Origin of the sequence: Sphingomonas sp. (assembly GCF_050725575.1) — a bacterium.
GTDB lineage: Bacteria > Pseudomonadota > Alphaproteobacteria > Sphingomonadales > Sphingomonadaceae > Sphingomonas.
The window spans coordinates 1-55,886 of record NZ_JBOHHW010000019.1 but is presented as its reverse complement, the minus strand read 5'-3'; the positions used below and the strand labels follow the sequence as shown (position 1 = coordinate 55,886).

Annotated in this window: 61 protein-coding genes, 2 tRNA genes and 1 other RNA gene (1 of these 64 running past the window's edge); 46 read left to right on the top strand and 18 right to left on the bottom strand. The window is 63.0% G+C overall.

Translation table 11 applies throughout. The features are described from left to right. Both ACRECS_RS14325 and ACRECS_RS14320 read left to right on the top strand, forming a co-directional pair. Positions 1-1,013: the 3' portion of a class I adenylate-forming enzyme family protein gene (locus ACRECS_RS14325; protein WP_431583625.1), read on the top strand. It extends 754 nt beyond the left edge of the window; only the last 1,013 of its 1,767 coding nucleotides appear in the window; its start codon lies beyond the left edge, outside the window; the stop codon is at positions 1,011-1,013. 18 nt (positions 1,014-1,031) lie between these two features. Then, complete coding sequence (locus tag ACRECS_RS14320; RefSeq protein ID WP_431583624.1) at positions 1,032-2,156, top strand: M23 family metallopeptidase; 1,125 nt, start codon at positions 1,032-1,034, stop codon at positions 2,154-2,156. 307 nt (positions 2,157-2,463) lie between these two features. Here the strand turns inward: ACRECS_RS14320 and ACRECS_RS14315 are convergent, their stop codons facing one another. The 4 genes from ACRECS_RS14315 to ACRECS_RS14300 all read right to left on the bottom strand — a co-directional run bounded on the left by ACRECS_RS14315 (position 2,464) and on the right by ACRECS_RS14300 (position 5,938). Further along, on the bottom strand, positions 2,464-3,036 hold the full coding sequence (locus ACRECS_RS14315; RefSeq protein WP_431583623.1) for a hypothetical protein: 573 nt from the start codon (positions 3,034-3,036) through the stop codon (positions 2,464-2,466). 25 nt (positions 3,037-3,061) lie between these two features. Continuing rightward, the gene (locus tag ACRECS_RS14310; RefSeq protein ID WP_431583622.1) at positions 3,062-3,883 is read right to left on the bottom strand and encodes a hypothetical protein; all 822 of its coding nucleotides are present in this window, start codon (positions 3,881-3,883) and stop codon (positions 3,062-3,064) included. A 196-nt stretch (positions 3,884-4,079) separates the two neighbouring features. Further along, positions 4,080-5,555, bottom strand: coding sequence for a glycerol kinase GlpK (gene glpK / locus ACRECS_RS14305; protein ID WP_431583621.1), 1,476 nt, complete (start codon positions 5,553-5,555; stop codon positions 4,080-4,082). After that, the gene (locus tag ACRECS_RS14300; RefSeq protein WP_431583620.1) at positions 5,552-5,938 is read right to left on the bottom strand and encodes a hypothetical protein; all 387 of its coding nucleotides are present in this window, start codon (positions 5,936-5,938) and stop codon (positions 5,552-5,554) included. Before ACRECS_RS14300 ends, glpK begins: the two co-directional genes overlap by 4 nt. Positions 5,939-6,291: 353 nt before the next feature. Between ACRECS_RS14300 and ACRECS_RS14295 the strand changes: the two genes are divergently transcribed. Together ACRECS_RS14295 and ACRECS_RS14290 are read left to right on the top strand one after the other, a co-directional pair. Next, entirely contained in the window at positions 6,292-7,407 is a 1,116-nt protein-coding gene (locus ACRECS_RS14295) for an AI-2E family transporter (protein ID WP_431583641.1), read from the top strand. A 57-nt stretch (positions 7,408-7,464) separates the two neighbouring features. After that, positions 7,465-7,541 (top strand) — tRNA-Asp (locus tag ACRECS_RS14290). A 4-nt stretch (positions 7,542-7,545) separates the two neighbouring features. On the opposite strand, the gene ACRECS_RS14285 is transcribed toward ACRECS_RS14290, so the two are convergent. From ACRECS_RS14285 to ACRECS_RS14260, 6 genes are all read right to left on the bottom strand, one after another. Beyond that, positions 7,546-7,989: a DoxX family protein gene (locus ACRECS_RS14285; protein ID WP_431583619.1), complete on the bottom strand. Its 444-nt coding sequence runs from the start codon at positions 7,987-7,989 to the stop codon at positions 7,546-7,548. Beyond that, entirely contained in the window at positions 7,964-8,215 is a 252-nt protein-coding gene (locus ACRECS_RS14280; RefSeq protein WP_431583618.1) for a DUF2842 domain-containing protein, read from the bottom strand. Before ACRECS_RS14280 ends, ACRECS_RS14285 begins: the two co-directional genes overlap by 26 nt. Beyond that, on the bottom strand, positions 8,212-8,754 hold the full coding sequence (locus ACRECS_RS14275; RefSeq protein ID WP_431583617.1) for a 5-formyltetrahydrofolate cyclo-ligase: 543 nt from the start codon (positions 8,752-8,754) through the stop codon (positions 8,212-8,214). Before ACRECS_RS14275 ends, ACRECS_RS14280 begins: the two co-directional genes overlap by 4 nt. Positions 8,755-8,776: 22 nt before the next feature. Next, a non-coding RNA gene (gene ssrS, locus ACRECS_RS14270) (6S RNA) lies at positions 8,777-8,933 on the bottom strand. A 27-nt stretch (positions 8,934-8,960) separates the two neighbouring features. Continuing rightward, positions 8,961-9,248, bottom strand: coding sequence for a cell division protein ZapA (locus ACRECS_RS14265; protein ID WP_431583616.1), 288 nt, complete (start codon positions 9,246-9,248; stop codon positions 8,961-8,963). Continuing rightward, a complete protein-coding gene (locus ACRECS_RS14260; RefSeq protein ID WP_431583615.1) occupies positions 9,248-9,448 on the bottom strand; it encodes a hypothetical protein in 201 nt (66 codons plus the stop codon). Before ACRECS_RS14260 ends, ACRECS_RS14265 begins: the two co-directional genes overlap by 1 nt. 168 nt (positions 9,449-9,616) lie before the next feature. Between ACRECS_RS14260 and tkt the strand changes: the two genes are divergently transcribed. The 5 genes from tkt to ACRECS_RS14235 all read left to right on the top strand — a co-directional run bounded on the left by tkt (position 9,617) and on the right by ACRECS_RS14235 (position 15,787). Next, the gene (gene tkt / locus ACRECS_RS14255) at positions 9,617-11,578 is read left to right on the top strand and encodes a transketolase (RefSeq protein ID WP_431583614.1); all 1,962 of its coding nucleotides are present in this window, start codon (positions 9,617-9,619) and stop codon (positions 11,576-11,578) included. 107 nt (positions 11,579-11,685) lie between these two features. After that, positions 11,686-12,696, top strand: coding sequence for a type I glyceraldehyde-3-phosphate dehydrogenase (gap, locus tag ACRECS_RS14250; protein ID WP_431583613.1), 1,011 nt, complete (start codon positions 11,686-11,688; stop codon positions 12,694-12,696). Positions 12,697-12,783: 87 nt separating this feature from the next. After that, positions 12,784-13,983, top strand: a complete 1,200-nt coding sequence (locus tag ACRECS_RS14245) for a phosphoglycerate kinase (RefSeq protein WP_431583612.1) — start codon at positions 12,784-12,786, stop codon at positions 13,981-13,983. Between the two features lie 172 nt (positions 13,984-14,155). After that, positions 14,156-14,227, top strand: a tRNA-Lys gene (locus tag ACRECS_RS14240). A gap of 420 nt (positions 14,228-14,647) precedes the next feature. Beyond that, the gene (locus ACRECS_RS14235) at positions 14,648-15,787 is read left to right on the top strand and encodes a slipin family protein (protein WP_431583611.1); all 1,140 of its coding nucleotides are present in this window, start codon (positions 14,648-14,650) and stop codon (positions 15,785-15,787) included. A 62-nt stretch (positions 15,788-15,849) separates the two neighbouring features. Here ACRECS_RS14235 and ACRECS_RS14230 read toward each other — a convergent pair whose 3' ends face one another. Next, a complete protein-coding gene (locus ACRECS_RS14230) occupies positions 15,850-16,356 on the bottom strand; it encodes a TlpA family protein disulfide reductase (RefSeq protein ID WP_431583610.1) in 507 nt (168 codons plus the stop codon). 135 nt (positions 16,357-16,491) lie between these two features. Here ACRECS_RS14230 and ACRECS_RS14225 point away from each other — a divergent pair, with 135 nt between their 5' ends. The 5 genes from ACRECS_RS14225 to ACRECS_RS14205 are packed head-to-tail and all read left to right on the top strand — an operon-like array spanning position 16,492 to position 19,631. Continuing rightward, on the top strand, positions 16,492-17,400 hold the full coding sequence (locus ACRECS_RS14225) for a class I fructose-bisphosphate aldolase (protein WP_187763885.1): 909 nt from the start codon (positions 16,492-16,494) through the stop codon (positions 17,398-17,400). Further along, complete coding sequence (locus tag ACRECS_RS14220; RefSeq protein WP_431583609.1) at positions 17,397-17,798, top strand: putative quinol monooxygenase; 402 nt, start codon at positions 17,397-17,399, stop codon at positions 17,796-17,798. Before ACRECS_RS14225 ends, ACRECS_RS14220 begins: the two co-directional genes overlap by 4 nt. Further along, a complete protein-coding gene (locus ACRECS_RS14215; protein ID WP_431583608.1) occupies positions 17,795-18,469 on the top strand; it encodes an O-methyltransferase in 675 nt (224 codons plus the stop codon). The genes ACRECS_RS14220 and ACRECS_RS14215 overlap by 4 nt, the downstream gene beginning before the upstream one ends. Beyond that, complete coding sequence (thiE, locus tag ACRECS_RS14210; RefSeq protein ID WP_431583607.1) at positions 18,466-19,146, top strand: thiamine phosphate synthase; 681 nt, start codon at positions 18,466-18,468, stop codon at positions 19,144-19,146. Before ACRECS_RS14215 ends, thiE begins: the two co-directional genes overlap by 4 nt. After that, positions 19,143-19,631 (top strand): GFA family protein, encoded by a 489-nt coding sequence (locus ACRECS_RS14205; protein ID WP_431583606.1) that lies wholly within the window; start codon positions 19,143-19,145, stop codon positions 19,629-19,631. The genes thiE and ACRECS_RS14205 overlap by 4 nt, the downstream gene beginning before the upstream one ends. 4 nt (positions 19,632-19,635) lie before the next feature. Here the strand turns inward: ACRECS_RS14205 and ACRECS_RS14200 are convergent, their stop codons facing one another. Then, complete coding sequence (locus ACRECS_RS14200) at positions 19,636-20,223, bottom strand: DUF882 domain-containing protein (RefSeq protein WP_431583605.1); 588 nt, start codon at positions 20,221-20,223, stop codon at positions 19,636-19,638. A 38-nt stretch (positions 20,224-20,261) separates the two neighbouring features. On the opposite strand from ACRECS_RS14200, the gene ACRECS_RS14195 reads away from it, so the two are divergent. From ACRECS_RS14195 to ACRECS_RS14065, 27 genes are all read left to right on the top strand, one after another. Then, entirely contained in the window at positions 20,262-21,275 is a 1,014-nt protein-coding gene (locus ACRECS_RS14195; protein ID WP_431583604.1) for a L,D-transpeptidase family protein, read from the top strand. 14 nt (positions 21,276-21,289) lie between these two features. Continuing rightward, on the top strand, positions 21,290-21,880 hold the full coding sequence (locus ACRECS_RS14190; RefSeq protein ID WP_431583603.1) for a M23 family metallopeptidase: 591 nt from the start codon (positions 21,290-21,292) through the stop codon (positions 21,878-21,880). 38 nt (positions 21,881-21,918) lie between these two features. After that, positions 21,919-22,482 carry an elongation factor P gene (gene efp / locus ACRECS_RS14185; RefSeq protein ID WP_187763878.1) on the top strand — a complete coding sequence of 188 codons (564 nt, stop codon included), beginning with the start codon at positions 21,919-21,921 and terminating at the stop codon, positions 22,480-22,482. Between the two features lie 100 nt (positions 22,483-22,582). After that, entirely contained in the window at positions 22,583-23,395 is an 813-nt protein-coding gene (locus tag ACRECS_RS14180) for an inositol monophosphatase family protein (RefSeq protein WP_431583602.1), read from the top strand. 117 nt (positions 23,396-23,512) lie between these two features. After that, a complete protein-coding gene (locus ACRECS_RS14175; protein ID WP_431583601.1) occupies positions 23,513-23,887 on the top strand; it encodes an NADH-quinone oxidoreductase subunit A in 375 nt (124 codons plus the stop codon). Beyond that, positions 23,878-24,417 (top strand): NuoB/complex I 20 kDa subunit family protein, encoded by a 540-nt coding sequence (locus tag ACRECS_RS14170; protein ID WP_187763874.1) that lies wholly within the window; start codon positions 23,878-23,880, stop codon positions 24,415-24,417. Before ACRECS_RS14175 ends, ACRECS_RS14170 begins: the two co-directional genes overlap by 10 nt. Further along, positions 24,414-25,307 carry an NADH-quinone oxidoreductase subunit C gene (locus tag ACRECS_RS14165; RefSeq protein WP_431583600.1) on the top strand — a complete coding sequence of 298 codons (894 nt, stop codon included), beginning with the start codon at positions 24,414-24,416 and terminating at the stop codon, positions 25,305-25,307. The genes ACRECS_RS14170 and ACRECS_RS14165 overlap by 4 nt, the downstream gene beginning before the upstream one ends. Beyond that, positions 25,300-26,535 carry an NADH-quinone oxidoreductase subunit D gene (locus ACRECS_RS14160; protein WP_431583599.1) on the top strand — a complete coding sequence of 412 codons (1,236 nt, stop codon included), beginning with the start codon at positions 25,300-25,302 and terminating at the stop codon, positions 26,533-26,535. The genes ACRECS_RS14165 and ACRECS_RS14160 overlap by 8 nt, the downstream gene beginning before the upstream one ends. Next, complete coding sequence (locus tag ACRECS_RS14155) at positions 26,532-26,747, top strand: hypothetical protein (RefSeq protein ID WP_431583598.1); 216 nt, start codon at positions 26,532-26,534, stop codon at positions 26,745-26,747. The genes ACRECS_RS14160 and ACRECS_RS14155 overlap by 4 nt, the downstream gene beginning before the upstream one ends. Then, positions 26,740-27,408, top strand: coding sequence for a complex I 24 kDa subunit family protein (locus tag ACRECS_RS14150; protein ID WP_431583597.1), 669 nt, complete (start codon positions 26,740-26,742; stop codon positions 27,406-27,408). The genes ACRECS_RS14155 and ACRECS_RS14150 overlap by 8 nt, the downstream gene beginning before the upstream one ends. Continuing rightward, on the top strand, positions 27,405-27,569 hold the full coding sequence (locus ACRECS_RS14145; protein WP_431583596.1) for a hypothetical protein: 165 nt from the start codon (positions 27,405-27,407) through the stop codon (positions 27,567-27,569). The genes ACRECS_RS14150 and ACRECS_RS14145 overlap by 4 nt, the downstream gene beginning before the upstream one ends. Positions 27,570-27,681: 112 nt before the next feature. Continuing rightward, positions 27,682-28,986 carry an NADH-quinone oxidoreductase subunit NuoF gene (gene nuoF, locus ACRECS_RS14140; RefSeq protein ID WP_431583595.1) on the top strand — a complete coding sequence of 435 codons (1,305 nt, stop codon included), beginning with the start codon at positions 27,682-27,684 and terminating at the stop codon, positions 28,984-28,986. After that, entirely contained in the window at positions 28,983-29,693 is a 711-nt protein-coding gene (locus ACRECS_RS14135; protein WP_431583594.1) for a hypothetical protein, read from the top strand. Before nuoF ends, ACRECS_RS14135 begins: the two co-directional genes overlap by 4 nt. Position 29,694: 1 nt before the next feature. Next, positions 29,695-31,698, top strand: coding sequence for an NADH-quinone oxidoreductase subunit NuoG (nuoG, locus tag ACRECS_RS14130; protein WP_431583593.1), 2,004 nt, complete (start codon positions 29,695-29,697; stop codon positions 31,696-31,698). 115 nt (positions 31,699-31,813) lie between these two features. Further along, positions 31,814-32,860 (top strand): NADH-quinone oxidoreductase subunit NuoH, encoded by a 1,047-nt coding sequence (gene nuoH / locus ACRECS_RS14125; protein ID WP_431583592.1) that lies wholly within the window; start codon positions 31,814-31,816, stop codon positions 32,858-32,860. A 493-nt stretch (positions 32,861-33,353) separates the two neighbouring features. Next, positions 33,354-33,839 (top strand): NADH-quinone oxidoreductase subunit NuoI, encoded by a 486-nt coding sequence (gene nuoI, locus ACRECS_RS14120; RefSeq protein ID WP_431583591.1) that lies wholly within the window; start codon positions 33,354-33,356, stop codon positions 33,837-33,839. Between the two features lie 33 nt (positions 33,840-33,872). Then, positions 33,873-34,484 (top strand): NADH-quinone oxidoreductase subunit J, encoded by a 612-nt coding sequence (locus ACRECS_RS14115; protein WP_431583590.1) that lies wholly within the window; start codon positions 33,873-33,875, stop codon positions 34,482-34,484. Then, positions 34,481-34,786: an NADH-quinone oxidoreductase subunit NuoK gene (nuoK, locus tag ACRECS_RS14110; protein WP_034161248.1), complete on the top strand. Its 306-nt coding sequence runs from the start codon at positions 34,481-34,483 to the stop codon at positions 34,784-34,786. The genes ACRECS_RS14115 and nuoK overlap by 4 nt, the downstream gene beginning before the upstream one ends. Positions 34,787-34,793: 7 nt before the next feature. Beyond that, positions 34,794-36,866 (top strand): NADH-quinone oxidoreductase subunit L, encoded by a 2,073-nt coding sequence (gene nuoL / locus ACRECS_RS14105; RefSeq protein WP_431583589.1) that lies wholly within the window; start codon positions 34,794-34,796, stop codon positions 36,864-36,866. Then, the gene (locus ACRECS_RS14100; protein ID WP_431583588.1) at positions 36,863-38,410 is read left to right on the top strand and encodes an NADH-quinone oxidoreductase subunit M; all 1,548 of its coding nucleotides are present in this window, start codon (positions 36,863-36,865) and stop codon (positions 38,408-38,410) included. Before nuoL ends, ACRECS_RS14100 begins: the two co-directional genes overlap by 4 nt. After that, complete coding sequence (nuoN, locus tag ACRECS_RS14095; protein ID WP_431583587.1) at positions 38,410-39,861, top strand: NADH-quinone oxidoreductase subunit NuoN; 1,452 nt, start codon at positions 38,410-38,412, stop codon at positions 39,859-39,861. Before ACRECS_RS14100 ends, nuoN begins: the two co-directional genes overlap by 1 nt. 5 nt (positions 39,862-39,866) lie before the next feature. Then, entirely contained in the window at positions 39,867-40,292 is a 426-nt protein-coding gene (locus tag ACRECS_RS14090; protein ID WP_431583586.1) for a DUF4844 domain-containing protein, read from the top strand. Beyond that, entirely contained in the window at positions 40,289-41,014 is a 726-nt protein-coding gene (locus ACRECS_RS14085; protein WP_431583585.1) for a biotin--[acetyl-CoA-carboxylase] ligase, read from the top strand. The genes ACRECS_RS14090 and ACRECS_RS14085 overlap by 4 nt, the downstream gene beginning before the upstream one ends. Before the next feature lie 11 nt (positions 41,015-41,025). Further along, entirely contained in the window at positions 41,026-41,835 is an 810-nt protein-coding gene (locus ACRECS_RS14080; protein ID WP_431583584.1) for a type III pantothenate kinase, read from the top strand. A 127-nt stretch (positions 41,836-41,962) separates the two neighbouring features. Next, positions 41,963-43,603 carry a ribonuclease J gene (locus ACRECS_RS14075; RefSeq protein ID WP_431583583.1) on the top strand — a complete coding sequence of 547 codons (1,641 nt, stop codon included), beginning with the start codon at positions 41,963-41,965 and terminating at the stop codon, positions 43,601-43,603. 7 nt (positions 43,604-43,610) lie between these two features. After that, entirely contained in the window at positions 43,611-43,892 is a 282-nt protein-coding gene (locus ACRECS_RS14070; RefSeq protein WP_431583582.1) for a DUF1467 family protein, read from the top strand. Positions 43,893-44,088: 196 nt separating this feature from the next. Continuing rightward, entirely contained in the window at positions 44,089-45,060 is a 972-nt protein-coding gene (locus ACRECS_RS14065) for an alpha/beta fold hydrolase (protein WP_431583581.1), read from the top strand. Between the two features lie 107 nt (positions 45,061-45,167). Here the strand turns inward: ACRECS_RS14065 and ACRECS_RS14060 are convergent, their stop codons facing one another. Then, positions 45,168-45,617 carry a hypothetical protein gene (locus ACRECS_RS14060; RefSeq protein ID WP_431583580.1) on the bottom strand — a complete coding sequence of 150 codons (450 nt, stop codon included), beginning with the start codon at positions 45,615-45,617 and terminating at the stop codon, positions 45,168-45,170. Positions 45,618-45,634: 17 nt separating this feature from the next. Further along, positions 45,635-46,375 carry a hypothetical protein gene (locus ACRECS_RS14055; protein WP_431583579.1) on the bottom strand — a complete coding sequence of 247 codons (741 nt, stop codon included), beginning with the start codon at positions 46,373-46,375 and terminating at the stop codon, positions 45,635-45,637. Positions 46,376-46,636: 261 nt separating this feature from the next. Here ACRECS_RS14055 and ACRECS_RS14050 point away from each other — a divergent pair, with 261 nt between their 5' ends. Then, complete coding sequence (locus ACRECS_RS14050) at positions 46,637-47,119, top strand: glyoxalase superfamily protein (RefSeq protein WP_431583578.1); 483 nt, start codon at positions 46,637-46,639, stop codon at positions 47,117-47,119. Positions 47,120-47,437: 318 nt separating this feature from the next. Here the strand turns inward: ACRECS_RS14050 and ACRECS_RS14045 are convergent, their stop codons facing one another. After that, complete coding sequence (locus ACRECS_RS14045) at positions 47,438-49,744, bottom strand: hypothetical protein (protein WP_431583577.1); 2,307 nt, start codon at positions 49,742-49,744, stop codon at positions 47,438-47,440. An 81-nt stretch (positions 49,745-49,825) separates the two neighbouring features. Between ACRECS_RS14045 and ACRECS_RS14040 the strand changes: the two genes are divergently transcribed. The 4 genes from ACRECS_RS14040 to ACRECS_RS14025 all read left to right on the top strand — a co-directional run bounded on the left by ACRECS_RS14040 (position 49,826) and on the right by ACRECS_RS14025 (position 53,958). Then, on the top strand, positions 49,826-50,119 hold the full coding sequence (locus ACRECS_RS14040) for an Hpt domain-containing protein (RefSeq protein ID WP_431583576.1): 294 nt from the start codon (positions 49,826-49,828) through the stop codon (positions 50,117-50,119). Positions 50,120-50,258: 139 nt separating this feature from the next. After that, on the top strand, positions 50,259-51,440 hold the full coding sequence (locus tag ACRECS_RS14035) for a hypothetical protein (RefSeq protein WP_431583575.1): 1,182 nt from the start codon (positions 50,259-50,261) through the stop codon (positions 51,438-51,440). A 35-nt stretch (positions 51,441-51,475) separates the two neighbouring features. After that, a complete protein-coding gene (locus ACRECS_RS14030; protein WP_431583574.1) occupies positions 51,476-52,588 on the top strand; it encodes a DUF2336 domain-containing protein in 1,113 nt (370 codons plus the stop codon). A gap of 2 nt (positions 52,589-52,590) precedes the next feature. Next, the gene (locus ACRECS_RS14025; RefSeq protein ID WP_431583573.1) at positions 52,591-53,958 is read left to right on the top strand and encodes a sensor histidine kinase; all 1,368 of its coding nucleotides are present in this window, start codon (positions 52,591-52,593) and stop codon (positions 53,956-53,958) included. Positions 53,959-54,098: 140 nt separating this feature from the next. On the opposite strand, the gene ACRECS_RS14020 is transcribed toward ACRECS_RS14025, so the two are convergent. From ACRECS_RS14020 to ACRECS_RS14010, 3 genes are all read right to left on the bottom strand, one after another. Next, entirely contained in the window at positions 54,099-54,959 is an 861-nt protein-coding gene (locus tag ACRECS_RS14020) for a hypothetical protein (protein ID WP_431583572.1), read from the bottom strand. A 105-nt stretch (positions 54,960-55,064) separates the two neighbouring features. Next, on the bottom strand, positions 55,065-55,256 hold the full coding sequence (locus tag ACRECS_RS14015) for a hypothetical protein (RefSeq protein WP_431583571.1): 192 nt from the start codon (positions 55,254-55,256) through the stop codon (positions 55,065-55,067). Then, positions 55,253-55,886, bottom strand: a 634-nt coding sequence (locus ACRECS_RS14010; RefSeq protein ID WP_431583570.1) for a citrate/2-methylcitrate synthase, incomplete at its 5' end; no start/stop codon positions are given. The genes ACRECS_RS14010 and ACRECS_RS14015, both read right to left, overlap by 4 nt.

Below are 55,886 nucleotides of genomic sequence, written 5' to 3'. Positions count from 1 at the left end.
TGTCGGCGGGCTATGCCTCGGCGCGCTCGGTGCTGCGGCGGGGCGAGGCGGTTCCCGATCCGACGCCGCGCACCATGCTGACGGTGATCCCCCTGTTCCATGTCACCGCGTGCAGCGCGAGCATGATGGGCGTGATCGCGACCGGATCGACCATGATCTTCATGCGCAAATGGGATGTGGTGCAGGCGATGGAGATCATCCAGCGCGAGAAGGTCAACATCACCGGCGGCGTGCCGACCATCGCGTGGCAGCTGATCGAGCATCCCGACCGGCACAAATACGACCTCTCCTCGATCGAGGCGATCGCCTATGGCGGTGCGCCCTCGGCACCCGAACTGGTCAAGCGCATCCATGAGGAATTCGGCGCGCTGCCCGGCAATGGCTGGGGCATGACCGAGACGATGGCGACGGTGACGAGCCATTCGAGCGAGGATTATCTCAACCGCCCGACCAGCGCGGGGCCGGCGGTCGCGGTCGCCGACCTCAAGATCATGGACGACGACGGAACGACCGAAATGCCGCTCGGCGAAGTCGGCGAGCTGTGGGCGCGGGGGCCAATGATCGTGAAGGGCTATTGGAACAAGCCGCAGGCGACCGCCGAGACCTTTATCGACGGCTGGGTGCGCACCGGCGACCTCGCAAAGCTCGACGAGGAGGGCTTTGTCTATATCGTCGACCGCGCCAAGGACATGATCATCCGCGGCGGCGAGAATATCTATTCGAGCGAGGTCGAGAATGTCCTCTACGCGCATCCGGCGGTGACCGATTGTGCGCTGATCGGCATTCCGCATCGGACATTGGGCGAAGAACCGGCGGCGGTGGTCCATCTCGCGCCGGGCATGGAAGCGACCGAGGCGGAACTGCAGGCCTGGGTGCGCGAGCGGCTCGCAGTCTTCAAGACGCCGGTCGCGATCCGCTTCGTGCATGAGACATTGCCGCGCAACGCCAATGGCAAGATCCTGAAAAAGGATCTGAAGACATTGTTCGAGGACAGGGTTGGGGTGGCGGCCTGACGCGGCTAGACCGCGTCGATGCGATATCTCCGTCCGCTCATCCTTTGCGCTGCGCCGGTCTTGCTGGGCGCGGCCGGAAGCGAGCCGCTGTCTGAATCGTTCGACGTCAGTGTGCCGCAGGCGCCCCAGATCGTCGCGACTAACGGAGAGAAAGCAGTTCGCTATGAGATTCATCTGACGAATTTTGCCGCAACGCCGCTGGCGGTGCGGGGCATTCTTGTCACTGACGCTGATACCGGCAAGACTCTCAGGAGCTTCAGCCGCCGCCCGTTGCAGGCGAATCTGATCCCGCTCACCGGGGCGAAGGACGATCCGGGCGCGGCGCGGGTGACGATCCAGCCGGGCGCGAGAGCTGTCCTCTACGTCGAACTGACCGGGCCGGTGCCACGGCGGATCGGTCACACGGTGGATTATATCGCGGCGTGCGAGACATGCCCGCTGCGTCTCGAAATTCCGACCATTATGGTAAACCAAACTGCACCCGTGACGCTGGCGCCGCCACTGGCGGCGGGACCCTGGGCGGCGGTGCAGTCGCCAGACTGGCCGCGCGGCCATCGCCGGGTGGTCTATACGCTGGACGGCAAGGCGCGCATTCCCGGACGCTATGCGATCGACTGGGTCGGCCTCGACGATGCCGGCCGTACAAGCCGGGGCGATCCCGATCGTCCGGCGGAGACGATCGGCTATGATGCGCCGGTCCTGGCCGGCGCCGATGCGCGGGTCGCGGCAGTGCGCGACGGGATGGTCGAAAGCGCGTCGATCGCGCGCAATCCCGACCATGTGCTCGGCGACGGATCGGGTAATTATGTCGCGCTCGACCTGGGGCAGGGGCGCTACGCTTTCTATGAGCATCTGCGGCCGGGCAGCATCGCGGTGAAGGTCGGGCAGCGAGTCCGTCGCGGGCAGGCGATCGGCGCGCTGGGCTTCAGTGGCGACACGACCGGCCCGCACCTTCATCTGCACGTCGCCGACAGCCTCGATCCACTGAAAGCGGAAGGCATCCCCTTCGTGATTGATGCCTATACCGAGATCGGCCGGTATGACGATATCGGCGCACTTGGCAGCAAGCCGTGGCAATCGACGGGACCGACGCGCAAGTCACGCGAATGGCCCGCGTCCAATGTCGTGGTCCATTTTCGCTGAAGGTCAAAGACCCGGCGCATCACGGACCATATGAGACACCTGTACCGGTGGCGCTGCGGCGGCCCTGCTATCGACAAAGAGAAAGAGCGTGCCGGTGCAAGTCCGGCAGATGGAGATGTGCCCGATCCTCGGCTATGGTTGAATCGTCGTCGACGCCATGCGGCGAGGACGGTCGGGGGAGATATGTTACACCGGTTGTGTCCCATATCTCGTATGCCGCCGTTCTCGTCACTTGGCGATGTAATTTATATACATATCAGATACTTGACCGTATCCAACTGCTGGCAGAATATGCCCGCCATAACAGTTAAGGTTGGGCCGTGACGAACGCGCGGCCGGACTGCTGTACACCGGAGCGAGAGGCTGCGACATAATCGAAATAGCTGATGTTTCGAAAATTGCTGGAAGGCGTAATCACGATGGTGCCGTCTGGCTGTAGTTTTGCCGTTATGTCGTTTGAATTATCTTGCGGAACAGAGACAGATACGAGCCGTAGTCCCAGGTAATACTGAGAGCTTGCGCTGGAATCTGTATTGATCTCAAAATCATCAAGTGTCGGTACATAAGAATGCTGGTCATATGTTGGAGATGATTGGAATATTGTCCGGAGCGTCAAAGGCATTCCTACCTTGAGCGTGTAGAAGTTCGTAGAGGTAAATAATCCGGCACTGGTTGGAAACGGAAGAGTCGGAGCGTATTTGGCTGTTTGAAGTTTAACGTCGGATGAATTCAGTTGCATCATCTCGGATGCCACAACCGCAGAGTTTTCTCGAAAAAGTCGTGCTATATTGGACATCAAAAAGCCACGTACGCCATTCGTATATTGCGGGGTATTGGTGGCAGTAAGTTCCGTTGACACCGTATTGGCGTAGATAATCACCAGGTGTGCCGCTGCAGTCAGAACATCAGCACGGAAGCCCCGCGCGGGGGGGGCGCGTTTGGAGATTATCGAAGATTACGGCCAAATCAGCATTGTTGAAAACATATCTTTGGGGAAAAGCCGAAAGGCTCGCGCCGACGGCATCATATTGAGGTACATCGCCCTGATAGGGATTCGGCCCTATAGTGATGTATCCCAGTACCAAGCCCAGCGCCGTTGCGCGGATATGAAAGCCCAGCATCTTGATGGCGTCCTGCCGTCGCGAGGCATCTCCCGATTCGAGTTCACTGATGGCATCGTAGGTCAGGAGATTGGGATTGGACTGCAGGCCGAAGGTTTGTCCCACGATGCCAAACTGTACCTTGAGCTTTTCCTGATCCACTGTGCGAAGCATTGTCGTCAATGGCGTGATGACTCGCGCTGCCTTGGGCGCTGTCATGTGCACATAGGACGAGGTGATTTGGTCGTAACCTTCAATCTCTTTGTCGTTGTCGGTTAAATCCGAATTTGCAGGGCGAGCAGGATCATTTGAGTAGCTATAAGCAAGCAGCGGATCGGCAAATCCAGGATAATAAAAGCCGCTACGGCTACCAAATCCACGCGCCAAGAAGGAGGTGCTGCCGTCACGGAAAAAATACTCTCCTGCAACGATGGCGCTCGAGTAGGCGCGAATCGTTGGTGCCGGCAACGGTGTCGGTGTCGGTGTCGGTGTCGGTGTCGGTGTCGGTGTCGGTGTCGGGGTTGGAGTGGTTACGACTGGAATCGGCGACGCAGACTCCGATCCGCCGCCGCAAGATATCAAAGCAAGCGAGGCGAGCGGCGAAACCGCTAATTTCCAGTTTGCCAATATTTCCCCCTACAGTTTAATCACTTGCAGGCCCGCACCTGCTATTTCCTTGCCCCGGATCGATATGGCCGAATGCCGAGAGTCTGGCAACGAGCCGCGCGTAGGTCTCATCACCGCGGAAACGCTTCAGGGTTGGGCGATTCACTATCACCTCTTCGCCCCACCGGACTACTCAGTTGCCGTCTGATAGCCAGAGTCAGCCGACCACCTTGTCGACCGCCGCTTTCCATCCCTCCAGCCGCCGTTCGCGCGCATCGGCATCGATCGCCGGTTCGAACGTCTCGACGCTGCCGCGCATCGCGCTGGCATCCTCAAGCCCGGTGAACAGGCCGCATCCGACCCCGGCCAGCATTGCCGCGCCCAGTGCAGTCGTCTCGGCGAATTTCGGGCGTTCCACCGACACGCCGAGAATGTCGGCGAGATCCTGCGCCATCCAGTCATTGGTGACCATGCCGCCATCGATGCGCACGCTCTGCCAATCGACCCCGTCGGCGGCAAAGGCGGTCTTCAGGTCGTGCGCCTGATGCGCCATCGCCTCCAGCGCGGCGCGCACGATATGCGCCTTGCTGGTCGAGAAGCTGAGCCCGGACAGCGCGCCGCGCGCCTCGGGCTGCCACCATGGGGCGCCAAGGCCCGACAAAGCGGGAACGAGATAGACGCCGCCATTGTCCGGCACGCTGCGCGCCAGCGCTTCGGTTTCGGCAGCGGTGCCGATCAGGCCGATCTCGTCGCGCAGCCATTTGATCAGGCTGCCGGCAACGAACACCGACCCCTCCAGCGCATAAGCGCGGCGCCCGCCCAATTGCCAGACGATGGTCGAGAGCAGGCGGTTGCGCGAGGTGGGCGGGGTCGGGCCGGCCTGAGTCAGCACGAACGCGCCGGTGCCGAACGTCGCCTTGGTTTCGCCCGGTTCGAGGCAGGACTGGCCGATCGTCGCGGCCTGCTGGTCGCCGGCAATGCCGCAGATCGGGATTGCCGCACCGAACAATGTCGTCTCGCCGAAGTGCCCGGCGCAATCGACGATCTGGGGCAGCGCCTTGCGCGGCGCGCCGAACAATTCGATCAGCCCGTCATCCCAATGCCCGCTGCCGATCGCCATCAGTGCGGTGCGGCTGGCGTTGGTCGCATCGGTGATGTGCGCGCCACCCCCATTTTCCCTGGCGGTCAGCTTCCAGATCAGCCAGCTTTCGATCGTGCCGATGGCGAGGCGATTGCCGGCCTCCTTCAGCTGCGGCCAGTTGTGCATCGCCCAGCCGATCTTCGAACCCGAGAAATAGGGATCGAGCAACAGCCCGGTCTTGGCCTGCACCGCAGGCTCATGTCCGGCCTCGCGCAGGTCGCGGCAGATCGCCGCGGTGCGCCGGTCCTGCCAGACGATCGCCGGAGCCAGCGGCTCGCCGCTCTCGCGGTCCCAGAACACCACGGTCTCGCGCTGGTTGGTGATGCCTATCGCGGCGATCCGCTCGGCACCGCCGGCCTGATCGACCATCGCGCGGGTGACGGCCAGGGTCCGCTCCCAGATTTCCGTCGCGTCATGCTCGACGCGGCCGGGCTCGGGATAATGCTGGGTGAGTTCGCTGGCCTTGCTGCCGAGGCATTTCCCATCGGGTGTGAACAGCATGGCGCGGGTTGAGGTGGTGCCTTCGTCAATAACCAGGATCAGGTCGCTCATGTTGTCGCCTTATGTAAAAGCGGGGGATTCGGAAGCAGGATGCTGGCGATCAGGCCGCCGATCGACACGATAAAGGCAAAGCCGATTGCCCAGGTGAGGAATCCGAGCGGCAAATTACCGGGATGACTGTTGGCCGGATCAAGCAATTTGCCGAAGAAACTGCCATAGGCCATCCCCACCGCGACGCCCCAGGCAGCGGAGAAAAAGCTCCGCGTCGCGACTGTCGGGCGTCCGACGGCGATGGCGGCAGCGATCATCATCGTGCCGAGCAGCATGTCATCCATCCAGGCGGGCACTGGCCGACCAGTGCCCCAGGTGCGGTACGCCTCGCCGACCATGATCAGCACGGCGCCGATGATTGCGATGATGCGGAGCGCTTTCATGACGCGCGGGTCCGCTTTTGATCGAGCTCCCGCCGCATGAATTCTCTCCCATCCGCCTCTGTCTCTATCGACATGGCGCGGTGCGACCATATCCCACGACAATCAATCGCGACAACCGGCGCGGCGGCCGTAAATCGGGCATGCGCACGAAACAGGACCGACCGGGATTACAAGCCATGGGAATGAGGCTAGTGTCGCCGGGAATTGCGAAGGGCGGGTACCGGGTGGCGGACAAGGCGACGGAAGAACAAAAGCCGATCGAGCAGCCGAAGATCACGCCGGCATCGACGTTCGGCGCGTTCGGCCTGCCGCTGGTCGGCACGATCGAGGCGGGCGAGGATTCGCGGATCGCGATGCGCCGCGACCGGTTGCTTGCCGCCCTGACCCTGATCTGCGGCATCGGCCTGGCGCTGGCGCTACCCTTCGCCTTGAAAGCGGGGGCGGAGTTTTTTCTGCCGACCACCGCCGCGCTGGTCATTGCGATCGCGCTGGTGCCGGTGCTCGAATGGCTCGAGCGGCATCATGTACCCTCGGCCCTGGCGGCGCTGACCTGCGTATTGTTGTTCCTGGTTGCGGCGAATATCGCGCTGGCGGCGATCATCGTCCCGGCGATCGAGTTTTTCCGCAAATTGCCCGACCGGATCAACCGCATCCAGATGAACATCCAGCCGATACTCGATCTCTATTCGACGCTGGAAAAATATATCAACCGCACGGTGCGCCAGCTGGCCGCGAACGATGCGGTGCGCCAGCCGCAGACAGTCGCGGCGGCACCGCCCAATTCGATCCTGGAACTCGCCGCGACCTCGGCGCCGACATTGATTATCCAGGTCTTCTTCGCGATCCTGGTGGTCTTTTTCTTCCTCTCCGGCTGGACCCGGCTGCGCAAGAAGACGATCACCAGCCGGTCGAGCTTCGGTGGTGCGATGGCGACCGCGCGGGTCATTCAGGACGTGGTCGACGATGTGTCGGCCTATCTCGGCACGATCACGGTGATCAACCTCTCGCTCGGGCTGGTCATCGCCTTTGCCCTGTGGCTGCTCGACATGCCGTTCCCGCTGATGTGGGGCGGTATCGTCGCCTTGCTCAATTATATTCCCTATTTCGGGCCGATCATTGCCGCGATGCTGCTGCTGCTCGGCGGCCTGATGACGTTCCAGGATGTGTGGGTCGCGGTGCTGCCCGCGATCATCATGATCGGCGCGCACCTGATCGAGGCGAATGCGATAACGCCGTTCATCGTCGGGCACCGGCTGACCATCAACCCAATTCTGATTCTCATCTCATTGAGCTTCTGGGGATGGGTATGGGGCACGACCGGCGCGTTGCTCGCGGTACCACTGCTGATCATCCTGCAGACCGTGATCGGCGCGGCCGGCAAGCCCGATATCGCCGGTTTCCTGTTCGAACACGGCACCTTGACCCAGCAACGCAAGCGCCGCGGGCGGAATGATTTGCCCGAAGCATAAACAGTCTGTTGACAGGGTAGGGCACCTCGCTTAGGTGCCGCGCCTCACGCTTCATAAGCGGGTGTAGCTCAGTTGGTTAGAGCGCCGGCCTGTCACGCCGGAGGTCGCGGGTTCGAGCCCCGTCACTCGCGCCATTCTTTAGATGGAATGGCCCTGAACGCGGTGCCGGCCGATCAGCCGGTCAATCGAAAAAGCTCCCGCGCCGATCGTTGCGAAGACCAGTCCGAACAGGATCAGCGCGACCGACGGGAACGCACCGCGAATCCCCAGAGCTGCATCGACCATCACCAGCGCGACGATGAAATTGATCGCACAGACCAGTCCCGCCCAGCGCGCCGCCAGGCCGATGCTGAGCGCGATGCCGGTCAGGAACTGCGCCCAGACCGACAACGGGGCCATGATTTCGGGGGCTGTGAAGCGATTGTAACGCAGAAAAGCCGCGAATTCGTCCATTCGCTCGGCACTGGTCACATTGTCCCAGGTGCCCCAGACAAGGAACGCGCCGATCACGACCCGCGAGAGGAGCAGTGCGGCATCCCCTCCGCGGGCGAGAATGTCAGCCTTTACCAACTCGCGTCGCATTGCCCGTCTCCGCCTGGCGCCAGCGCCCGGTTTCCATCCACAGCAGCATGCGCCGCATCGGAAGGATCCACAGCCAGACGATGCCGGTGACGAGGTAAAAGGCAAGCTGCAGCAGCCAGTGCCACCTGCCGACCCAGTCCGACGCGGTGGCCACCAGCACGACCCAGAATGTGATCATCGCCAGAATCGCCAGCATGCCGACCGGTTTGCGCCAACTGGGCGTCATCGGGTGATCCATTCTTCTTCGGTGGCGATGGCGTGGAGCGGTACGTCCCACGAGTCGACGGGTAGTGATTCGACCTGTTGTATCGACCAGGCGATGCCGATACGCCAGCTGTCGGGAAAGCGCAGGAACGCGCGATCATAATAGCCGGCCCCTTGGCCGAGCCGGTTGAGCGAGCGATCGAACGCGACCAGCGGGGCGAGAATGATATCCGGGCTGAGTTCGGCAGCCTGCTCGGCCGGCTGATGCAAGCCGAACGGCCCGGCGATCAGCGCCGCCTCGGTATCCCAGCTGAGGAAGCGCATTGGGGTCGCGCGATTGACGATATGGGGCAGGGCAATGATGCACCCGGCCTCGACTGCGGCACGCGCGAGCGGGCTCGGATCGGCCTCGCTGCCCATCGGGACATAAGATGCCACGGTCATCCCATGCGACAGCCGCGCCAGATAGGCCGGCGGCAGGGCCATCGCCGGTCGCGTCGCCGCAACGAATTCATCGCGGGCAGCGCGCGTTGCGGTGCGCAAGGCTTGCTTGTCGGCCATCATCTCAAAATGCGGTGATTGTGGCGGGACCACCGTGGCCGTTTGCCTGAATATCCTCTGACGCCGTTAGCATCAGGTGGGGATCATGTACGACAGGCCAAGACCTGCGCAGGGACAACCCCCTAGGAAGAATAATCGCCTCAGGGATAATCGGTAAGGCTCGTACCGGGCAGTGCCCGCCACTTATTGTTATAGGGATTGAGAGGTTAATTCTCAAGTGCTTCGGCCAGCCCCTCCAGCCGGTCGGCAAGTCGGTCGAGCAGCGCGCTGCTGGCGCCTTGGGGCGGGCGGTTCTGGGCCTCGTCGAGCGAATCGGCGAGCATCAACGCGATGAACAGCATCGTGCGTTCGGCGTTGAGGCCGCCTGCAGCGCGCGACGCGGCTGCCCATTGCGCATCGAGCATGCTGCTGATGCGGAGCAGTTGATCCTCTTCGCCATCGCGGCAGGCGACGGTGTGGCGGCGGTCGCCGATGGTCAGCGTGACATCGGCCATCAGTCCTCACCCTCCTGCGCAATATCTTCCTGCGCGATGATGTCATCGAGCGCTGCGATCGCCTCGATCATGCGGCTGCGCAGCGCTTCATGGCGGATGGCAAGGACCCCGGCCGCCCGGTGCCGGGCAGCCATCGCGGCTTCGATCCGGGCAATGGCGACCTCAATACGGTCGGTGGCGGAAGAAAGGGCATCGGCCATGTTGTTGCGATAGCACGGCTTCGCGCTGCGACAAGATCGATTTGGACCATAAGGTTGACGCAGCGTGCGGGTCACCGCAAAGACCGCGCACATTATCGACTCGCCGGCTACCCCCAACCAAGACTTTTGCGCCAGGAGCTTTTGGGGCCCGGTAACCCGAGGAAACCGATGTCCGCATCCGATACCGATCTCGCCAATGCCATTCGCGCGCTTGCGATGGACGCCGTCGAGGCGGCCAATTCCGGACATCCCGGCATGCCGATGGGCATGGCCGATGTCGCGACGGTGCTGTTCACCCGCTATCTGAAATTCGATCCGGCAGATCCGGCCTGGCCCGATCGCGACCGGTTCGTGCTGTCGGCCGGGCATGGCTCAATGCTGATCTACGCGCTGCTCAACCTGACCGGTTATGCGCGCCCGACGATGGACGATATCCGCCGGTTTCGGAAACTCGGCAGCCCCTGCGCCGGCCATCCGGAGAATTTCGAACTGCCCGGTGTCGAGGCGACAACCGGCCCGCTGGGGCAGGGCTTTGCCATGGCGGTCGGCATGGCGGTCGCTGAGCGTCATCTGAACGCGGCGTTCGATGACAGCCTGGTCGATCACAACACCTGGGTGATTTCCGGGGACGGCTGCCTGATGGAAGGCATCAACCATGAGGCGGTCGGGCTGGCCGGGCATCTCGGCCTTGGTCGCCTCAATGTGTTGTGGGACGACAACAAGATCACCATCGACGGCGCGACCAGCCTGTCGACCAGCGAAGATATCCCGGCGCGCTACCGCGCCAGCGGCTGGCATGTCGTGTCGTGCGACGGCCATGACACCGCCGATATCGCGCGGGCGATGGACGAGGCGCTGGCCGATCCGCGGCCATCGCTGATTCAGTGCCACACCATCATCGGCAAGGGCGCGCCGAACAAGCAGGGCACGTCGGCGACGCACGGCGCGGCATTGGGCGCGGCGGAAGTCGCGGCGGCGCGCGAGACATTGGGCTGGAGTTCGGCGCCGTTCGAGATTCCGGCGGACATCCGTGACACTTGGCTGGCGGCCGGCGCGCGCGGCGGCGCGATTCGCAAGGACTGGCAGGACCGGCTGGCAAGTCATTCGGATCGTGCTGAATTCGAACGCCGCATGGCCGGTGACCTGCCGGCGGGCGATGTCGTCACCAATACCTTTGCCGGCTGGACCAGCACGCCGCAGAATGTCGCGTCGCGCAAATCGTCCGAACTGGCGCTTGACGTCCTGACGCCATTGGTGCCCGAAATGCTCGGTGGATCGGCCGACCTAACCGGATCGAACAATACCAAGGCTAAAGGTCAGCAGCCACTGACGCGCGACGATTATGCCGGGCGTTATGTCTATTACGGCATCCGCGAATTCGGCATGAGCGCGGCGATGAACGGCATGGCGCTGCATGGCGGGGTCATTCCCTATGGTGGCACCTTCCTGGTGTTTAGCGATTATGCCCGCCCCGCGATCCGCCTGTCGGCGTTGCAACATGCGCGGGTGATCTATGTCATGACGCATGATTCTATCGGGCTGGGCGAGGATGGCCCGACGCACCAGCCGATCGAGCATCTGATGAGCTTGCGCATGATCCCCAATCTCGACGTGTATCGCCCGTGCGATGCGGTCGAGACCGCGGAATGCTGGGCGCTGGCGCTGGAAAAGAAGACCGGCCCGGGCCTGCTCGCGCTGACGCGGCAGAATCTGCAACAGTTGCGCACCGGCGGTGAGATGCTCAGCGCAAAGGGCGGTTATCGCCTGCGCGAGGCCAATGCCGCGCGCCGCGTCGTGCTGATCGCGACCGGATCCGAAGTGCATATCGCAGTATCGGTCGCTGACCGGCTGGAGGAACATGGCATCGGCGCAGATGTCGTCTCGATGCCTTGCACCTCGCGCTTCGATGCGCAGAGCGACGCTTATCGCGCGGATGTGCTGCCCGACGGCGTGCTGCGGGTGTCGATCGAGGCCGGCGTGACCTGGGGATGGGAGCGCTACACTGGCGATGCAGGCTTGCGCTTCGGCATCGACAGCTTCGGTGCCTCGGCGCCGATCGAGCCACTATATGAGCATTTCGGCCTGACCGCAGAGGCGATCACGCCAAAGATTATTGCTGCATTGAACTAATGCCCCGGAATTAACGCCCAGCCGTTCGCCCTGAGCTTGTCGAAGGGTTAGCGCTTGGGCTTCGACAGGCTCAGCCCGAACGGGTTGAGGAGATCAGGAGGAAGACTATGACGATCAAGGTTGCGATCAACGGGTTCGGACGCATTGGCCGGCTTGTCGCGCGTGCGGTGCTGGAGCGGGGTGATACCGGCCTAGAACTCGTCGCGATCAACGATCTGGCCGACGCGAAATCGAACGCGTGGCTGTTCAGCCGCGATTCGGTGCATGGCAAATATCCCGGCAAGGTGTCGGCCGAGGGCCAGGACCTGGTGGTTGATGGCAAGCACATCCGCGTCACTGCGGAGCGTGACCCGGCGAACCTGCCGCACAAGGAATTGGGCGTCGACATCGTACTCGAATGCACTGGCTTCTTCACGGATCGCGAGAGTGTGCAGAAGCATATCGATGCGGGTGCGAAGAAGGTGCTGATCTCCGCCCCGGGCAAGGGCGTCGATCTGACCGTCGTGTATGGCGTCAACCACGACAAGCTCGAGGCTGGGCACAACATCGTCTCGAACGCGTCGTGCACGACCAACTGTCTGGCGCCGGTTGCCAAGGTGCTGAACGATGCGATCGGCATCGAGCGCGGCCTGATGACCACGGTTCATGCCTATACCAATGACCAGAAGGTCCTCGACCAGATCCACCCCGATCTGCGCCGCGCGCGCGCTGCCGCCATGTCGATGATCCCGACCACCACTGGTGCGGCCCGCGCGGTCGGCGAAGTGCTGCCGGAACTGAAGGGCAAGCTCGACGGCTCGGCGATCCGCGTGCCGGTACCGGACGTCTCGCTGATCGACCTGACCTTCACTCCGTCGCGCGACACGACGAAGGAAGAGGTCAATGCGATCCTCAAGGCGGCGTCGGAGAGCGGCCCGCTCAAGGGCATTCTCGATTACACCGATGAGCCTTTGGTTTCGATCGACCTGATGCACACGCCGGCATCCTCGACCGTCGACAGCCTGGAAACCGCCGTGCTCGACGGCAAGCTGGTCCGGGTGGTCAGCTGGTATGACAATGAATGGGGCTTCTCCAACCGCATGGTCGATACGGCCGGCGCGATGGCCAAGTTCATCTGATCACCATGCCGCCGTCCCGGTTGTCGGGGCGGCGGTTTTGATTTGCCGCACGACGTTCGTCGATGATGTGACCGGGATAGAAGAAGCATGAGCAGGCCATTCAAAACACTCGATGATATGGGTGATGTCGCCGGCAAGCGCGTGCTGGTCCGCGAGGATCTGAACGTGCCGATGGCGGACGGCGCGGTCACCGACGACACGCGGTTGCGTGCGACCTTGCCGACCGTGAGCGAGCTGGCCGACAAGGGCGCGATCGTCCTGATCCTCGCGCATTTCGGGCGGCCCAAGGGGCAGCGCAATCCGGACCTGTCGCTGGCGATGCTGACCAGGCCTTATGAAGTGGTGCTTGGTCGGCCGGTGCGCTTCATTGGCGATTGCGCCGGGGCGGAGGCCGCGGAAGCGGTGGCCACGCTGCAAGCTGGCGATGTCGCGATCCTCGAGAATACGCGCTTCCATGCCGGCGAAGAGAAGAACGATCCCGCGCTGGTCGCCGAGATGGCGAAGCTCGGCGATTTCTACGTCAACGACGCGTTCTCCGCTGCGCATCGCGCTCATGCTTCGACTGAAGGGCTGGCGCATGTCCTGCCGGCCTTTGCTGGCCGGGCGATGGAGGTCGAACTTGATGCGCTCGACAAGGCGCTGGGCAATCCGGAGCATCCGGTCGCGGCCGTGGTCGGCGGCGCCAAGGTGTCGACCAAGCTCGACGTGCTCAAGCATCTGGTTGCGCGGGTCGATCACCTGATCATCGGCGGGGGCATGGCCAACACCTTCCTGGCGGCACGCGGCGTCGATGTCGGCAAGTCGCTGTGCGAACATGATTTGACCGGCACCGCGGAGGAGATTTTCGACGCGGCAGAGCGGGCCAATTGCACCATCCATCTGCCCTATGACGTGGTGGTGGCGAAGGAATTCCGCGCCAATCCCCCGGTCCGCACCGTCAATGTGCATGAGGTCGCCGCGGATGAAATGATCCTCGATGTCGGACCCGCCGCGGTCGAGGCATTGGCGGATGTGCTGAAGAATTGCCGCACCCTGGTATGGAACGGGCCGATGGGCGCGTTCGAAACGCCGCCGTTCGATATGGCGACGGTTGCGCTGGCTAAGACGGCAGCGGCGCTGACTCGCGACGGATCGCTGGTGTCGGTGGCCGGTGGTGGCGACACGGTGGCCGCACTCAACCAGGCCGGCGTCGGCGACGATTTCACCTTCGTCTCGACTGCCGGCGGCGCGTTCCTTGAATGGATGGAAGGCAAGGAATTGCCTGGGGTCGCAGCGCTCTCTCGCTGACTCTGGACATTTGCTGCGACGCAGCATAAGCTATCCCCGATTTGGTCATTTCGTTGGGGCTCGTGAGACCCCGCGGGCGCGGTCGGCTCTGCCGGCGCCGTGTTCCATGATTGGATCGCGCTCATTGGGAGCACTTGCCTATCACGCAAGAGAAGACGGTTCGACTCCGTCCCTTTGGATAGCTCATCGGTAGAGCAACAGACTTTTAATCTGTGTGTAGCGGGTTCGAATCCCGCTCCAAGACAAGCCCGTGAAAAGGCTCTTCATAGGGAAGGCCGGCGGGGTGCTCAGGCTGAAGGAGATGCGCTGAAGCTTCGGCCGATGCGCGACCCCGATGCCAACCGGTTTCCGGCTTTGTGCCGGCGAGGATACCGGCAAGCCGCGCGGCGACGCGGCGCTTCTTCCAGGCTCGGGTCATGGCCCGTTCGCTGTGGGGGCGCTCAACCGCCAACCGGCCCGCCTCAATCGCCGGACCGCCGCGAAGACGGGGAGCATCCCCCGGCCGACCTTTTCCCGGTCTACCTCCCAACGCAAACGGTTCAAGATATGCACATTTCGTTATATGTTGCGGTGCAGCATTTTGCGCTTGCGCCGGTAACGATCCGGGCCTAACCGCCCCGTCCCGCTTGGCAATTGGGCCTGGCGGAAGAAGAGGAGGACGGCGATGATCCGCAAGGAATTCATTGTTGCCGAGAACCAGCGCGGCCTCCTCGTAAAGGATGGCCGCCTGCTTCAGATGCTCGACCCTGGACGTCATACGTTCTGGGATTGGGATAACCGGCTCAGTGCCGAGATCGTCACTGCACAGGGCGTGTTCAATTCGCCCTGGGCCGCGATCATCGAGAAGCTGCACTCGGAAATGGCGGCCGAGTATTTCATGGTCGTGCGGCCCGGCGAAGGCCAGGCGGCGGTGGTGTGGCTCGATGGCCGTGCGTCGCTGATCGCGCGGCCGGGCCAGGCAGTGCATGTGTGGAAGGTGCTGAATGACGTTCGCGTCGAGACCTTCGACGTGCTCGCCGAGCCGCGGCTGGGCAAGGCACAGCTTGTCGCGTTCGAAAAGGCCGAGGCCGGTACGGTCGCAGCGATCGCGATCGTGTCGGTGGCGGAAGCACAGGCGGGGCTCGTCTTTTTCGACGGCGAGCTCATCGAGACGCTGAAGCCCGGCCGGTACGGCTATTGGCAGATCGGCCGCAAGGTTACTGCCCGGACGCTCGACACCCGGCCATTACCGCTCGAGGTGACCGCGCAGGAAATCCTGACTCGCGACCGTATCTCGATCCGCGTGACGCTCACCAGCTTCGTGCAGGTGGCCGACGTGGAGAAGGCCGCGCTCGCGACGCCGGATTACCAGGCGCACATCTATAAGCTCGTTCAGTTCGCGGTCCGCGAGGCCGTGGGCGGACGGACGCTCGACGAGGTCCTCAACGACCGTGAGAAGGTCGATACGCAGATCGTCGATCATGTCCGGCGCGAGCTTGGCGATATCGGCGTGACGGTGACCGAACTCGGCGTGAAGGACGTGATCCTTCCCGGCGAGATGCGCGAGCTGATCAACAAGGTGATCGAGGCGGAGAAGATCGCGCAGGCGAACCTGATCCGCCGGCGCGAGGAGACCGCGGCGACGCGCTCGTTGCTCAACACGGCGAAGCTGATGGAGGACAACCCCACGCTGCTCCGCCTGAAGGAGCTCGAGAGCCTTGAGCGAGTCACCGAGAAGATCGGCCGGATCGACGTGCACGCCAGTTCGGGCGAGGGGCTCAATGCCATTCTCGACCGGCTCGTGCATCTCAAGCCGCGTGACTGACGGAGAACGGGGGGGGCCAGGCCTCTCCCCGTTTTTCTGTCCGGAGTCGCAACGTTATCGCGTCAGGAAGCTGGAACGGGCTCGTTCAGCAACGGCACCAGATTGGTATTCAGGTCTTCGAGGCTGAACGATGCCGCCTTGGCGTAGCGAATACGGCCGCTGCGATCGATGATATAATTGGTCGGCACGGCCTTGATCCGGCCATAGGGGCCGGAGATTTTTCGTACCGCAGGCATCTTCATCAGCGCGAACATCTTTTTCAACTGATAGATCGGTGCCGAGTCCTCGGTCGTTACGGCGAATATCTTAAGCCCGTTCTTCTTTTGTACCTCGTAATAGCGATCAAGCAACGGCAACTCTTCCCGGCATGGCACACACCAGGTTGCCCAGAAATTCAGTACGACGACGTTGCCGCGCAACTGATCCAGCGTGACCTTCGATCCGTCGACCAGGGTGATTTCGAACGGCGGCGCCATGTCGCCGACCTTGGGAACCTTCGCGCCGACCAGCGTCAGCGCAATCACGCCGAGTCCCAACGTCTTGCACAATGCCGAAAATCGATTCGCCATGTGACCATCCCCCCTGTCACCGAAAAAGTGTGATGTGTTCCATAGCGCGTCAAGTGCTCCTCGGCGCACCGCACATTGCCCCGCGCGCACAGCCCCGCTAACAGCCGCGCCAGCACATTCGTATAGGGGATTATGATGACGCCGATCGTGAAGGCTATTCTCGACAAATATGAATCGGACAATCCCGGCGTTAAGGCGAACCTCGCGCGCATCCTGATGCAGGGCAAGCTTGGCGGCACCGGCAAGCTGATCATCCTACCCGTCGACCAGGGGTTCGAACATGGTCCGGCCCGCAGCTTCTCGGTCAATCCGGCGGCTTATGACCCGCATTACCATTATCAGCTCGCGATCGACGCCGGCCTGTCGGCCTATGCCGCACCGCTCGGCATGCTTGAAGCGGGTGCGGCCACCTTTGCGGGCCAGATCCCGACCATCCTCAAGGTCAACAGTTCGAACAGCTGGGCGACCGGCGCCAACCAGGCAGTGACCGCTGGCGTCGAGGACGCGGTGCGGCTCGGCTGCTCGGCGATCGGTTTCACCATCTATCCCGGCTCGGATGACCTGTTCGACATGATCGGCCAGATCCGCGAACTTTCCGCCGAAGCCAAGTCGGTCGGCATCGCGACGGTCATCTGGTCCTATCCACGTGGCGGCGCACTGCCCAAGTCGGGCGAACTCGCGCTCGATGTCGGCGCCTATGCCGCGCACATGGCGGCGTTGCTCGGCGCACATATCATCAAGGTGAAGCTGCCGAGCGACCATATCGAGCAGAAGGAAGCCAAGCCGATGTACGAAGGCACCGACTGGTCGAAACAGTCGGACCGGGTGCGCCATGTGGTGCAGTCGAGCTTTGCCGGCCGCCGTATCGTGGTCTTCTCGGGTGGAGCCGCCAAGGGCGCCGACGCGGTCTATCAGGACGCGCGCGACATCCGCGACGGCGGCGGCAATGGCTCGATCATCGGCCGCAACACGTTCCAGCGCGAGCGCGGTGAAGCGTTGGCGATGCTCGAAAAGCTCGTTCGCATCTACAAGGGCGAGGAGTGAGCGATAGCATGATCGTCGGGCGCCGCGCCGTTGTCGGCGGCGCCGTTGCGATCGCGCTGGTTGGCTTGCCGTCGTCCGCGATGGCGGTGGAGGGCGATATGTACGGTATGATCGGGCGGATGATCGCCAAACCCGGCCAGCGTGATGCGCTGGCCGCGCTGCTGACTGTCGGTTCCGACACGATGCCGGGCTGTCTCAGCTATGTCGTGGCCGAGGACCTCGCCAATGCCGATGCGCTATGGGTGACCGAGGTGTGGGAGAACAAGGCAGCGCATGACGCGTCGCTGACGCTGCCCGTTGTGCGCGAGGCGATCGCCAAAGGGCGGCCGCTGATCGCGGAGTTCGACAGTAGTGCGGAGACGCGGCCGATCAGCGGCGTCGCCGGACCACGGGGATGAGCGATCTCGCCTGGACCCGTATCGACGAGTATATCGCGGCCCATCTGCTGGGTCCCGACGAAGCGCTGACCTCTGCGCTGCGTGCCAATGAGGCGGGCGGATTACCCCCGATCGACGTATCGGCGCCGCAGGGGAAGCTGCTCCATCTGCTGGCGCGCATTGCCGGTGCGCGGCGTATCCTTGAGGTCGGCACGCTTGGCGGCTATTCCACTATCTGGCTGGCGCGTGCGCTGCCTGCGGATGGCCGGCTGGTGACGCTCGAGCTTGAGCCGCATCATGCCGAGGTGGCACGGGGCAACATCGCCAAGGCAGGCTTGGCGGGCAAGGTCGATATCCGCGTCGGCGCGGCCGAGGACACGCTCAACGCGATGATCGCGGCGGATGAAGGCCCGTTCGACTTCGTCTTCATCGACGCGGACAAGCCCGGCAATGTCGCCTATCTGCGTGCTGCGATTGCGCTGTCGCGGCCGGGCGCGACGATCATCGTCGACAATGTCGTGCGCGAGGGCGGCGTGCTTGATGCCGACAGCGATGATCCGCGCATTCAGGGGACGCGGGCCCTGTTCGAGGCGGTGGCCGCTGAGCCACGGCTGAGCGCCACGGCGGTCCAGACAGTCGGCAGGAAGAAATGGGACGGCTTTCTGATCGCCGTGCTAGGGGCGCCGGCATGACTGACATAGACCCTCTTGGCCCGCTCGACCCGGGTTTCGCTGCACGTTTCACCCGCGATATCCGGCGCCCGCCGTGCCAGCTTTACCTGATTTCGCCGCTCGATGTCGGCGGCGGCTTCCCCGATCGCCTGGCGCGCGCGCTCGATACCGGCCCGGTGGCGGCGTTCCAGTTCCGCGTGAAGAATGTAGATCAGCATGAGGCGGCACGGCTCGGCGAGCCGCTACGCTCGATCTGTGCCGCGCATGATGTGGCATTCATCGTCAATGACAGCATCTCGCTCGCCAAGCGGCTGGAAGCCGACGGGGTGCATCTCGGCCAGGAGGACGGCGATCCGCGCGAGGCACGTTCGGTGCTTGGCCCCAATGCGCAGATCGGCGTCACCTGTCACGACAGCCGCCATCTCGCGATGGAAGCCGGGGAGGCCGGTGCCGATTATGTCGCGTTCGGCGCTTTTTATCCGACCACGACCAAGACCGTCAGCCATGTACCCGACCCGGTGATCCTGAGCTGGTGGTCGACCGTGTTCGAGGTGCCCTGCGTTGCGATCGGCGGCATCACACCAGCCAATGCCGCGCCGCTGATCGCCGCCGGCGCGGACTTCCTTGCCGTATCGCAGGCGGTTTGGGGCGGAGACGAGGCTGCAGCGGTCAAGGCGTTTCAGGTGGTGCTGGGATGAGCAGGGCATTTGACGGCGGCTGCGAGTGCGGCGCGACGCGCTACCGCCTGCACGGCGACCCGATCATGACCAATTGCTGCCATTGCCGCGATTGCCAGCGCATCACCGGATCTGCGTTCGCAATCAATATCATGACCGAAACCAACCGGATCGAAATACTCCAGGGCGAACCGCTGCTCCGACGCCTGGAGCGGGGAGAGGCTGGCGATACGCGGGCGTGGCGGTGTGGCGTATGCGACTCCCTGCTGTATGCCGATCATCCGATGTTCGGGGACAAGGCGCGCTTCGTTCGCGCCGGGACGCTCGATCAGGGCGAAGTCTTCGCGCCCGATGCGCATTATTTTACGCGGTCGAAATATCCCTGGGTCAAGATCCCGGCCGGGGTGGCACAATTCTCCACGCTTCCGGAAAACGGCACCGGCGTCGATCTGGGCGAGTCGCGGACCGCCCGGCTGTCAGCGGCATTCGTAGGGCCGCCGCGCTAGGCGCTTACCAGTAGCGCACGCGTCCGGTGTCGACATGGACGAAGCCGTCGCGCGGGTAATAGCCGACGCCGCCGCCGCCGAGCGCCATTGCCGCACCACGCAGCCGTTCCAGTGATACGCCCGGAATCATGATGTCACTTGCCTTGCCCAGCATATGCTGGCTCTGGTTTGCCACCCCGGTATGCTCGCCGCCCTGCGCGCGCAGCGCCGCATTGGTCTTGGGTGAGCGATAGCCGGAGATCAGGTCGATCTTGCGCGATCCCGTCACTTCGAGCTTCTCGCGCAATTGCACCAGCAGCGAGAGCAATTGCGGGTCCATGTGGAACATCTCCCCGGTGCGCCAGTCGCGCAGGCCATGATTCAGTTCGGCCAGGCCTTCCGGCACCAGGCGACCGGAGCGGACGAAAACGGCATCGACACTCTCATTGGTATGAACGTTACGAAGCGCCAGCCGCCACTCATCAGTTGCGGCAAGCGCGGGGAACGGCATCATCAGTGCCGCGCCGCCGGCAACCGCACCGCGAATCAGGGCGCGGCGTGACAGGACAGGTGTAACGGGATGCTCCAGGCCGGAAACATGCCCCCCAATCATCGTTGTCTCCATGAAGCAAGATGTAGGAGATTGAAACGATGAGGAAAATCGCGATCGCAACAGCTTGTCTGGCAATAGTCTCCATTGGTCCCGTTCGTGCCGTGGGGCAGGGAACAAAAGCTGCAGTGGCACCAGTGCTGGATCGCTCGATTCTTCATGCCCAGGTCATTCTCGACCATCTCGGCTTTTCGCCCGGCGTGCTTGATGGCCGGACTGGCAAATCGCTCGCCGCTGCGGTGAAAGGGTTTCAGGAGTCGCGCAACCTGAAAGAGACCGGCGTGCTGGACCGCGCGACGATGCGTGCACTCCATCCATTTCGCGGGCTTCGCCCAACCAAGAACCTGTCACTCGAGCCGGAAACGCTCGAGGGGCCCTTCGTTGATCCAATACCGGAAGATCCCGCGGAGCAGGCCAAATTGCCCGCACTGGGCTATCGCTCGGCGCTCGAGAAGCTGAGTGAGATGTTTCATACCACCCCTGAGGTGCTGGTGGAACTGAACGGTCCGACCGCTAGCCTGATGCCGGGGTCGGCGTTCGTCGTGCCCAACGCCTTGCCGGTATCGCGCGACTATGACCCGAAACTGCCCGCCGACTGGCGTAAGACACTCTCCGACCTGAATGTGGACGCCAATCAGCCGCAAGGTGCGAAGGTGGTGGTCGACAAATCCGACGAGGTGCTGCGCGTGCTCGACAAGAACGGCAAGCTGGTCGGCCAGTTCATGGCGACGATGGGTAGCAGCAACGATCCGCTGCCGATCGGCAAATGGACGATCAAAGGCGCCTCGTACAATCCGCCGTTCCATTATAATCCGAAGCTGTTCTGGGACGCTGACAGCAGCGACAAGGCGGCACGGTTGCCGCCGGGGCCGAACGGTCCGGTCGGCGTGATCTGGCTCGATCTCTCCAAGCCGCATTACGGCATCCACGGCACGCCGGAGCCGAGCACGGTGGGCCGCGCGGAAAGCCATGGCTGCATTCGCCTGACCAACTGGGACGCGGCGCGGCTGTCGCTGATGATCAAGCCCGGCACGCCGGCGGTGTTCCAGCCCTGAGCACGTTTCGTAAATTGGGCTATGGCCTGCTGATCGCATTCTGCGTGCCGGTCGCCCTATGGGTGGCGCTGCTGGTCTTTCTGCCCGATGCCCCGTCAGAACGCGCTCAGCCCGTCGTGCGGCAAGCAACCGAGCCGATAGTCCTGACCGACGCAGGACATGCGGTGCTCGCGATGCCCGTCGCGGGCGTGCCGCGCGAGCAATTGCAGGACAATTGGGGCGACCCGCGCGACAATGGCCTGCGCGCGCATCATGGCACCGATATTATGGCGCCGGCCAATACGCCGGTGATCGCCGCGGCGCCCGGTACGATCGAGAAATTATGGACCAGCGCGGCGGGCGGCATAACGATCTATGTGCGCTCGCCAGGTCGCGGCTGGACTTACTATTATGCCCATCTCTCTGGGTACGCGGCGGGCCTCCATGAAGGCCAGGGGGTGAAAACCGGGGATCCGCTCGGCTTTGTCGGCGATACCGGCAATGCGGGTGCGGGCAATTATCACCTTCATTTCGGCCTCACGCGTACCACACCCGAACAGCATTGGTATGAGGGAGAGGATGTCGATCCCTACCCATACCTTGCCGGAAAGCCCGCCTCCCGCTAAAGGCCGCCCCTTCGCTCTTTCCAGCTTGCAGGTTTCCCATGAAGATCAACGCGGTCGAGATTCGTCCCGGCAATATCCTCGAATTCGAAGGCGGCATCTGGAAGACCGTCAAGATCCAGCATACCCAGCCGGGCAAGGGCGGCGCCTATATGCAGGTCGAGATGAAAAACCTGATCGACGGCCGCAAGAACAATGTCCGCTTCCGTTCCGCCGAAAGCGTCGAGCGGGTACGGCTCGACACGGTCGATTTCCAGTTCCTGTTCCGTGAGGGCGATACGCTGACCTTCATGGACAAGAATAATTACGAGCAGATCACGCTCGATGCCGACATCCTCGGCGATGCCGCTGCGTTCTTGCAGGACGGCATGGATGTCGTGATGGAGTTGTGGGAAGAGCGCCCGATCTCGGTGCAACTGCCCGACACGATCGAAGCGCTGATCGTCGAGGCGGACGCGGTGGTGAAGGGCCAGACGGCATCGTCGTCCTACAAGCCTGCGATCCTTGAAAATGGCGTCCGCGTGATGGTTCCGCCGCATATCGGCGCCGGCACGCGCATCGTCGTCGATGTGTACGAGCAGACTTATGTGAGGCGGGCTGACTGACCCCGCTCGCGGGAGTTTAGGGAGGGCCTGTCCCGACCGCTGCTCGCGTGACATACCCTTTACCCGACCCTTCCCGCGTGCGGGAGGGGAGGAGAATATCATGGTTTCCCATTCCGGCCTGATGACTGTCATGGACCGCGCCGCGCGCAAGGCGGGGCCGCGGCTGCGTCGCGACTTCAACGAGGTCCAGCAGCTTCAGGTCAGCCGCAAGGGCCCGGCCGATTTCGTGACCATGGCCGACCAGCGCGCCGAACAGACCCTGTTCGAGGAGCTGTCGCGCGCGCGCCGCGACTGGGGTTTTCTGATGGAGGAGCGCGGTGAAGTTGCCGGCGATCCCAACAAGCCGCGCTTCATCGTCGATCCGCTCGACGGTACCACCAACTTCCTGCACGGTATTCCGCATTTCGCGATCTCGATCGCGGTCGAGGAAACCTTGCCTAACGGTAAGCGTGAAGTCACCTCGGCGCTGGTCTATCAGCCGCTGACCGATGAAGCCTTCTGGGCCGAAAAGGGCAGGGGCGCCTGGGTTCAGTCGGAGCGGCTGCGCGTGTCGGCACGGCGTGACCTGGCCGACTCGCTTATTGCAACGGGCATCCCGTTCCTGGGGCATGGCAATTTCGCCGAATGGAGCCGCATCTTCGGCGCGATCGCGCCCGAAGTGGCGGGCATCCGTCGCCTTGGCGCGGCATCGCTCGATCTTGCCTGGGTTGCGGCGGGTCGGTTTGACGGCTTCTGGGAATCGAACCTGCAGCATTGGGACACAGCGGCGGGCATGCTGCTGATCAAGGAAGCAGGTGGTTTCGTCACCGACTTCCGCGGCGGCGAGAAGATGGTTGAGCGCAGCGAGTATCTCGCGGCAAACGACGTGCTGCAATCGAAGCTGCACAAGCTGCTGGCCGGGGCGTTGCGCTAGGCATTTGCCCCGCCGATCCGGCGGGTATTTGCGAGTCATTCTCACCCCTCAAAGCCTTGCCCGGTAACGGCCATCGGCCTAAAGCCGCGGCATCTGTTCGCACATGCGAGATGCCCATTGTTCGACCTGTCGCAATATCTGCCGATCCTGCTGTTCCTGGGCGTAGCCATCGTCCTGTCCAGCGCCTTTGTGTTCCTGCCGATGATCGCAGCGCGCTTTACCGGCGCACATAAACCGACTGCGGAAAAGCTGACCGAATATGAATGCGGCTTTCCCGCGTTCGAGGATTCGCGCAGCCAGTTCGACGTGCGTTTCTATCTCGTCGCGATCCTGTTCATTATCTTCGATCTCGAGGCCGCGTTCCTCTATCCCTGGGCGGTCAGCGTGTTCACCCTCGGCTGGGCGGCATGGATTTCAATGATGGTCTTTATCGCGGAGCTTGCGCTCGGCCTTGTCTATGCCTGGAAGAAGGGAGCGCTGGAATGGGAGTAGAACTCACTGTGCCGCCGCCCGCCGGCACCTTGCCCGATGTTTCGTTCCTCAACGACATCAATGGCGAGCTCAACGACAAGGGGTTCCTGGTCACCTCGACCGAGGATCTGTTCCAATGGGCACGCACCGGCTCGCTGTGGTGGATGACTTTCGGGCTCGCCTGCTGTGCGGTCGAGATGATCCATGTGAACATGCCGCGCTACGATCTGGAACGTTTCGGCGCCGCGCCGCGTGCGTCCCCACGCCAGTCCGACGTGATGATCGTCGCCGGCACATTGTGCAACAAGATGGCGCCGGCGCTGCGCAAGGTTTACGACCAGATGTCGGAGCCGAAATACGTCATCTCGATGGGCTCGTGCGCCAATGGCGGCGGCTATTATCATTATAGCTACAGCGTGGTGCGCGGTTGCGACCGGATCGTGCCGGTGGACATCTATGTCCCGGGCTGTCCGCCGACTGCCGAAGCGTTGCTTTACGGCATCATGCAGTTGCAGCGGAAGATCCGCCGTTCCGGAACCATCGAACGGTGAGGGCGCCTGCACCGGCTTATGCCGCAAATGACGGCGTGATCGATTCCGCTGGCCGCGCGCTCGGCCCGGCGTTGCTGTCGTCGCTCGACGCGGTCGGCGAAGTCGCGCTTCATGTCGATCGCGTCTCCCTGGTCGAGACGATGATCGCGCTGCGCGACACGCCCGGCCTCGAATATCAGCAGCTGATGGAAATCGCCGGCGTTGATTATCCGGATCGTGAAGAACGGTTCGAAGTGGTCTATTGCCTGCTCTCGCTGACGCGCAATCACCGTATCCGCGTGCATGTGCAGACCGATGAGGAAAAGCCGGTGCCGTCGGTGACGGGCATCTGGCCGGTCGCGGGCTGGCTCGAGCGCGAAGTGTACGACATGTACGGCGTGCTGTTCGAGGGGAACCCCGACCTGCGCCGCATCCTGACCGATTACGGTTTTCGCGGTCATCCGCAGCGCAAGGATTTTCCGCTCTCCGGCTTTGTCGAACTGCGCTATTCGGAAGAAGCGAAGCGCGTGGTGTACGAGCCCGTCAAGCTCGCCCAGGATTTTCGCACCTTCGACTTTACCTCTCCCTGGGAAGGGGCCGAGTACGTCCTGCCCGGCGACGAAAAGGCTGCGTTGCCCGAAGCAAAGGGGGCGCCGACACCGTTGAAGGCGGACGAGATCGTCAAGGCCGACGCGGCGAAGAGCGAGGCTGCAGCGCCACCACCCAAGCCGAAAACGACTGAAACTCCGGCGCAGACCGGTGCCGGCAAGGCCGAACCTGACGCGAAGCCCAAGCCCGTAGATCCCGATGTGGTGAAGGCGCCGCGCAAGCCGCGCGCCAAGCCGACCGCGTCGGACACTGCGCCTTCCAAGCCGCGTACGCGCAAGAAGCCGGATACGAACAATGGCTGATTATCTCGACGAGATCGAACGCCGCACGGATGCCGCCGATCCGACCCCCGGTGACGTCGAAATCCAGAACTACACGATCAATTTCGGTCCGCAGCATCCGGCCGCGCACGGTGTGCTGCGTCTGGTGATGGAGCTCGACGGCGAGATCGTCGAGCGGGTCGATCCGCATATCGGCCTGCTACATCGTGGCACCGAAAAGCTGATCGAGTACAAGACCTACACCCAGGCGCTGCCCTATTTCGATCGGCTCGATTATTGCTCGCCTTTGTGCATGGAGCACAGCTTCGTGCTGGCGATCGAGAAGCTGCTCGATCTCGAAGTGCCGATCCGCGCGCAATATCTCCGCGTCTTCTTCGCTGAGCTGACGCGTATCTCGAACCATATGCTCAATCTCGGCTCGCACGTCATGGACGTCGGCGCGATGACGCCGAACCTGTGGCTGTTCGAGATCCGCGAAGACTGTCTGAACTTCTTCGAACGCGTCTCCGGCGCGCGCATGCACTCGGCCTATTTCCGGCCTGGCGGCGTGCATCAGGATACGCCGCTCAAGTTGCTGACCGATATCGCCGACTGGCTCGACACGCGCCTGCCGCGCCTGTTCGAGGACGCGATCAGCCTGGTTGCCGACAATCGCATCTTCAAGCAGCGCAATGTCGATATCGCCACGGTCAGCCGCGACGATGCAGTGAAATGGGGCTTTTCCGGTCCGATGATCCGCGGCTCCGGCATTCCGTGGGATCTGCGCAAGTCGCAGCCCTATGATGTCTATGCGAAGATGGATTTCGAGGTGCCGGTCGGCACGCGCGGCGATTGCTATGACCGGTTCATGGTGCGCGTCGAGGAAGTGCGTCAGTCGGCACGGATCATGAGGCAGTGCCTCAATGAAATGCCCGACGGGCCGATCGCGTCGCTCGACCGCAAGGTGGTGCCGCCCAAGCGCGCCGAAATGAAGCGCTCGATGGAAGCGCTGATCCACCACTTCAAGCTCTATACCGAGGGCTTCCATGTGCCAGCGGGCGACGTCTATGTCGCGACCGAAAGCCCCAAGGGCGAGTTCGGCGTGTATCTGGTCGCCGACGGCAGCAACAAGCCGTACCGCTGCAAGATCCGCCCGACCGCGTTCAGCCATCTCCAGGCGATGGACTTCATGGCCAAGGGGCACATGCTTGCGGACACGACCGCCATTCTCGGCGCGATGGATATCGTGTTCGGGGAGTGCGATCGGTGATCGCCGGCAGTGTGAAAATTTGGAATGCATTAGTGCTGACGGCTTGGCTGTCATTCACTCTTATATGTGTGCTCGTTGTCTTTGAGGTTATTGCCATGCCCCGTTGGGGTATGTGGGTTGTCGGTGCCATGGGCGTCTTCAACCTCGCAACTTTTGGTAAAGGCCTTTACGCACGCCGAGCAATCGAGCCGACCGGAACCGTTAATGGCTGAAGCACCCAAAATCCCCGACGAAGCCGAGACTCGCGCGCGCTGGAGCGCGTTTGCGTGGACCGACGAGAATCAGAAAAAGGCGACCGAAATCCTCGGCCGCTATCCCAAGGGGCGCGAGCAATCGGCGTCGCTCCCTTTGCTCGATCTCGCCCAGCGCCAGGTCGGTGCGGAGACGCAAACTCAGGGCTGGCTGCCGGTTCCGGTGATCGAGTTCGTCGCGCGCGCGATCGGCGTGCCCTATATGCGCGTCTATGAGGTTGCGACCTTCTACACCATGTTCAACATGGCGCCGGTTGGCCGCTATCATGTGCAGGTGTGCGGCACGACGCCGTGCATGCTCGCCGGGTCGGACGATGTGCTCTCGGCGTGCAAGAATCACGGCCTTATCAAGGGCAAGACCACGCCCGACGGCCTGTTCACGTTGACTGAGGTCGAATGCCTCGGCACCTGCGCCAACGCGCCGATGGTGCAGATCAACGACGATAATTACGAAGATCTCGATTACGACCGCACCACCGCGATCCTTGAGGCACTGGCATCGGGCAAAACCCCGCCGCCGGGCTCGACCACCGGGCGCAGGAGCAGCGAGCCTGCCGGCGGGCCGACCACGCTGACGGCGATGGTCGACGAGAATCACGATTATCGGGGGGAATGGGCATGAACAAGAACACCCTCATCACCATCCTCGCGGTCATCGGCGGCATCGTCGTGCTCGGCTGGGCGCTCAAGCTGACTTTCAAGCTGCTTGGCCTGCTGATCGTCATCGGCATTGGCCTGGTAATCTATTTCGGCGCGCAGAAGATGCTGGGAGGACCGAAGTGAATATTGGTCTGAACATCGCCCTGGTAACCGGACTGAGCGTTTCGCTGACCATGATCGTGGTCGCGTTGTGGTTCATCGTATCCGCTCGCCGCAATCGGAAGGGCGAAAAATAATGCTCGCCGACAAGGATCGCATCTTCACCAACGTCTATGGTTTCCAGCCATGGAACCTTGCTGCCGCGCAAAAGCGTGGCGACTGGGACAACACCAAGGCGCTGATGGCCATTGGCCAGGACGCCATCATCGACAAGGTGAAGGCGTCGGGCCTGCGCGGTCGTGGTGGCGCAGGCTTTCCGACCGGCATGAAGTGGAGCTTCATGCCCAAGGAGCCCAAGCCTGACCGGCCGAACTTCCTGGTCATCAACGCCGATGAATCCGAACCGGGTTCGTGCAAGGACCGCGAAATCATTCGCCACGATCCGCACAAGCTGATCGAAGGCGCGCTGATTGCGGGCTATGCGATGCGCGCGCGTGCCGCGTACATCTACATCCGCGGCGAATATATCCGCGAGGCGGAGACGCTTTTTGCCGCCGTCGCCGAGGCATATGACAAGGGCCTGCTTGGCAAGAATGCCTGTGGCTCGGGCTATGATTTCGACGTGTTCGTCCATCGCGGCGCCGGCGCGTACATCTGCGGCGAAGAAACCGCGATGCTTGAAAGCCTTGAGGGCAAGAAGGGTCAACCGCGCCTCAAGCCGCCATTCCCGGCCGGCGCCGGCCTGTATGGCTGCCCGACCACGGTCAACAATGTCGAATCGATCGCGGTCGTGCCGACCATTTTGCGCCGTGGGCCGGAATGGTTCGCCAGCTTCGGCTGCGAGAAGAATGAGGGCACCAAGCTCTTCCAGATCAGCGGCCATGTGAACAAGCCGTGCGTTGTCGAAGAGGCAATGAGCATCTCGTTCCGCGAACTGATCGAAGTGCATTGCGGCGGCATTCGCGGCGGCTGGGACAATCTGCTTGCGGTCATTCCCGGCGGCTCTTCCGTGCCGCTGGTGCCGGCAGCGGAGATCATGGATGCGCCGATGGATTTCGACGGGCTGAAAGCACTCGGCTCGGGCCTCGGTACTGCGGCGGTGATCGTCATGGACAAGTCGACCGACATCGTCCGCGCGATCAGCCGCATTTCTTATTTCTACAAGCATGAGAGCTGCGGCCAGTGTACGCCATGCCGTGAAGGCACTGGCTGGATGTGGCGCGTGATGGAGCGGATGCGCACCGGTGATGCCGATGTGTCGGAAATCGATACGCTCTATCAGGTAACCAAGCAGGTCGAAGGTCATACTATCTGTGCGCTTGGTGATGCGGCGGCCTGGCCGATCCAGGGCCTGATCCGGCATTTCCGCCCCGAAATGGAGCGGCGGATCATTGAAAAGCAGGGCGGCGGGCTGTCACCGATGATGGAGGCAGCGGAATGATGGTCAAAGGCATAAGCATCGCTTGTCTGGCAATCGCGATGATCGATCCTGCTGTGGCGCAGAAGGTGAATAGTGGGGAACGCGTGAAAGAGCAGGGGCGATCCTCTGCTAAGGCGGCGCAAGAGTTTGCCAACTGCCTTGTATATCGCCGCGGCGAGGATGTGCGGTTGTTTCTCGATATGACGACGCCGGACGCCGCTGCGAAGATCAGCCGGGGGCTGTTTAGCGAAGAGAACTGCCTGAGTATGCCGAATGCGATAGCGTTCACCGAGTCACTGCAACTGCAATCGCCGGCGGCGATCCAGCGCGGTGTGCTGGCAGAGGCATTGATGGGTGACATGAAAGATCAACCAGTACCGGAAGCCCAGCCGCTCAGAACCAATTATCGTAACCCTTGGTTTAAAGTGTCCGCGCGAGATCCAGCTGTCGATGAGATGGCGACGTGCGTTGCTGCAACCAATCCATCGGGAATCACGAAACTCGTCCATACCGTGGCGGAAAGTGGTGAAGAACGGGCTGCGGTTGCCAGCCTGTCGCCGTCACTTGGCCCGTGTCTGGTAAAGAACGCCAAATTGACCGCCAATCGGCAATCGCTGCGCGCTGCGCTTGCCGAGGCGCTGTATCACCGCATGGCAACGCCCGAGTTGCTGACGGCACCGGAAGCCGGTGGCGATCGGCCGGTCTCGACATCGCCGGTGAGAAACTGACATGCCTAAACTTAAAGTAGACGGGATCGAGATCGAGGTCCCAGCCGGCGCCACTGTGCTGCAGGCGTGCGAGATCGCCGGCAAGGAAATCCCGCGCTTCTGTTATCACGAGCGGCTGAGCATTGCCGGCAATTGTCGTATGTGCCTGGTCGAGGTGAAGCCCGGACCACCCAAGCCGCAGGCGTCGTGTGCTTTGCCGGCGGCGGACAATCAGGAAGTTTTCACCAACTCTCCGATGGTCAAAAATGCGCGCGAAGGTGTGATGGAATTCCTGCTCATCAACCATCCGCTCGATTGCCCGATCTGCGATCAGGGCGGCGAGTGCGACCTGCAGGATCAGTCGGTCGCCTATGGCCGCGGTCAGTCTCGCTATGACGAGAACAAGCGTGCCGTGACCGAGAAATATATGGGCCCGATCGTCAAGACGGTGATGACGCGCTGCATTCAGTGCACGCGCTGCATCCGGTTCGCCGAGGAAGTCGCCGGCGTTGAGGAAATCGGCGCGGTCGGCCGCGGCGAGGACATGCAGATCACGTCGTACCTTGAAGGCGCGGTGACCAGCGAGCTGTCGGGCAATGTCGTCGATCTCTGCCCGGTCGGTGCGCTGACGTCGAAGCCCTATGCCTTTGAAGCGCGGCCGTGGGAGCTTAAGAAGACGCTGACCATCGACGTGATGGACGCGGTCGGCACCAACATCCGCCTCGACAGCCGCGGCCGCCAGGTGCTGCGCGCGCTTCCCGTGATCAATGAGGACGTCAATGAGGAATGGGCGAGCGACAAGACCCGCCATGCCGTTGACGGCCTGGTGCGCGGCCGGCTCGACCGGCCCTATGTGCGAACCAATGGCAAGCTGATCCCCGCGACCTGGGACGAAGCTTTTGCCGCCATTGCGGCGGTGAGGGCGGGGGCAAGCGTCGCCGCTGTCCATGGCGACCTGGTCGATAGCGAGACGCTTTATGCCGCAAAGGCGCTGCTTGGTGCGATGGGCTCGACGCTGCTCGAAGGGCGGCAGACCGGTATGGCTTATGACGCCACGTCGATGGCGGCGGTCAATTTCAATACCACCATTACAGGCGCTGAAGATGCCGATGTGATCCTGCTCGTCGGCACCAATCTGCGCTGGGAAGCGCCGCTGGTGAACACGCGGATCCGCAAAGCGATCAAGAAGGGCGCGAAGGTCTTTGCGATCGGGCCGGAAACCGACCTGACCTACAAGACCGAATGGCTCGGCAGCGACCTCGCCTTGCTCGGCAAGCTGCCCAAGACGGTTGCCGACGCGTTCAAGGACGCGGCCAGGCCGATGGTGATTGTCGGCGGCGCGGCACTCAAGGGCGGGCACGGCGCAGCGCTGGCGCTGGTCAAGAAGCTCAACCTCATTCGTGACGGCTGGAATGGTTTCAACGTCGTGCATATGGCAGCGAGTCGCATGGGCGGGCTGATGCTCGGATGGGCACAGCCGGGCGGTATCGCCGATCTGGTCGCGGCGAAGCCGAAGCTGGCCTTCTTCCTCGGTGCGGACGAGCTGGATTTTGCGGCGTTCGCCAAGAGCTTCAAGGTCTATATCGGCCATCACGGAGACAAGGGTGCGGCGAATGCCGACGTCATCCTGCCGGGCGCGAGCTATGCCGAAAAATCCGGCACCTGGGTCAATCTCGAAGGCCGTGTGCAGCGTGGCGAGCGTGCGGTGTTCCCGCCGGGCGACGCGCGCGAGGACTGGACGATTCTGCGCGCGCTGTCGGCAGTGCTGGGCAAGACCTTGCCGTTCGACACGATTGAGGAACTGCGCACGGCGATGGGTAATGATACGCCCGATCTCGCCACGCTCGGCCTGCGTAGCTTCGCCTGGAACCCGCCGGCGCTCGACGCCAAGGGCGAGGGTGACCTGACCGGCTATCCGATCAAGGATTTCTACCTGACCAACGCGATCTGCCGCGCGTCACCGACGATGCAGCGCTGCTCGGCTGAGTTGGTCCATGGCCAGGAATTCGCGGAGGCAGCGGAGTGATCCTCACCGCCACCATCTTTATCCCCGCAAATGCGGGGATTCCGCTTTTTCTCGACCGTTGCCAGGGCAGCGGGATTCCCGCTTGCGCGGGAATGACGGATAATGGGTGCCGTAAATGACCGCCTTCTTCCAAAACTGGGTCGGCATGCCGTTCGAATGGGCGTGGTTCACGTCCACGATCGTCGGCATCCTGGTCATTGCGCTGCCGCTGATGCTGGCGGTTGCCATGATCATCTATGCCGATCGCAAGATCTGGGCGGCGATGGCGTTGCGGCGTGGTCCGAATGTGGTCGGACCGTTCGGCCTGTTGCAGAGCTTCGCCGACGGCCTGAAGGTCTTCCTGCAGGAAACCATTGTTCCGACCGCCGCGAACAAGGGCCTGTTCCTGCTCGCGCCGATCATCACCTTCACAGTCGCGCTCATCGTATGGGCGGTGGTGCCGTTCCAGGTCGGCGTAATGCTGTCCGATATCAATGTCGGGTTGCTCTATGTGCTCGCTGCCTCGTCGCTTGGCGTCTACGGCATCATCTTGGCGGGCTGGTCGTCCAACTCGAAATACCCGTTCTTCTCGGCAATCCGCGCCGCGGCACAGATGGTCAGCTATGAAGTCGCGATCGGCTTCGTGCTGATCTCGATCGTGCTGTGGACCGGCAGCTTCAACCTGTCGGCGATCGTCGAGGCGCAGAAGGGCCTGTACGGGTTTGCCAACGGCTTTATCTGGAACCCGCTGCTGTTGCCGATGGCGATCGTGTTCTTCATCTCCTCGCTGGCCGAGACGCAGCGCGCGCCGTTCGACCTGACCGAGGCGGAAAGCGAGCTCGTCGCTGGCTACCAGACCGAATATTCGTCGATGAGCTTCGCGCTCTACTGGCTCGGCGAATATGCCAACGTCATCCTGATGTGCACGCTGAACGCGACGTTGTTCTGGGGCGGCTATCTCCCGCCGTTCGACTGGGCACCGCTCTATTGGGTACCGGGTATCATCTGGCTGTTCGCCAAGATCCTGTTCTTCTTCTTCCTGTTCAGCTGGGTGAAGGCGACGGTCCCGCGCTATCGCTATGACCAGCTGATGCGCCTGGGCTGGAAGATCTTCCTGCCGCTGTCGCTGTTCTGGGTGTTCCTCGTGTCGGGCTTCCTGATGCTGGCGCGGGTGGGGATATGATTTCGCTCGTGGTCACTCCGCAATTTATAAGCTTGGCGATGCTGTCGTCAGTGCCTGCCGGCGCCGAAGCATTTGCACGGGCCTATACCTGTGAGGTGAAATCGGTCGATGGCAGTCGTCTGGCCAAGCTTCAACTTCAGGTGTCGCCCTCTAGCCGCGAGGCCATTGGGTTCGAATTTGACAGATCTCAGTTCCCATTGGTGGTCCGAATGACATCCGACAACGCAGACATTTCGGACTTTGTGATGCCGACGTCCGTCGCGACTTTGCATAAAGGGTTGGAGGTGGTCTCACGTCCCAGCGGTCCAAATGGGGCACCACCCACCGCATTCTCTCCGCGAACAGGCGTTCGGGTTTCTTTTCCGGGTGGAACTGCGGTCGATAACGGTGCCGTCGCAATCTACAAAGATGGACCGTCGCCGCACTTCGAGGTTGCAGGATATAACCTCGTCGCCTCTGGCATTTGCGTGGCCAAAATTTCGAAAGCTTCGAGATGAGCATTTCCCAGATCATCAAATCCTACACCCTGTGGGAATTCCTCAAGGCGCACGCGCTGACCTTGCGGTATTTCTTCAAGGCGAAGGCGACGATCAACTATCCGTTCGAGAAGAACCCGCTGAGCCCGCGCTTCCGCGGCGAGCATGCGTTGCGCCGTTATCCCAATGGCGAGGAACGCTGCATCGCGTGCAAGTTGTGCGAGGCGGTGTGCCCGGCCCAGGCGATCACGATCGAGGCCGAACCACGCGAGGATGGCAGCCGCCGCACCACGCGCTACGACATCGACATGACCAAGTGCATCTTCTGCGGCCTGTGCCAGGAAGCGTGCCCGGTCGATGCGGTGGTCGAGGGTCCGAACTTCGAATATGCGACCGAAACGCGCGAGGAGCTGATCTACGACAAGGCAAAGCTGCTCGATAATGGCGATCGCTGGGAACGCGCGATCGCCGCGAACCTTGCCGCCGATGCACCGTACCGTTAAGCGCCAGCCGACTTAGAGGGGCCTCCCGATTCCGTGATCCAAGCAATCGCCTTTTACCTGTTCGCGACCCTCGTGATCGTCAGCGGTGCGCTGACCATCAGTGCGCGCAACCCGGTCCATGCCGTGCTCTGGCTGATCTTCGCCTTTTTCAATGCGGCGGGGCTGATGGTTCTGGTCGGCGCCGAGTTCATCGCGATGCTGCTGATCATCGTCTATGTCGGCGCGGTCGCGGTGCTCTTCTTGTTCGTCGTGATGATGCTCAACATCGATTTCGCGGAAATGCGCGCCGGTTTCGCGCGCTATGCCGCGATCGGCGCTGTCTTCGCGATTGCGCTGGCGGCCGAGATCATGGTGGCCTTCGGGGCATGGAGCGCCGGCGCGATCGAGCTCGGCCGCCGGGCCGCGCCGATCGACCCGACCATCAACAATATCGAGGCGGTCGGCCGGCTGCTCTACACGCGCTATCTGTTCGTGTTCGAGGGTGCCGGCCTGGTCCTGCTGGTCGCGATGATCGGGGCGATCGTCCTGACGCACCGCGAGCGTGGCGGCGTGCGCGCGCAGAATGTGTCACGCCAGAACGCGCGCCGCCCGCAGGATGCAACACGCAATACGCAACCCGGGGTCGGGCAGGGGGTGGAGCTGTGATCGGGCTGACGCATTATCTGGTGGTCGCGGCGATCCTGTTCGCCCTCGGCGTGCTGGGCATCATCGCCAACCGCAAGAACCTGATCGTCATGTTGATGGCGATCGAGCTGATCCTGTTGTCGGTGAACATCAATTTCGTCGCCTTCTCGGCTTATCTCCACGATCTGGTCGGACAAGTGTTCGCGATGTTCGTGCTGACCGTGGCGGCGGGCGAGGCAGCGATCGGCCTGGCGATCCTGGTCATTTACTTCCGTGGACGCGGCACGATTTCGGTCGACGATGTCAACCGGATGAAGGGGTAATCGCAGCGTGACGTCGATCCTTTTCATCGTTTTCCTGCCGTTGCTTGCCGCGATCGTCGCCGGCCTGGGCAACCGCATGCTCGGCAATGTGCCGACCAAGGTCATCACCACCGGTGCGCTGTTCGTCTCCTGCGCCCTGTCCTGGCCGATCTTCTTCAGCTTCATCGCCGGCAGCGCCGAGCCAAGCGTCGTGCCGGTGCTTCACTGGCTGCGCTCGGGCGACCTGCAGGTCGACTGGGCGCTGCGCGTCGATGCGTTGACCGCGGTCATGCTCGTCGTCATCACCTCGGTCTCGGCGCTCGTCCATCTGTATAGCTGGGGCTATATGGCGGACGACGACAGCCAGCCGCGCTTCTTCGCCTATCTCTCGCTGTTCACCTTTGCGATGCTGATGCTGGTGACCGCCGACAATCTGGTTCAGATGTTCTTCGGCTGGGAAGGCGTTGGTCTTGCGTCCTATCTGCTGATCGGTTTCTGGTTCAAGAAACCCAGCGCCAATGCTGCCGCGATCAAGGCGTTCGTGGTCAACCGCGTCGGCGATCTCGGCTTCATGCTCGGCATTTTCGGCACGTTCCTGGTGTTCGGCACGGTATCGATCCCGGCGATCCTCGAGGCCGCGCCCGGCATGGCCGGCTCGACCATCGGGTTCCTCGGCCACCGTTTCGATACGATGACGATCCTGTGCCTTTTGCTGTTCGTCGGTGCGATGGGCAAGTCGGCACAGCTCGGCCTGCACACCTGGCTACCCGACGCAATGGAGGGCCCGACCCCGGTGTCGGCGCTGATCCATGCCGCGACGATGGTCACCGCCGGCGTGTTCATGGTCTGCCGCCTGTCGCCGATGTTCGAGACCAGTGCGGTCGCGTTGAGCGTGGTGACCACTGTCGGCGCCGCAACCTGCTTCTTCGCGGCAACGGTCGGCCTGGTGCAGACCGACATCAAGCGCGTGATCGCCTATTCGACCTGCTCGCAGCTCGGCTACATGTTCTTCGCCGCCGGCACTGGCGCGTACGGCGCGGCGATGTTCCACCTCTTCACGCACGCTTTCTTCAAGGCACTGCTGTTCCTCGGCGCCGGATCGGTGATCCATGCCATGCATCACGAGCAGGACATGCGTTACTATGGCGGGCTGCGCAAAAGCATCCCGATCACCTTCTGGGCGATGATGATGGGCACGCTGGCGATCACCGGTGTCGGTATTCCGGCGGTATTCGGCAACACGGCAATCGGCTTTGCCGGTTTCCATTCGAAGGACGCGATCATCGAGGCGGCCTGGGCTTCGGGCCAGTCTGGTGCCTCGATCGTCGGCATGATCGTCGCGCTGCTGACCAGCTTCTATTCCTGGCGGCTGATGTTCCTGACCTTCTATGGCAAGCCGCGCTGGACCCAGTCCGAGCATATCCAGCATGCTTTGCATGATGCGCATGGGCATGATGATCACGCCACCGCGCATGATCACCCCGCTCATGATGATCACGGCCATGTTGCTGGCGACGGCACCGGCGGCTATCACCCGCATGAGAGCCCCTGGTCGATGCTGACGCCGCTGTTGCTGTTGTCATTCGGCGCGGTCGCGGCGGGTTTCGCATTCCACGGCTTCTTCATCGAGCCGCAGGCCGGCGAGATCTTCTGGAAGGGCAGCATCGCGTTCAGCGAGCATCTGATGCACGAAATGCATGACGTGCCGTTGCTGGTGAAGCTCAGCGCGACGATCGCCATGGCGCTCGGCCTGTTGGGCGCGTGGATGGCCTATATCCGCGCACCTCGCTTCCCGGCGCAGGTCGCCGAGCAGTTCCGCGTGGTCTACGACTTCCTGCTCAACAAATGGTATTTCGACGAACTGTACGACCTGCTGTTCGTGCGTCCAGCCTTCGCCATCGGCCGCCTGTTCTGGCACCGCGGTGACGAGAAGACGATCGACCGGTTCGGGCCCAATGGCTCGGCCTGGCTGGTCCAGCAGGGCACGCGCGTCGCGGGGCGGTTCCAATCCGGATATGTCTATAGCTATGCCTTCGTCATGCTGATCGGCCTGACTGCCGCGATTACCTGGGCGATCAAGATTTGGGCAGCAGCGAAATGAGCGGTTTCCCGATCCTGACCGTCATGCTCGCGATTCCGGCGATCGCCGCGATCGCCTGCCTGTTCGTCACCGCGAACACGGCGCGCTGGCTTGCGCTCGGCGCGACCCTGGTCGACCTGCTGCTCGGCATCGGGCTATGGGCGCAATTCGATATCGGCGGGCCGCAATGGCAGTTCGTCGAACATCATGAGCATCTCTTCGGGGTGTTCGGCTGGTCGCTCGGCATTGACGGCTTCGCGCTGATGCTGATCATGCTCAGCGTGTTCCTGATGCCGATCTGCATCGGCGCAAGCTGGAGCGCGATTACCAAGCGCGTGCCGGAATATATGGCCGCATTCCTGATCACCGAAGTGCTGATGATCGGCACCTTCGCGGCGCAGGATCTGTTCCTGTTCTACATCTTCTTCGAAGCCGGCCTGATCCCGATGTATCTGATCATCGGCATCTGGGGCGGCGCGAACCGGATCTACGCCAGCTACAAATTCTTCCTCTACACGCTGCTCGGCTCGCTGCTGATGCTGATCGCGATGCTGTGGATGGTGCAGGAAGCCGGCACGACCAGCATTCCGGTGTTGCTCAACTATGATTTCCCGGTTCAGGCGCAGACCTGGCTGTGGTTGGCCTTCTTCGCCTCTTTCGCGGTCAAGATGCCGATGTGGCCGGTCCACACCTGGCTGCCCGACGCGCACGTCCAGGCGCCGACGGCGGGGTCGGTCATTCTGGCCGGCGTGCTGCTGAAACTCGGCGGCTACGGCTTCCTGCGCTTCTCGCTGCCGATGTTCCCGGAAGCCTCGGCGCAGCTCGTCTGGCTCGTCTTCGGCCTGTCGGCGGTGGCGGTGATCTACACCTCGCTGGTCGCGCTGGTGCAGTCCGACATGAAGAAACTGATCGCCTACTCCTCGGTCGCGCATATGGCGATCGTGACGATCGGCCTGTTCGCCTTCAACCAGCAGGGCATCGAGGGCGCGATGATCGTCATGCTCTCGCACGGTCTTGTCTCCGGCGCCTTGTTCCTGTGTGTCGGCGTGATCTACGACCGGCTGCACACGCGTGAGATCGACCGGTACGGCGGCCTTGCGATCAACATGCCGAAATATGCTTTGTTCTTCATGCTCTTCACCATGGCGTCGGTCGGTCTGCCCGGCACCAGCGGATTCGTCGGCGAGTTTCTGAGCCTGGCTGGCACGTACAAGGTGTCGACCACGATCACCTTGCTGTGCACGACGGGTATCATCCTCGGCGCGGCGTATATGCTCTATCTCTATCGCCGCGTGGTGTTCGGCGACCTGACCAAGGACGATGTCCGCGCCATGCCCGATATGAGCCTGCGCGAAGTAGCCTTGCTCGCACCGATCGCAGCGGTGGTGCTGTGGATGGGCGTCTATCCGGAAAGCTTCATCGCGCCAATGCGCGGCGATGTGCAGACCCTGGTCGCTCGCGTGGCCCGCGCCACGCCGCCCGGCGATTCGCAACTGAAACTCGGCAAGCCCGCGCCCGCCGCGGCGCACGGCGCCGCACCTGCCGCGCATGAGGGCGCTCACTGATGGATTACAGCGCTTCACTCCTGATGACTTTGCCCGAGCTGGTGCTCGGGGTCGGCGCGATCGCGCTGATGCTGGTGGCCGCCTGGGGCGGCCAGGCTTCGACCCGCGCTGTGTCCTGGACCGCGGTCGCTATCCTGGCGGGCGCAGGCATTGCGCTGATGGGTCCGGCGTCGAGCGGGGGCGAGGCGTTTTACGGCCTGTACCGCGCCGATGCCTTTGCCGCTTTTTCCAAGGTTTTGATCTATATCGCTGCGGCAGTCGCGATCATCATGGCGCCGCGTTTCTTCGCGCGCACCACTGGTGACGACCTGCGTCCCGAATATCCCGTGCTGATCCTCCTTTCGGTGGCGGGCATGGGCATGATGGTCTCGGCGGGCGATCTGCTCACGCTCTATGTCGGTCTCGAACTGCAGAGCCTTGCCGCCTATGTGCTGGCGAGCTTCATGCGCCGCGACACGCGCTCGGCCGAAGCGGGCCTCAAATATTTCGTGCTCGGCGCGCTGGCCAGCGGCATCCTGCTGTACGGTATCTCGCTGGTCTATGGCTTCTCCGGCAGCACCATGTTCGACCAGATCGCCGCCGCCTATGGCGCCGGCGCCGGTCATTCGCTCGGCCTGACCTTCGGGCTGGTGTTCGTGTTCGCCGGCCTCGCCTTCAAGATCAGCGCCGTGCCGTTCCATATGTGGACGCCCGACGTCTATGAAGGCGCACCGACCCCCGTTACTGCCTTCTTCGCCAGCGCCCCCAAGGTCGCGGCGATGGCCATGGCAGTGCGTGTCGCGGTCGAGGCGATGGGCCCGGCGACCGACCAGTGGCGCCAGATCGTGATCTTCGCCGCACTTGCCTCGATTATCCTCGGCGCGGTCGCGGCGATCGGGCAGAGCAATATCAAGCGGCTGCTTGCCTATTCGTCGATCAACAATGTCGGCTTTGTGCTGGTCGGTCTTGCCGCCGGCACGGAGGCGGGTGTCGCGTCGGTGCTGTTCTACCTGACCGTCTATGTCGCGATGACCCTGGGCAGCTTCCTGATTGTGCTGCAGATGCGCGACGCCGATGGACAGCCGGTCGAGACGATCGCCAGCCTGTCGGGCCTGTCGCAGACTCGCCCGGCGTTGGCGCTGGCGCTGGCCACCTTCATGTTCTCGCTAGCGGGCATCCCGCCGCTGCTCGGTTTCTTTGCTAAGCTGGCGGTGTTCAATGCGGCGATCGCAGCGGGGCTGTTCCCGCTGGCCGTGGTCGGTTTCGTCGCATCGGTGATCGGCGCTTATTATTACCTTCGCATCGTCAAGGTGATGTATTTCGACGACCCCGCGCCGGCGTTCGAGCGCAATGACAGCATCGTCGAGGGTGGCTTGATTGCGGTGGCGGCGGTGTTCGTCTCGCCGGCCGGCTGGATCCTGCTCGCGCCGCTCGGAGCGCTGGCCCTGACCGCCGCACGGTCGCTGTTCTGAGGTTCTTGCTGAATTTTATCGGAGCACTTGCCGGAGTTTTGCTGCTCGCAGCTTGTGGACACGCAAGTCAGGCACCCGTGGTTCTAACTGACGTTCAGCGTGCGCAATTGGTGGCTTTTATCGCTCAATCGAAGTTCGCGCCCGAAGGCGACTATGTCGGCTACGGCTCGGAGGATGTTCTGGCTCTGCCGGATGATCCATTGAACGACGTGGCGCGCGAGATCGTCAGGCGGGGATCGTTTACCAAGGACAGTTTCCTCGATCGGGCAATCGGAAAGCTGCACCTTTTCGACCGGACTGACACCGAAGATCGCGAGCGCGCCTATGCCGCCGTTGAGCGACTGATGGATATTCTCGGCATCGCATCATCCGACGGCCGCCTCAACGAGGCGCTTTATGGTCGGAAGATTAAACCGGGTGACGCACCATGACCATCCGCACCGTCGCCGAGACGGGATCGACCAACGCCGATATGCTGGCGCTCGCAGGGAGCGGCACGGAGGAAGGCGTCTGGTTACGGGCGGAGCGCCAATATGGCGGTCGCGGGCGGCAGGGCAGGGCATGGGCCTCGCCGGTCGGCAATCTCTACACCTCGACCCTGGTGCGGCTACGCGCCAGCGACCCGCAGGCGGCGACGCTGGCATTGCTCACGGCGGTGGCGCTTGAAGAGGTGGTTCGCGCCTATCTCGCTCGTCCGGGCGATAATGGCCGGGAGGTGCCACTCCAGCTTAAATGGCCCAACGACTTGCTGCTCGACGGGGCGAAGCTCTCCGGCATCCTGCTTGAAGGAGCAGGGGATGCGGTGGTGATCGGCATCGGCGTCAACCTCGCGCACCATCCGACTGACCTCGATCGCCTCGCCACCAGCCTCGCCGCGCACGGCATCACCCCCGACCCGGCCGATTTCCTCGACACCCTGGCCGAAGCGTTCGCGCGCTGGCTTGCGCGCTGGCGCGGTGAAGGCCTTGCGCCGGTTCGCGCGCGCTGGCTGGAGCGTGCGCATGCTCCCGGCACCGCGCTGACCGCCCGGCTGCCCGATGGCAGCGCGACCGACGGCCTGTTCGCCGGGCTCGACCATGACGGCGCGCTCATCCTGCGCTTGGCGGATGGCACGACCCGTGTCATTCACGCCGCCGATGTGTTCCTGATCTGAAAGGCCACCGCATGCTGCTCGCGATCGATGCCGGCAATACCAATGTCGTATTCGCGCTGGTCGATACCGGCGGCGGCAGCGGCGCTGGGGTCAAAGCAATCAAGGCGCGCTGGCGCATCGCCACCGACCCGCGCCGCACTGCGGACGAATATGCCGTGTGGCTCAGCCAGCTGCTCACGCTCGAAGGCTATGACCGCAAGGACGTGACCGCGGTGATCATCGCCACCGTGGTGCCGCGCGCGCTGCACAATCTGCAGATGCTCGCGCGCAAATATTTCGGCGGCGAACCGCTGATCGCCGGTCAGCCGCCAGTCGAATGGGGCATGCACCTTGATGTCGAGGAGCCGCATGCGGTCGGTGCCGATCGCGCGGTCAACATGATCGCGGCGCACGCGCTCTATCCCGGCGACCTGATCACGATCGATTTCGGTACGGCGACGACCTTCGATTTTTCCGATTATTCCGGTGCGTACAAGGGCGGGATCATCGCCCCGGGCATCAACCTGTCGCTCGACGCACTGGTCACCGCCGCTGCCAAGCTGCCGCGCATTGCGATCGAGAAGCCGGCCGGCAACCTCTCGGTGATCGGCCGCGATACCGTCAGCCAGATGCATATCGGCATCTATTGGGGCTATATCGCGATGGTCGAAGGCCTGGTCGCGCGGATGAAGGAAGAGGTCGGCCGCCCGGTCAAGGTCATCGCCACCGGCGGCCTGGCGACGTTATTTGAGCAACACACCAATGTTTTCGACTATATCGAGGGCGATCTGACCATTCAGGGACTGGCGATGCTGTGGGATCGCGCCCATATAAAGGCTTAGAGATTTGCGAGAGCGCGCCCGGGAATGGCGCCCCGCTCCATCCTCAACCAGATTATCGCGCTGAACGCGCACTCCTATGGCCGTCCGCTATCGCGGCACTGGCCGAACCAGAAAGACAATAATTTTAGTGACTAACCCAAAGAAAGAACTCCTGTTCGTCGCGCTTGGCGGCTCCGGTGAGATTGGCATGAACGTCAATCTCTATGGCTGTCAGGGCAAATGGCTGATGGTCGATTGTGGCATCACCTTTGCCGACCCGGCCTATCCCGGCATCGACGTGATCCTGCCTGACCTGCAATTCATCGAAGAACGCCTCGACGATCTGATCGGCATCGTGCTGACCCATGGCCATGAAGACCATATCGGTGCGCTGCCCTATCTCGCCGAGGATCTCGGCGTGCCGCTCTATGCGACGGCGTTCACTGCCGGCCTGATCCGTGGCAAGCTTGAAGAGGAAGGCAATGCCGACCGCGTGAAGCTGCATGTGAAGCGGCCCGGCGAACCCTTTGATCTCGGCCCGTTCGGTGTCCAGTTCGTCCCCATGTCGCACTCGATCCCCGAGGCCAGCGCGTTGCTGATCGACACGCCCTATGGCCGCATATTCCACACCGGCGACTGGAAACTCGACGCAGCACCGGTGCTGGGCAATCCGGCGACCACCGAACAGCTCGCCGCCATCGGCGATGCCGGCATTCTCGCGCTGGTGTGCGATTCGACCAATGTCTTCAATCCCGAAGCCTCCGGCTCGGAAAGCGATGTGCTGCTCGGCCTGATGGACACGATCGGCAAGGCAAAGGGCAGGGTGCTCGTCACCTCCTTTGCTTCCAACGCCGCCCGGCTCCACACGCTGGGCGAGGTCGCACGCGAAACCGGCCGGGCGCTGTGCGTCCAGGGCCGCTCGCTCGACCGCATCCTGAAGGTCGCCCGCGCGACCGGCTATCTCAAGAACTTCCCCGAAACGATCGACGCCGAAGCCGCGATGCGTCTGCCGCGCAACAAGGTGCTGATCGTCGCGACCGGCGGGCAGGGCGAGGAGCGCGCCGCGCTTGGTCGCGTCGCCAATGGCCAGCATCCGATCAGCCTCGATGCCGGCGACACCGTCGTCTTTTCGTCGAAGCAGATACCGGGCAACGAGGTTGCGATCGGCCGGATCCAGAACCAGCTTGCGGCCAAGGGCGTGGTGATGGTCACTGACCGCCAGGCGCACGTCCATGTCTCCGGCCACCCGGGCCGCCCCGAACTGGCGCAGATGTACCGCTGGATGAAGCCTGAGGTGCTGATGCCGGTGCATGGCGAAATGCGCCATCTGATGGAGCAGGCGCGCTTTGGCTTGTCCGAAGGCGTGCCGCAGGCGCTGGTGCAGACCAATGGCGACATCGTGCGGCTCGCGCCGGGCGATCCGCAGAAGGTCGGCCATGCCGTGGTCGGCCGTCTCGTGCTCGATGGCGACGTGATTCTGCCCGGCGACGGCGCGACGATCAACGAGCGGCGCAAATTGTCGCTGTTCGGCCAGATCTCGGTCGCGGTTGCGGTCGGCAAGAATGGCGCACTGCTCGGCCAGCCGCAGGTCCAGCTTCAGGGCATTCCGGTCGAGGAAGACCGCGACCCCTTCGTCGCCGAGGCAATCGACGCAGTGGTCGAGGCGGTCCGTTCGGGCGGCCGCGACCGCGCCAAGCTGCGCGACAGCGTCAGGCTTTCGGTCCGCCGCGTCGCGACGCGCTGGACCGGCAAGAAGCCGATCGTCGACGTGCTGCTGATCGAGGCCTGATCCGGCGATGCGGTGGACCTCGGCGCTCGCCATCTATTTCCTGTTCTGGGCCTTTTCGGTGTTCTTCGTGCTGCCCTTCGGGGTGCGCACGTCGGACGAGGCCGGGGTGGCGCGCGTGCCGGGCCAGGCCGAGAGTGCGCCGCATACCTTCCAGGCCGGCAAGGTGGCGATCCGTGTGACCATCGTCGCCACGATCCTGTTCGGGCTGTTCATGCTCAACTATCATTTCGGCTGGATCACGCCGCAGACCGTCGACCTGTTCGACCGGCTGGGTAACGAGGGGGCGTAGCTTCAGGGTTCGGCTAACGCCTTCTCGTCGGTTCCGGGAAGTGTGTTGTGCATCCGATCGGCGTGAGAGCGAACAACCGGCGTGGAAGCGAACGTCAGCTCAAGCCAGAATCGACTTGAAGCCGGTCTTTGTGGCGTTGCGCAACATGCCTCAAAGCGGGTGTTGAAGTCCTGAGACATCCTTGTAGCTTCCAAGAATGACTGGCTCCACAAGATGGCTTAAGCCCATCGGCCTCAGCTTCCTGCTGCTGGCGACCATTGGCGTTGGTTATCAGCAGTGGAGTGAATGGCGGGACGCACGAGCTTTTCCAATGCCGGGACGTCTCATCAATGTTGGCGATCACCGGCTTCACATCTGGTGTCTCGGACACGGCTCACCGACGATACTGATGCTTGCGGGGGGAGGTTCTCCATCGGTAAACTCTTACGACCTTCAGGCTCAACTGGCGACGACCAGCCCGGTATGCAGCTACGACAGAGCCGGGCTTGGTTGGAGCGATCCGCCTAAGCAAGCTATGGGATTGCCGCAGGTTGCCGCTGATCTCGAAAGCCTGTTGTCGCGTTCGGGCGAAAAGGGGCCTTATGTCCTGGTGCCGGAATCGTTTGGCGGCATGGTCGCTTTGACCATGGCTACTCGGACACCCGACCAAGTTGCAGGGATTGTGGCCGTTGACGCCTCGGAGCCGGATTCTTGGCATCGCCTCAGCGGTCCAATGTGCACACCCGGCAAAATGCGCGATCATATGTGGCAAATCGCTTGGCGTGTCGGCTTGGTTCGAGCGCTTTTCGAAAGCCAGGCACCGGCTTGGGTCGCCAATATGTCCCCCAAAGTACATGGTCAGTTTGCCGCAATTTGGTCTCGACCAATGGCAAGTTTCGCGAACGACTGGATAGACGCCTATCAGCAAACACCGTCTTCCGAACTTCCAAAAACGTTGCCAGGCCTTTTGGGCAACAAACCGCTGATCGTGATTTCCCACGGCCGGAGCGGCGAATATCTCAGCAGGGAATTCGAAAAGTCATGGCCTCAGGCGCAGGAGGCTTGGACCAAACTGTCAACGCGCGGCGAACATCTCATTGCCAGAGATAATGGGCACCCCATCGCTCAAGAAAATCCGCAGCTTGTGGCGGACGCAGTGGCGCAGGTCGTCGCGGATTTGCGGCATTGAGGCTACACGCCAGCGCAAATCACTCCAGCTTCAATGGAGCGGCTGGGTCACGCCGCACACCGTTGATCTGCTAGATCGGCTGGACATCAGCATTCGGGGGGTAGCCCTTAAAATTGGTACCAGTAGATATACAGGCGAACCTCGCCTCTGCTCGCCGGCGCAATGCCTAGATTCAGCGATTCCACCCCGCCGTGCCAGGGCAGTTGCACCGTTTCCAGCCCCTTGGTCTTGTCGGGAGTCCATTGGCCGCGATCGGTTCCAAGATGGAAGTTCGCCTCTGCCTCGAACGGCGATTGATCGGTTTTCGCTATTGGCAATCGAGCCAGCAACGCCTTCCAGTCGCCAACCGGCATCACGGCCACCAGCCGGGCTGAATCATCCTGTCCGGCCTGCTGCTCGGCGAATTCGATCCGGGCGGTGGGCGGCAGCTCAAGGCCAATGCGTTGCAGGATCGCGGTGGCGTTGCTCTGCGCCTTCTCGTTGGTCATCCGTGGTTTCTCCTGCGCGGGCGAAGCGCTGCATGCGGTGAAGGTGAAGGCCGTCGCGATCGTCAGCATTGACAGGGCCCGCATCATTATCGCCCTTGTCGTGTGAGAATGGATCGCTCGGGTGGGGGTGCCGCATCACCTTCCCAAGTGATGGCGCGCTGTACGGATCCGATGCAGTCGAACTCGCGGGCAAGCCCCTGACGGTGAAATTGGGCCATGAATTCATCGGTGATGTGAAGGGGACCGATGTCCACCGACTTGCCGCCATCCCAATTATACCGGTCGCGGAAGCAGTACGTGAAATCGACTTCATAACGTTTGCCGCGTTGGGTGGAGGTGATGGTCGCTTCGCCCTTACCCCAATAATAATAGCCGCCGATCGCGTAGAACCACTCTGCGTTCTCTTCTTTTTCGTTATACCCGCCTTCGGCGTTGCTCGAGGTGAACAGGTACCGGCCGGGCGGCATGCCCTGGAGGAAATTCTGCGCCTGGCGAAATTCAGCCACCATCGCGCGCTTCGCACTGGGCACACAGCGAATCATATCCTCCAGATCGATCGTATAGGTCGTTCCCGAATTATTGAGATAATGCTGTAGATGGAGGGTCGCATTGATACCGGGATAGACCATGGTCGGAACGCCGACCGCCTGACGGAGGGCGACGTATTTCGCGAGCGTTTCGGCCTCGACAGGTTTCGATTTCCAGGGGCCGGCACCCTGATCGGCCGGAGTCGGGGGATCGAAGGAGCCGGTACGGTAATGCCGACCTACGGTGGATAAGTTCGAGAATGGGACGGGCCCGGAAGGGTAGCGGTTTGACCGTGACATGGATGCGGACCTCAGCGGCGTGTCGGTGTGCGATAGGGGCGGCGCGCCAAACGAAGAAACGACATTCGGTCTCCTGTGCCTGATTGTCGGTCGGACGATATCATTGATGAGCGCGCGTTTACAGGCATCAATCCAATGATGATACAGTAGGTTGCAGCGCCATCATCCCATGGTTGCGTGTGTCGGCATCCCGCGATCGCCGGGCGGCCTGACAGCGAAAGACAGCTGCACATAACTCGACCGGTCTGACGGAACGCATCAGTGCTGGCGCTGCAGGAGGTTGTTACGATCGCGGGCTTTCCGGATTGGGCCGCATCAAAGAGCGCGACGGCTGACGCGCTCAAGATGCCACGCCAGAACCCCGATACGCCGCGGCTGAAGCGCGTGGTGCCCATCCTGTTCGCCCGCGATGTCACGGCCGCTGCCGCTTTCTACCGTGAGAAACTCGGCTTCGCGGTGGGTTTCCTGCACGGGCAACCGGCTTTTTACGGCGCGGTGTCACGCGACGGCGTGTGCCTGCACTTGCGGTTCGTGCACTGGACCAACTTTGCCGAACTGGCGGCGGCGGAAGAGTCGCTGATCCTCGCCTCGTTCGAAGTGACCAATGTCCGCACGCTGTTCGAGGAGTTTCTTGCGCGCGAGATGGAATTTGCGCAGCGCCTGATGAAGCAGGCCTGGGGCGGGACCGACTTCCATGTCCGTGACCCTGACCGGAACGTCATTTCCTTCGTCCAGTTCGGGTGATGCCGATTCAACATCGCTGATGGTCGTGGCAGCGTCGGGCCGACGAATCTCAACCGGGGCCCGCTATGCTCTTTCTTATGACTGGAACCAGGAACAGCGAAACTCCCTGTTTCGCCGGGAACAGGGAGCGGATTCTCCCTGTTATTCGCGCGCCGCTCCCTGTTAACCGATAACAGGGAGAATGGGTGTCAAGTCACTGAAACGGGGGCATTAAATTAGACGCATTTTCCAACTTAACAGGGAGAAAAAATACTTTGGCAAAGAACAGGGAGAAACAGGGAGATTCTCGCGCGAACAGGGAGCGGCGTCCCCGTAGGATCAGGCGCGCAGTCGCTCGATCGCCTGAGCCAATGCGACGTACAGCTTGCCCATGTCGGACGACAGCAACGTCACGCCCAGCGGTGAGCCATCCCGCTGCGCGAGGATCGCACGCAGCATTGCCTCGAAGTCGTGGATGTAGCGGTTGACCTGTTCGCGGAAGGCGGGATCATCGTCATAATGCCGCAGGATCTCGCGCGCCTCGCCCGCATCGAGCAGGCGCACCGCGCGGCGGGTGAAGACGCCGCGATCGCCCTTCAGATAGGCTGCCCAGGCACTGTCGGACACTTCGGCCGAGACCGATTTGGTGATGTCGATCGAAACCGAGTTGAGCGATTCGATCAGCAGCGACACACGCCGGGCGAATGTATCGCGATCAGCGGCTTCGCGTTCCTCGCGCGCATCGTCGATCCGGCTTTCGACCATCGCGGTCGAATCGGCGATGGCGAGCATCTGACGCGTCAGCCGCTCGGATGCGCGCTGCGCTGCCTCCGCCGCCATTTCGGCGGCCTCGCCGATCGACGCGATCTGCCGCAATACGGCATTGCCTGCGGCACGCTCCATCGCCGCGACGCTGGCCGTTTCGAGCGCCTGAGTCGCCTCCGGAATGACCGTGGCCAGCGTTTCGCGCGCCCGGTCGGCGGCGGCGCTGGCGGTATCGCGGACGCGGAGCAATGCCTCGACCAGCCGTGGTGCGGCTTCCTCGGCGAAGCGATGCGTGCGGCCGATCGTGTCATCGACCATCTGGCCGAGCGCATCGGCCTTGGCCTGGCCGCTGGTCAGCGTCTCGAGCAACGTGCCCGACAGCTTGTCGACCGTATCGCGCTGATGCGAGATGACTTGGGCGATCGCTTCGATCGCGTCATGCGTGCTCTCCGCCGCGGTGACGAGCGCAAGCAGTTCGGGCTTGGCCTCGCCGATGACCTTGCGGCTGTCGAGGATGCGCGTGTCGAGCCGGGTGAGCGCGTCGGGCAGCGTCTCGTCGATCTCGCGCGCCGCGGCGTCGAGGGCGAGCAGCAGCCGCTCCGTCGTGGTGATCGCGCTGGTCGCCATCAGGTCGCCGGTCTTGAGCGCCTCGGTCATCGCATCGGCCGACCCGCCCAGCGCACTGATCGATGCGGCGAGTGTCTGGGTGCGATCGACACCCTGTGCGTGAAGCGCGTCGAGACGGCCCGACACATGAGTGATGCCGTCGTCGAGTTCTACAATGATCGCGTCGCTTGCCCCACGCTGCTGGTCGAGTCGCGTGGCGATCCGATCGATCAGCGCTTCGATCGTGCTCATCCGCGCAGCCAGCGCTTCGGCGCCGTCCTTGCCGGCGCGGTCCAGCGCCGCCTGGTTGGTGCCCAGCATCGCCAGCATCGCCTCGCCCTGCGCGGTGATGCCCTTGCGCGCTTCATCGACCGCATCGGCGGTACGGCCGAGCAGGCCGTCGACCGCTTCGGACATCGTTTCGGTGATCTGTTCGAGCCGCGTGCCGGCGGTCTCGCCGGTCGCTTCCATCCGCGTGATGTGCGCGGCGAGCCGCTGCGCCGCCCCGCCGGCGACCGCATCGGCCTCGCGGCCGCGTTCGGCGAGCGCGGTCAGCTGCGCATCGAGTGCGCCGGCCTGTTCGGTCGCGCTCAGCCCGGTGCGCTCGAGCGTCCGCGCCATCTCGGCGGTTTCGCTGTGCGCGCGAGGCAGCATCGCCATCAGTACATCGAGCTTGGCATGGGCGATCGCCGCAGCTTCGGCCAGGGTTCTGGCATGGGTATCGGTCTCGGCGACCTGAGTCGCGAGGCCGGTGCCGATCGTCGCCAGCTTGGTGGCGGCGCCATCGCCCATCGCCATCAACGCCGTGGTCTGTTCGGCGAGCTTGGTGCGGTTGGCATCGATTGTGCGCGACAGCACGGCAACGGTCCGCTCCAGGCTGGCGGCTTCTGCGCGCATCGCCTGGGCGGTGATGCCGAAACGGTGTGCCTCGGCCCGGCTGGTGCGCAGCGCGAGAATCAACAGGATGCCGATCAGCGCCGGCGGGACGCACAGTGCCGCGATGAAGCCGGTCAGCGCCATCGGCTCGGCCACGGTCAGGCTCGGCCAGGACAGCCACAGCATCGCCCCGACCCAGCCGATCGAGACCAGCACGCCGAGGACGGGCGCGATCCAGCCGAATCGGGCCGGCGGCGCGTCATAAGCGTCGTCGTCGTCGAACTCGGGCGTCAGTTCAGGCGTTTCGATGGGCAAGGGATCCGACAAGATAAGGTCATCCTCCGGGGCGGCCTTGCCGTGACCCGGGCGGATATCGACAATGCGCGAACCCCCATTCATGTCACATGTTTACCATGATTTGCCGCGTCGGAAAGCGAATAGCGAAACCTCGCCTTAAGAGTTGCCTTGTACGACAGTGGCATGGCGTATGATCCTGGTGCAATCGATGCGACGCTGGCGGCCGCGGTGGGTGACGAACCCGCGCTGATCGCTGAGCTGCGTGAGGCGTTTCTCGACAGCGTGCAGCGCGGGCTGGCAGGCCTTGAGCGTGCGCGCGATACGGAGGGATGGCAAGCGGCCGCCTGGCGGCTGAAGGGCCTGGCGGCAAGCTTTGGCGCGATCCGGCTGATGGCGATCGCCACTGAGGCCGCGACCGTGCCACCCCAGGATGTCGTCTTGCTGCGCAAACTGCGCCGCGCGGTCGAACGTCTCTGAGGATCGCCGGGAAAGTCACACAGCTGCCGCTTCTTTTCGGCGCGCTGATGGGTGCATCCATCTCCTAACCTTGGCTCTGGCCGATTGGGGCCGGCGCGGGTCTTTGCCAATCGCGCCGTGACGCCCTAACAGCCGGATGATGCTGGCTGGATTGATTTTCGCGACTGAGGATGCCGACGATCGGCGCGGCACGCTGGCGGCGACCCTGCCGTTCGGCGGACTGACGTTGATTGAGTTCCAGGCCCGGCTGGTGGTCGCTGCCGGGGCATCGCAGCTGATCGTCGTGGTCGCACGGCTCACGCCCGAATTGCTTGGCGCGATCAGCCGGATCGGCCGGCGCGGCGTTGCCGTCGATGTCGTGCGCAATGCGGTCGAGGCCAAGCAGAAGATCCATCCGCTCGCCCGCGTGCTGGTTGTCGCCGATGGACTGGTGACGACCGGCGATGTCGTCGCGTTGCTCGCCGGCGATGGCGAGGATGCGATCCTGACCATGTCCGACCGCGACGCGGTGCCGGGTTTCGAGCGAGTCGGTGTTGATGCCGCCTGGGCCGGGCTGGCGCGACTCGATCCCAAGCGGATCGCTGAAGTGGCGGCGATGCCGCGGGATTATGACTTCCAGTCGACTCTGCTGCGCGTCGCCGCACAGGCGCAGGCGGTCCAGATCGCCATGCCGCCCGGCGCGGCCGGCGGCGCGCACGGCATCGAGCGCGATTCGCGCACCCTCGCCGATCGCGGCAATGTCATCCTTGCGGCCCTGGTGTCGAAGCCGGTTGCCTGGGCCGATCGTTTCCTGCTCGCGCCGCTTGCGCGGCTGGTGCTGCCTTATCTGATGGCGCGCGGCGTGCCGACCTGGGCTCTTGGGATGACAGGGGGCGTGATCGGCCTCGGAGCACTCGCGGCGATCTGGTTCCGCTGGCCCGGCACCGGGATCGCGTTGACCATCCTTGCCGCGTTGGCCTTCACCATCGGGCAAGCGCTCGCCTGGCTGCGCGATGAGGAGACGCTGTCGCGGGCGCAACGGGCCGCGATTCCCGGATTTGCGGCGCTCGCCGCGCTTGAACTGGGGCATGTCACCAGCATGCAAACCAGCACCGCGACCGGATGGACCCTGTCGATCGCGCTGATCGCTGCTGCGGCCTTGGTCGAACGCGCTACACGCGGCCAGACGCGCCGCGCCTGGTGGGGAAGCCCGGTCGCCTATCTGGTTGCGATGCTGATTCCGGTCGGCGCCGGCTATCCATTGATCGGATTGGCGCTGGCGGCGCTCTATGCCGGTGTGACGCTTTTTGCCGCCATTGAGGCATTTCGAGAAAAGCCTTAGTTTCGTTTTAACGACATTTCCCTAAGCCGAGACACATGTCGATCAATGTTCGCGACATGGATGATGGTACCCAGAGGGGCGCCGGCCCGCTGCTCGTGCGTGCAGCCGGCGCAGACGCGCGTGCCGATCATCGGCTCGCGGTGGCGATCGACGACTTCTTTCTGCCCGACGATGCCAGGCTCGACGATCGCTCGCGGTCGGCGATGGCGACCGCGCTGGCCGCGATGGTGGTGTCGATCGACGCCGCGCTGCGCCAGCATGCGGCGCGCCTGCTGGCTGCGCGTAACGAGACGGTGCTGGCCGAGACGCTGACCGCGGCGAGTGTGTCGGTGCTTGACCGGCTGGTGGTCGCTGGCTTGTTGCGCGACATGGATCTGATGCGCGAGCTGATCGCGCGGGTGCAGCAGGATGCGCTGGGCGATGCACTGCCGTCGAGCGCACCCGACGAACCCGAAAAGCCCAGCCTGCTCGCCCGCCTGGTCAATCAGCCCGATTCGGTCGTGGCGGCTGGCGCGATGGCGCTGCTGACCGCAGAAAGCCGGCGGCGCGGCGCGATCGACGGCGGCATGGGGTCGCATACCGACTTGCCGGCCGACTTGCACCACCGGCTGGTCTGGTGGGTCGCGGCGGCCCTGCGCGAACGCTTCGCGACCGATACCGATGATGCGATGGCCGCATTGGACCGCGCACTTGCCGAAGCGGCAGCGCGTAGTCTTGCCGCGCATGATGAGGGCGACCGGCTCGAAGCCGCGGCGATGCGGCTTGCAGCAGCGATCGAGGCATCGCCGCACGAACTGCCCGCTCTGCTGGTCGAAGCGATCGGCGACCGGCGCATTGCGCTGTTCATCGCCCTGATCGCGCATGCGATGGGGCTGGACTTCAACCAGGCGCGCGAGGTGGTGATTGATCCCGATTCAGCCCGGCTCTGGCTGGTGCTGCGTGCGCTTGAGCTGGACCGTGAGCCGATCGCCCGAATCGGGCTTGCACTGTGCGAGGCCGATGCGCGCCGCGATCTCGAAGCCTTTGCCGATTCGATCGACACGATCGTCGCGACACCGGCCGATACCGCGCGCGCCGCGCTCGCGCCGCTCAGGCTCCACCCGGATTACCGCGCCGCGCTGCGCGCCCTGGCGCGGAAGCGAGTGTGAACATGCTCGATTCCAGCCTGCCGCCGGTGCGTGGTCTGCTCGATCCCGCCGGTCGGCTGATCGAAGCCGATCAGCGGCTGCATGAATTCAACACCCGTGCCGGCGGCGGCCTTGGCGAGCCGCTTGCGATCCCGCAGGTCGCGACTCTCGCACGGCTGGCGCAGCGGCTCGGCATCCTGATTTCGCGCGGTGTCGTCGCAGGGGATGGGGATGGCGATGTCGACCTTTGGGTTCGCGCCAATCCCGACGCGCGGGGCATCCGCCTCGAGATCACTGGCTGGCGCATGCGCTCCGCCTGGCATCCCGCCGCGCCCGATAGCGAGCGCGAGGGCGATTTCCTGCGCAGCGGGGCAGACTGGCTGTGGGAAACCGATGCTGCGCTCAGGATCAGCTTCCTGTCGGTCACCATCGGTGCGAAACACGGCTTCGACGCGGGCGAGATGCTCGGTCAGCCGCTGACTCGCCTGTTCCTGCTGGGCGAGGATCGTGAAGGCGCATTCCCGATCCTCGGCGGGCTGGCGATGCGGCAACGCTTCGACGATCAGCGTGCGACTGTGCGTCCCACGGGACAGGCCGTGCGGTTGGCGGCAACGCCGCGCACCGACAGCCAGGGCGCGTTTGCCGGCTTTATTGGTGCTGCGCATATGATCGATCCGGATCCGGCGCCGGCCGCGCCATTCCCGGAGAATGAAGGCGTGTCAGGCGCCTTTGCCGCGCGGCTCGATGCGGCGCTGCGTTCGCCGCTCGGCCGGATCATCGCCAATGCCGACAGCATCAATGCGCAGTCGGAGGGTCCGCTGCGCCAGGATTATGCAGATTACGCTGCCGATATCGCCAGCGCGGGCCGGCATTTGATGGGGCTGGTCGACGATTTGGTCGATCTGCAGGCGATCGAGCGTCCCGATTTCAAGGTCGCGGCGGAGCCGATCGACCTCGCCGATGTATCGCGCCGCGCGGCCGGCCTGCTCGGTGTCCGCGCGAGCGGCGCAAAGGTGCGCATCGACAAGCCGGCGCTGGAGGAGGTGCTGCCCGCGACCGGCGAGTTCCGCCGCGCGCTGCAGGTGCTGGTCAATCTGATCGGCAATGCGGTGCGTTATTCCCCGGTCGACGGCATGGTGTGGATCCGCACCGAACGCGAGGGCGATATCGCTGCGGTAATCGTCGCCGATCAGGGCAAGGGCATCGCGCTCGAGGATCAGAAGCGTATCTTCGAGAAGTTCGAACGCGTCGACCCTCACGAAGCGGGCGGCAGCGGTCTTGGCCTCTATATCGCGCGCCGGCTGGCGCGGGCGATGGGCGGCGATATCACCGTCGACAGTGCGCCGGGGCAGGGCGCTCGCTTTATCTTCACCTTGCCCTATCGCGAATAGAACAGCGCGGGGCTGGAGCGGAATGCGGCCGGCATGTGGATTGCCTGCCGCGACATCCGGCCAGAACGGCACGCCTGAACTGGGCTATCCTATATTCGGTGATTGGTTCGAAACGAACGGACTGATACCCGCGATAGCGATCAGTAATTCTCTTCCAGCTCACGCGTGAATTTGCGGATCAAGCGCCGCGCGTTGAACAATAGCAGCAGCTGCAACATAGCCACGCTCGCCAGAAGCCAGGCCCAGAGAATGACACCGGAATACATCGACCGGTAGTTCTGGCTGAGGACATAATGCGGCTCAGGTATCTCGATGCCGGCTTTCTCGTAACTGCGGCGTAACTCTCCCGGCATCGCATTTTTATAGAGTACGCCGGATATCCGGCCGCTTTGCCTGAGGTTGATCAGCAGGCCTTGGTCGATGCGCGAGTATGTCACCGGATTCACAAATATGAGCGGTGCATTAGCTCCCTCCGTTCCGACGATCGGAACGACTGCCTTGTCGGGCATCCGGCCCAAGCTTTCAACAGCGACCATCGCATTCATGACAGGCGTGCCTATCACAACGACCGGGACACCAGTTGGTGGGGCGGAGGCGAACGGCTTGTTGAGATCAATTGTAACGGCCGGGGGTGGAGCAGAGGGAAGAAATTGCGACCAAATGAAAAGGGTGGCGCTGGCAAGTGCAGTAAGAGGTAAGAAATATCTGAGGCGCGTCAGCCGACGCCTTTGACGGTAGATGCCTAATTCTTCCGCGGTGGCGAAGCTCCACTCGAAATCTTCGCGCTCGGCTTCAGAATCCGGAGAAAGTAGAAATCCCGGAATCGTGAGCGCGAGGCACGGAAGCATCGCCAGAAGGGGAAAATATATGCCAAAGAAACGAAGCTGTAGGTCAGCGACCCAGCGGTACAGGCCGACATAGTTGACCATCTGGTACATGGCCAGGCAAAATCCCAGGATTACAAGCGCAGATGATACGTACTTGTTCTTTGGAATCTTCATGCCCGTTTCCCCCGATCTAGAGCATCATGGCGTAGTCGGCTCTTTGCAACCGCCTTCATAACGGATGCGCTAACGATCCAGCAGTCAGGGGTTTACAAGGGGTATTCAGCCCCGCCGCGACCAGACGATCAAGCCGACCCCGAACGCGGCGATGATCGCACCGTAGATTGCCCATTGGCCCTGAGCGAGCATGAAGCTCTGCGCGGGCCACATGATGAGGCCGAGACCCTGGCCGCAGAAGAACAGGCCGAACAGCGTCACCAGGACGCCGCCGGCCCGCAGCATGGTCTTGATCAACGCTTGTCCACAGGGACGTAATCGCGCTGCGTCGGGCCGGTGTAGAGCTGGCGCGGACGACCGATTTTCTGTTCCGGATCGGCGATCATCTCGTTCCACTGCGCGACCCAGCCGACGGTGCGGGCGAGGGCGAACAGGGCGGTGAACATCGTCGTCGGGAAACCGATCGCCGACAGGATCACGCCGGAATAGAAATCGACGTTGGGGAACAGCTTCTTCTCGATGAAGTACGGATCGTTGAGCGCCATTTCCTCGAGCTTCAGCGCCACGTCGAACACGGGGTCGGTGACACCCAATTCGCCGAGTACTTCGCGCACGGTTTCCTGCATGACGGTCGCGCGCGGATCGTAATTCTTGTACACGCGGTGGCCAAAGCCCATCAGGCGGAACGGATCGTTCTTGTCCTTGGCGCGGGCGATGTATTCCGGAATCCGGTCGACTGTGCCGATCTCGCGCAGCATGTTGAGCGCAGCTTCGTTGGCGCCGCCATGCGCCGGGCCCCACAGACAGGCGATACCCGCCGCGATGCAGGCGAACGGATTGGCGCCCGACGACCCGGCAAGCCGCACGGTCGAGGTCGAGGCGTTCTGCTCATGGTCGGCATGAAGGATGAAGATGCGGTCGAGCGCG

Bases quoted from the DNA above. Each gene is read 5' to 3' on its own strand.
- glpK (WP_431583621.1), bottom strand. From the start codon at position 5,555: ATGAGCGACCTGATCCTGGTTATTGACGAAGGCACCACCTCAACCCGC.
- ACRECS_RS14170 (WP_187763874.1), top strand. From the start codon at position 23,878: ATGGGAGTAGAACTCACTGTGCCGCCGCCCGCCGGCACCTTGCCCGAT.
- nuoI (WP_431583591.1), top strand. From the start codon at position 33,354: ATGAGCATTTCCCAGATCATCAAATCCTACACCCTGTGGGAATTCCTC.
- ACRECS_RS14020 (WP_431583572.1), bottom strand. From the start codon at position 54,959: ATGAAGATTCCAAAGAACAAGTACGTATCATCTGCGCTTGTAATCCTG.
- nuoG (WP_431583593.1), top strand. From the start codon at position 29,695: ATGCCTAAACTTAAAGTAGACGGGATCGAGATCGAGGTCCCAGCCGGC.
- ACRECS_RS14235 (WP_431583611.1), top strand. From the start codon at position 14,648: ATGATCCGCAAGGAATTCATTGTTGCCGAGAACCAGCGCGGCCTCCTC.
- ACRECS_RS14320 (WP_431583624.1), top strand. From the start codon at position 1,032: ATGCGATATCTCCGTCCGCTCATCCTTTGCGCTGCGCCGGTCTTGCTG.
- ACRECS_RS14045 (WP_431583577.1), bottom strand. From the start codon at position 49,744: ATGAATGGGGGTTCGCGCATTGTCGATATCCGCCCGGGTCACGGCAAG.
- ACRECS_RS14180 (WP_431583602.1), top strand. From the start codon at position 22,583: ATGGTTTCCCATTCCGGCCTGATGACTGTCATGGACCGCGCCGCGCGC.
- thiE (WP_431583607.1), top strand. From the start codon at position 18,466: ATGACTGACATAGACCCTCTTGGCCCGCTCGACCCGGGTTTCGCTGCA.
- ACRECS_RS14295 (WP_431583641.1), top strand. From the start codon at position 6,292: ATGCGCCGCGACCGGTTGCTTGCCGCCCTGACCCTGATCTGCGGCATC.
- ACRECS_RS14265 (WP_431583616.1), bottom strand. From the start codon at position 9,248: ATGGCCGATGTCACGCTGACCATCGGCGACCGCCGCCACACCGTCGCC.
- ACRECS_RS14260 (WP_431583615.1), bottom strand. From the start codon at position 9,448: ATGGCCGATGCCCTTTCTTCCGCCACCGACCGTATTGAGGTCGCCATT.
- ACRECS_RS14280 (WP_431583618.1), bottom strand. From the start codon at position 8,215: ATGACGCCCAGTTGGCGCAAACCGGTCGGCATGCTGGCGATTCTGGCG.
- ACRECS_RS14080 (WP_431583584.1), top strand. From the start codon at position 41,026: ATGCTGCTCGCGATCGATGCCGGCAATACCAATGTCGTATTCGCGCTG.
- ACRECS_RS14060 (WP_431583580.1), bottom strand. From the start codon at position 45,617: ATGCTGACGATCGCGACGGCCTTCACCTTCACCGCATGCAGCGCTTCG.
- ACRECS_RS14035 (WP_431583575.1), top strand. From the start codon at position 50,259: ATGCTGGCTGGATTGATTTTCGCGACTGAGGATGCCGACGATCGGCGC.
- ACRECS_RS14225 (WP_187763885.1), top strand. From the start codon at position 16,492: ATGACGCCGATCGTGAAGGCTATTCTCGACAAATATGAATCGGACAAT.
- ACRECS_RS14285 (WP_431583619.1), bottom strand. From the start codon at position 7,989: ATGCGACGCGAGTTGGTAAAGGCTGACATTCTCGCCCGCGGAGGGGAT.
- ACRECS_RS14200 (WP_431583605.1), bottom strand. From the start codon at position 20,223: ATGATTGGGGGGCATGTTTCCGGCCTGGAGCATCCCGTTACACCTGTC.
- ACRECS_RS14275 (WP_431583617.1), bottom strand. From the start codon at position 8,754: ATGGCCGACAAGCAAGCCTTGCGCACCGCAACGCGCGCTGCCCGCGAT.
- ACRECS_RS14300 (WP_431583620.1), bottom strand. From the start codon at position 5,938: ATGAAAGCGCTCCGCATCATCGCAATCATCGGCGCCGTGCTGATCATG.
- ACRECS_RS14070 (WP_431583582.1), top strand. From the start codon at position 43,611: ATGCGGTGGACCTCGGCGCTCGCCATCTATTTCCTGTTCTGGGCCTTT.
- ACRECS_RS14025 (WP_431583573.1), top strand. From the start codon at position 52,591: ATGCTCGATTCCAGCCTGCCGCCGGTGCGTGGTCTGCTCGATCCCGCC.
- ACRECS_RS14040 (WP_431583576.1), top strand. From the start codon at position 49,826: ATGGCGTATGATCCTGGTGCAATCGATGCGACGCTGGCGGCCGCGGTG.
- ACRECS_RS14100 (WP_431583588.1), top strand. From the start codon at position 36,863: ATGAGCGGTTTCCCGATCCTGACCGTCATGCTCGCGATTCCGGCGATC.
- nuoF (WP_431583595.1), top strand. From the start codon at position 27,682: ATGCTCGCCGACAAGGATCGCATCTTCACCAACGTCTATGGTTTCCAG.
- ACRECS_RS14150 (WP_431583597.1), top strand. From the start codon at position 26,740: ATGGCTGAAGCACCCAAAATCCCCGACGAAGCCGAGACTCGCGCGCGC.
- tkt (WP_431583614.1), top strand. From the start codon at position 9,617: ATGTCCGCATCCGATACCGATCTCGCCAATGCCATTCGCGCGCTTGCG.
- ACRECS_RS14245 (WP_431583612.1), top strand. From the start codon at position 12,784: ATGAGCAGGCCATTCAAAACACTCGATGATATGGGTGATGTCGCCGGC.
- ACRECS_RS14230 (WP_431583610.1), bottom strand. From the start codon at position 16,356: ATGGCGAATCGATTTTCGGCATTGTGCAAGACGTTGGGACTCGGCGTG.
- nuoN (WP_431583587.1), top strand. From the start codon at position 38,410: ATGGATTACAGCGCTTCACTCCTGATGACTTTGCCCGAGCTGGTGCTC.
- ACRECS_RS14085 (WP_431583585.1), top strand. From the start codon at position 40,289: ATGACCATCCGCACCGTCGCCGAGACGGGATCGACCAACGCCGATATG.
- ACRECS_RS14135 (WP_431583594.1), top strand. From the start codon at position 28,983: ATGATGGTCAAAGGCATAAGCATCGCTTGTCTGGCAATCGCGATGATC.
- efp (WP_187763878.1), top strand. From the start codon at position 21,919: ATGAAGATCAACGCGGTCGAGATTCGTCCCGGCAATATCCTCGAATTC.
- ACRECS_RS14145 (WP_431583596.1), top strand. From the start codon at position 27,405: ATGAACAAGAACACCCTCATCACCATCCTCGCGGTCATCGGCGGCATC.
- nuoH (WP_431583592.1), top strand. From the start codon at position 31,814: ATGACCGCCTTCTTCCAAAACTGGGTCGGCATGCCGTTCGAATGGGCG.
- ACRECS_RS14030 (WP_431583574.1), top strand. From the start codon at position 51,476: ATGTCGATCAATGTTCGCGACATGGATGATGGTACCCAGAGGGGCGCC.
- ACRECS_RS14205 (WP_431583606.1), top strand. From the start codon at position 19,143: ATGAGCAGGGCATTTGACGGCGGCTGCGAGTGCGGCGCGACGCGCTAC.
- ACRECS_RS14065 (WP_431583581.1), top strand. From the start codon at position 44,089: ATGACTGGCTCCACAAGATGGCTTAAGCCCATCGGCCTCAGCTTCCTG.
- ACRECS_RS14215 (WP_431583608.1), top strand. From the start codon at position 17,795: ATGAGCGATCTCGCCTGGACCCGTATCGACGAGTATATCGCGGCCCAT.
- ACRECS_RS14160 (WP_431583599.1), top strand. From the start codon at position 25,300: ATGGCTGATTATCTCGACGAGATCGAACGCCGCACGGATGCCGCCGAT.
- gap (WP_431583613.1), top strand. From the start codon at position 11,686: ATGACGATCAAGGTTGCGATCAACGGGTTCGGACGCATTGGCCGGCTT.
- ACRECS_RS14195 (WP_431583604.1), top strand. From the start codon at position 20,262: ATGAGGAAAATCGCGATCGCAACAGCTTGTCTGGCAATAGTCTCCATT.
- ACRECS_RS14055 (WP_431583579.1), bottom strand. From the start codon at position 46,375: ATGTCACGGTCAAACCGCTACCCTTCCGGGCCCGTCCCATTCTCGAAC.